Annotated in this window: 36 protein-coding genes; 27 read left to right on the plus strand and 9 right to left on the minus strand. The window is 53.0% G+C overall.

Going from position 1 to position 40,514, the window contains the following annotated elements; translation table 11 throughout:
* The 3 genes from P1U47_RS09625 to P1U47_RS09635 all read left to right on the plus strand — a co-directional run.
* Positions 1-5,255 (plus strand): hypothetical protein (locus P1U47_RS09625; RefSeq protein ID WP_301028587.1); only part of this gene is annotated, 5,255 nt, incomplete at its 5' end.
* Between the two features lie 57 nt (positions 5,256-5,312).
* A complete protein-coding gene (locus P1U47_RS09630; RefSeq protein ID WP_301028588.1) occupies positions 5,313-5,519 on the plus strand; it encodes a hypothetical protein in 207 nt (68 codons plus the stop codon).
* Between the two features lie 234 nt (positions 5,520-5,753).
* A complete protein-coding gene (locus P1U47_RS09635) occupies positions 5,754-6,143 on the plus strand; it encodes an OmpA family protein (protein WP_301028589.1) in 390 nt (129 codons plus the stop codon).
* 159 nt (positions 6,144-6,302) lie between these two features.
* Here the strand turns inward: P1U47_RS09635 and P1U47_RS09640 are convergent, their stop codons facing one another.
* Positions 6,303-7,784, minus strand: a complete 1,482-nt coding sequence (locus tag P1U47_RS09640) for a YifB family Mg chelatase-like AAA ATPase (protein ID WP_301028590.1) — start codon at positions 7,782-7,784, stop codon at positions 6,303-6,305.
* A gap of 49 nt (positions 7,785-7,833) precedes the next feature.
* The gene (locus tag P1U47_RS09645) at positions 7,834-8,109 is read right to left on the minus strand and encodes an accessory factor UbiK family protein (protein WP_301028591.1); all 276 of its coding nucleotides are present in this window, start codon (positions 8,107-8,109) and stop codon (positions 7,834-7,836) included.
* A 283-nt stretch (positions 8,110-8,392) separates the two neighbouring features.
* Here P1U47_RS09645 and P1U47_RS09650 point away from each other — a divergent pair, with 283 nt between their 5' ends.
* From P1U47_RS09650 to P1U47_RS09740, 19 genes are all read left to right on the plus strand, one after another.
* The gene (locus P1U47_RS09650) at positions 8,393-9,295 is read left to right on the plus strand and encodes an urease accessory protein UreD (protein WP_301028592.1); all 903 of its coding nucleotides are present in this window, start codon (positions 8,393-8,395) and stop codon (positions 9,293-9,295) included.
* Positions 9,296-9,339: 44 nt separating this feature from the next.
* Positions 9,340-9,642 (plus strand): urease subunit gamma, encoded by a 303-nt coding sequence (ureA, locus tag P1U47_RS09655; RefSeq protein WP_008253381.1) that lies wholly within the window; start codon positions 9,340-9,342, stop codon positions 9,640-9,642.
* Positions 9,643-9,662: 20 nt separating this feature from the next.
* Positions 9,663-9,983: an urease subunit beta gene (locus P1U47_RS09660; protein WP_301028594.1), complete on the plus strand. Its 321-nt coding sequence runs from the start codon at positions 9,663-9,665 to the stop codon at positions 9,981-9,983.
* A gap of 3 nt (positions 9,984-9,986) precedes the next feature.
* Positions 9,987-11,690 (plus strand): urease subunit alpha, encoded by a 1,704-nt coding sequence (ureC, locus tag P1U47_RS09665; RefSeq protein ID WP_301028595.1) that lies wholly within the window; start codon positions 9,987-9,989, stop codon positions 11,688-11,690.
* Between the two features lie 52 nt (positions 11,691-11,742).
* A complete protein-coding gene (ureE, locus tag P1U47_RS09670; RefSeq protein WP_301028597.1) occupies positions 11,743-12,210 on the plus strand; it encodes an urease accessory protein UreE in 468 nt (155 codons plus the stop codon).
* Positions 12,203-12,871 carry an urease accessory protein UreF gene (locus P1U47_RS09675; protein ID WP_301028598.1) on the plus strand — a complete coding sequence of 223 codons (669 nt, stop codon included), beginning with the start codon at positions 12,203-12,205 and terminating at the stop codon, positions 12,869-12,871. The genes ureE and P1U47_RS09675 overlap by 8 nt, the downstream gene beginning before the upstream one ends.
* Positions 12,872-12,903: 32 nt before the next feature.
* Positions 12,904-13,515: an urease accessory protein UreG gene (gene ureG, locus P1U47_RS09680; protein ID WP_301028599.1), complete on the plus strand. Its 612-nt coding sequence runs from the start codon at positions 12,904-12,906 to the stop codon at positions 13,513-13,515.
* 17 nt (positions 13,516-13,532) lie between these two features.
* The gene (locus P1U47_RS09685) at positions 13,533-14,156 is read left to right on the plus strand and encodes an urease accessory protein UreH (RefSeq protein WP_301028600.1); all 624 of its coding nucleotides are present in this window, start codon (positions 13,533-13,535) and stop codon (positions 14,154-14,156) included.
* 252 nt (positions 14,157-14,408) lie between these two features.
* Positions 14,409-15,725 (plus strand): urea ABC transporter substrate-binding protein, encoded by a 1,317-nt coding sequence (urtA, locus tag P1U47_RS09690; RefSeq protein WP_301028601.1) that lies wholly within the window; start codon positions 14,409-14,411, stop codon positions 15,723-15,725.
* A 115-nt stretch (positions 15,726-15,840) separates the two neighbouring features.
* Positions 15,841-17,520: an urea ABC transporter permease subunit UrtB gene (gene urtB, locus P1U47_RS09695; protein WP_301028602.1), complete on the plus strand. Its 1,680-nt coding sequence runs from the start codon at positions 15,841-15,843 to the stop codon at positions 17,518-17,520.
* Positions 17,521-17,604: 84 nt separating this feature from the next.
* Positions 17,605-18,681 carry an urea ABC transporter permease subunit UrtC gene (gene urtC, locus P1U47_RS09700; RefSeq protein ID WP_366943149.1) on the plus strand — a complete coding sequence of 359 codons (1,077 nt, stop codon included), beginning with the start codon at positions 17,605-17,607 and terminating at the stop codon, positions 18,679-18,681.
* A complete protein-coding gene (urtD, locus tag P1U47_RS09705; protein WP_301028605.1) occupies positions 18,678-19,457 on the plus strand; it encodes an urea ABC transporter ATP-binding protein UrtD in 780 nt (259 codons plus the stop codon). Before urtC ends, urtD begins: the two co-directional genes overlap by 4 nt.
* Before the next feature lie 4 nt (positions 19,458-19,461).
* Positions 19,462-20,157 (plus strand): urea ABC transporter ATP-binding subunit UrtE, encoded by a 696-nt coding sequence (gene urtE, locus P1U47_RS09710; RefSeq protein ID WP_301028607.1) that lies wholly within the window; start codon positions 19,462-19,464, stop codon positions 20,155-20,157.
* 186 nt (positions 20,158-20,343) lie between these two features.
* Entirely contained in the window at positions 20,344-21,276 is a 933-nt protein-coding gene (locus P1U47_RS09715) for a hypothetical protein (RefSeq protein WP_301028608.1), read from the plus strand.
* A 469-nt stretch (positions 21,277-21,745) separates the two neighbouring features.
* Complete coding sequence (locus P1U47_RS09720) at positions 21,746-22,411, plus strand: TorF family putative porin (RefSeq protein ID WP_301028609.1); 666 nt, start codon at positions 21,746-21,748, stop codon at positions 22,409-22,411.
* An 85-nt stretch (positions 22,412-22,496) separates the two neighbouring features.
* Positions 22,497-22,835 (plus strand): P-II family nitrogen regulator, encoded by a 339-nt coding sequence (gene glnK / locus P1U47_RS09725; protein WP_301028610.1) that lies wholly within the window; start codon positions 22,497-22,499, stop codon positions 22,833-22,835.
* A 71-nt stretch (positions 22,836-22,906) separates the two neighbouring features.
* Complete coding sequence (locus P1U47_RS09730; protein ID WP_301028612.1) at positions 22,907-24,151, plus strand: ammonium transporter; 1,245 nt, start codon at positions 22,907-22,909, stop codon at positions 24,149-24,151.
* A 269-nt stretch (positions 24,152-24,420) separates the two neighbouring features.
* On the plus strand, positions 24,421-24,759 hold the full coding sequence (gene glnK, locus P1U47_RS09735; RefSeq protein ID WP_301028613.1) for a P-II family nitrogen regulator: 339 nt from the start codon (positions 24,421-24,423) through the stop codon (positions 24,757-24,759).
* A 199-nt stretch (positions 24,760-24,958) separates the two neighbouring features.
* Positions 24,959-25,159: a hypothetical protein gene (locus P1U47_RS09740; RefSeq protein ID WP_301028614.1), complete on the plus strand. Its 201-nt coding sequence runs from the start codon at positions 24,959-24,961 to the stop codon at positions 25,157-25,159.
* Positions 25,160-25,211: 52 nt separating this feature from the next.
* Here P1U47_RS09740 and P1U47_RS09745 read toward each other — a convergent pair whose 3' ends face one another.
* Entirely contained in the window at positions 25,212-25,919 is a 708-nt protein-coding gene (locus P1U47_RS09745; protein WP_301028615.1) for an HAD family hydrolase, read from the minus strand.
* A gap of 153 nt (positions 25,920-26,072) precedes the next feature.
* Here P1U47_RS09745 and P1U47_RS09750 point away from each other — a divergent pair, with 153 nt between their 5' ends.
* Complete coding sequence (locus P1U47_RS09750) at positions 26,073-27,266, plus strand: S9 family peptidase (protein ID WP_301028616.1); 1,194 nt, start codon at positions 26,073-26,075, stop codon at positions 27,264-27,266.
* A gap of 121 nt (positions 27,267-27,387) precedes the next feature.
* Here the strand turns inward: P1U47_RS09750 and P1U47_RS09755 are convergent, their stop codons facing one another.
* The 4 genes from P1U47_RS09755 to P1U47_RS09770 form a co-directional block, all read right to left on the minus strand.
* A complete protein-coding gene (locus tag P1U47_RS09755) occupies positions 27,388-28,092 on the minus strand; it encodes a DUF484 family protein (protein WP_301028618.1) in 705 nt (234 codons plus the stop codon).
* Positions 28,093-28,100: 8 nt separating this feature from the next.
* Positions 28,101-28,931, minus strand: a complete 831-nt coding sequence (gene dapF, locus P1U47_RS09760) for a diaminopimelate epimerase (protein ID WP_301028619.1) — start codon at positions 28,929-28,931, stop codon at positions 28,101-28,103.
* A gap of 112 nt (positions 28,932-29,043) precedes the next feature.
* Entirely contained in the window at positions 29,044-30,291 is a 1,248-nt protein-coding gene (gene lysA / locus P1U47_RS09765) for a diaminopimelate decarboxylase (RefSeq protein ID WP_301028620.1), read from the minus strand.
* Complete coding sequence (locus tag P1U47_RS09770; RefSeq protein WP_301028621.1) at positions 30,288-30,485, minus strand: lipoprotein; 198 nt, start codon at positions 30,483-30,485, stop codon at positions 30,288-30,290. The genes lysA and P1U47_RS09770 overlap by 4 nt, the downstream gene beginning before the upstream one ends.
* Positions 30,486-30,632: 147 nt before the next feature.
* Between P1U47_RS09770 and cyaY the strand changes: the two genes are divergently transcribed.
* On the plus strand, positions 30,633-30,944 hold the full coding sequence (gene cyaY / locus P1U47_RS09775) for an iron donor protein CyaY (RefSeq protein ID WP_301028622.1): 312 nt from the start codon (positions 30,633-30,635) through the stop codon (positions 30,942-30,944).
* Positions 30,945-31,783: 839 nt separating this feature from the next.
* On the opposite strand, the gene P1U47_RS09780 is transcribed toward cyaY, so the two are convergent.
* Both P1U47_RS09780 and P1U47_RS09785 read right to left on the minus strand, forming a co-directional pair.
* Entirely contained in the window at positions 31,784-34,558 is a 2,775-nt protein-coding gene (locus P1U47_RS09780; protein ID WP_301028623.1) for a class I adenylate cyclase, read from the minus strand.
* A gap of 33 nt (positions 34,559-34,591) precedes the next feature.
* On the minus strand, positions 34,592-36,661 hold the full coding sequence (locus P1U47_RS09785; protein WP_301028624.1) for a hydantoinase/oxoprolinase family protein: 2,070 nt from the start codon (positions 36,659-36,661) through the stop codon (positions 34,592-34,594).
* A 149-nt stretch (positions 36,662-36,810) separates the two neighbouring features.
* Here P1U47_RS09785 and mutM point away from each other — a divergent pair, with 149 nt between their 5' ends.
* From mutM to P1U47_RS09800, 3 genes are all read left to right on the plus strand, one after another.
* Entirely contained in the window at positions 36,811-37,629 is an 819-nt protein-coding gene (mutM, locus tag P1U47_RS09790) for a bifunctional DNA-formamidopyrimidine glycosylase/DNA-(apurinic or apyrimidinic site) lyase (RefSeq protein WP_301028625.1), read from the plus strand.
* Between the two features lie 636 nt (positions 37,630-38,265).
* Positions 38,266-38,958, plus strand: coding sequence for a helix-turn-helix domain-containing protein (locus tag P1U47_RS09795; RefSeq protein ID WP_301028626.1), 693 nt, complete (start codon positions 38,266-38,268; stop codon positions 38,956-38,958).
* A gap of 43 nt (positions 38,959-39,001) precedes the next feature.
* Entirely contained in the window at positions 39,002-39,973 is a 972-nt protein-coding gene (locus tag P1U47_RS09800) for a ribonuclease Z (RefSeq protein ID WP_301028628.1), read from the plus strand.
* Positions 39,974-40,514 lie beyond the last annotated feature (541 nt).

A 40,514-nucleotide genomic window follows, 5' to 3' on the forward strand; every position in this document is an offset into this window, starting at 1 on the left:
CTGATGTTACTCAGCATACCGCTGATATCGCCGGTCTCGACACCCGGGTAGTTACTGCTGAGGGCGGTATCACGACCCTCGATGGTCGCGTTACCGGCGTTGAAACTAATGTGGGAACCCTGCAGACAGATGTAGGTGGACTGCAGACCACGGTCGGCCAGAACACCGCCGACATCACTGGCTTGGATACTCGCGTTACCACCACAGAAACCGACATCAGCGGTTTGGATGGCCGTTTGCTTACGGCAGAATCCGATATCACTCAACACTCCACAGATATCTCTAGTCTCGACACACGGGTAGTCACGGCTGAGAGCAGTATTACGAACCTTGATAGCCGCGTCACTGGCACCGAAACCGACATCACAGGCTTGGATACTCGCGTTACCACCACAGAAACGGACATCAGCGGCTTGGACGGGCGTCTGCTCACTGCTGAATCTGATATCACTGGTCTCGATACTCGTGTAACGACAACCGAAGGCAGCGTAACAAGCCTCGATACGCGGGTGACCACGACTGAATCCGGTATCTCGCAGCACACAACGGATATTTCCGGCCTCGACACCCGTATAGGCACGGCAGAGGGCAGCATCACCACCCTTGATGGTCGTGTCACTGGCGTGGATAGCCGTGTTACCACGGTTGAAGGAAACCTCACTGGTCTTGGCGTTCGCGTCACAGCGGCAGAAGGTGGCATCGCCAATGTTGCAAGCGGCACCGCGACTGCCTTGGGCGGCGGCGCCGTTGCGAACGCAGATGGCAGCATTAGTGGGCCGAGTTACAGCATTGCCGGTGCCGACTACAGCGACGTTGGCGCGGCGCTTGGCGCGGTAGAAGCGCTGGCTGGCACCGGCAATGTGCTCGGCGTGGTTTACGACGATGCTGGTCGCAATAGTATTAGCCTGCAGGGCGCGAGTGGCGGCACTCGGATCACTAATCTTGCCGCTGGCTCAGTGGCAGTGAACAGCAGTGACGCCATCAACGGCGCGCAGTTGTTTGCCACCGATCAGAATGTGGCGCAAAACAGCAGTGATCTGTCAGTCTTGGGCAGCCGTGTGGTGTCGGCCGAAACGACTATTAGTCAGAACACCGCTGACATCTCTGGCTTAGATGGGAGGGTGGTTGCGGCTGAGTCGGGTATTGCACAGCACACCACCGACATTGCCGGAATCGACACCCGTGTCGTAACGGCTGAGGGAGGTATCACCTCGCTTGATGGCCGTGTCACTGGTACTGAAACCAACATCGGTACTTTGCAGACGGATGTAGGCGGGCTTCAGACCACCGTTGGCCAGCACACAAGCGACCTTTCTGGTTTGGATGGTCGCCTCGTCACTGCAGAATCCAATATTACTCAAAACATCACTGACATCTCGGGTCTAGACATTCGTGTAACGACTACTGAAGGCCGCGTTGTTACTCTCGATACGCGGGTCGCTACGGCCGAGTCTGGTATCAGTCAGCACACTACAGATATCGCAGGCTTAGATACTCGCGTAGTAACCGCCGAGGGGAACATCACGAGCCTTGATGGTCGTGTCACTGGCGTGGATAGCCGTGTTACCACGGTTGAAGGAAACCTCACTGGTCTTGGCGTTCGCGTCACAGCGGCAGAAGGTGGCATCGCCAATGTTGCAAGCGGCACCGCGACTGCCTTGGGCGGCGGCGCCGTTGCGAACGCAGATGGCAGCATTAGTGGGCCGAGTTACAGCATTGCCGGTGCCGACTACAGCGACGTTGGCGCGGCGCTTGGCGCGGTAGAAGCGCTGGCTGGCACCGGCAATGTGCTCGGCGTGGTTTACGACGATGCTGGTCGCAATAGTATTAGCCTGCAGGGCGCGAGTGGCGGCACTCGGATCACTAATCTTGCCGCTGGCTCAGTGGCAGTGAACAGCAGTGACGCGATCAACGGCGCGCAATTGTTTGCCACCGATCAGAATGTGGCGCAGAACAGCAGCGAGCTGTCGGTACTGGGTGGCCGTGTGGTGACGACAGAGGGAAGTATTGCCTCGCTTGATGGCCGCGTTATTGACGCCGAGACTAACATTGGTGATTTGCAGACGGACCTGGGTGGTTTGCAGGCCACGGTCGGCCAGCACACCACTGATATTTCTGGGATCGATACCCGTCTGGGATCAGCAGAAGGTGATATCAGCGGCCTAGATGGCCGTCTAATTACCGCCGAATCGGATATTACGGGTCTGGACACTCGTGTAACGACAACCGAAGGCAGCGTCACTGATCTTGATACGCGAATCACCACCGCTGAGTCCGGTATTACACAGCACACAACAGACATTGCTAACATTGACACCCGTGTCGGAACCGCCGAGGGAAGTATTAATTCGCTTGATAGCCGCCTGATTACTGCAGAATCTGAAATCACTCAGCACGGCACTGATATCACGGGCTTGGATAGCCGTGTGACAACGACGGAAGGCAGCGTTACGACCCTCGATACGCGGGTGACCACGGCGGAAGGAAGTCTCACTGGTCTCGGCGTTCGTGTCACTGCCGCAGAAGGTGGTATCGCCAATGTTGCAACAGGCACGGCGGCTGCGCTGGGCGGCGGTGCTATCGCGAACCCCGACGGCAGCATTAGTGCGCCGAGTTACAGCATTGCTGGTTCCAATTACTACAATGTTGGTGCCGCACTCAGTGCGGTAGAGGTGCTGGCTGGCACCGGCAATGTGCTCGGTGTGGTTTACGACGATGCGGGTCGAAATAGCATCAGCCTGCAGGGCGCGAGTGGCTTCACCCGAATCACTATGCTTGCCCCCGGCTCGGTAGCTGCCGGTAGCAGCGACGCAGTCAATGGTGCGCAGCTCTTCGCTACCGATCGGAATGTGGCGCAAAACATGAGCAACTTGGCGGCCTTGGACGACCGTGTCGTTTCGGCGGAAACCATGATTGGCCAGCACACGACCGATATCAGCGGCCTCAATACGCGAGTGAGCACGGCTGAGTCTGGTATTGCACAGCACGCAACAGACATTGCTGGGTTAGGCACTCGTGTCAGCGGCGCCGAGACGGATATTGGCGACTTGCAGAGCAGCGTTGGTCAGCACACTACGGCGATCGCCGGACTCGATACGCGCATAGGATCGGCTGAAGGTGATATCTCCGGCCTAGATAGTCGCGTTACCGCCACGGAAACCGATATCAGCGGGCTGGATGGCCGCATGGTCGCTGCAGAATCTGGTATCACTCAGAACACCACAGATATCAGTGGTCTTGATACTCGAGTTACGACAGCTGAGTCTGGTATTACGCAGCACACGGTTGATATCGCAGGTCTGGATACCCGCATTGGAACCGCCGAGGGAGACATTACTGTGCTTGATAGTCGTGTCACTGGCGCTGAAACCAATATCGGCACCCTGCAGACGGATGTGGGCGGGCTGCAGACAATGGTCGGCCAGCACACCAGCGATATCGCTGGCTTAGATACTCGCGTCGCGACGACGGAAACCAAGGTCAGCGGTCTGGATGGGCGTTTGACCACCGCAGAGTCTGATCTCACTCAGCACACCGCAGACATTGCTGGGCTGGATAACCGTGTAGGAACAGCGGAGGGCAGCATTACGGAGCTCGATAGCCGCGTTACTGGTACTGAAGCCAGCATTGGTACGCTACAGGCGGATTTGAGCGGACTGCAGACCACGGTCAGCCAGCACACCAGTGATATCGCCAGCCTAGATACGCGAGTTACCACTACTGAAACCAATATCAGTGGCCTAGATGGACGCTTAACTACTGCAGAGTCGGGCATTGGCGGCCTTGATGCTCGAGTGACGGTGACGGAGGGCAGCATCACTAGCCTCGACACCCGGCTTACTGGCACCGAGTCTTCTCTCGCACAGCACACTACCGACATTGCAGGCCTAGATACCCGCGTCGGGGTGGCCGAGGGAGGTATCTCCGCGCTTGATGGTCGTGTCGCTGGCACTGAAACCAGTATCGGCGAGTTGCAGACGGAGGTGGGTGGACTGCAGACCACCGTTGACCAGCACAGCAGCGATATTGCCGGTCTAGATACCCGTCTGGGATCGACAAAAGGTGACATCAGCGGTCTGGATACTCGTGTTACCACCACGGAAGCCAACATCAGTGGTCTGGATGATCGCGTTACCGACAATGAAGCGGATATTGCGACTAATACCAGTAAAATTGACGGACTCGACACGCGCGCCACTAAACAGGGTGCCGGTTTGGCCGCCGGTTTGGGCGGTGGCACTTCTGTTGCAGCCGATGGCAGTGTCTCCGCGCCCAACTACGCGGTGCAGAGCGACAATTTTGACAACGTCGGTGACGCCTTTGCCGCTCTAGATACCGGGGTCGATGCCAATAAAACCGAAATTGCGGTTAACAGCCAACGTATTGATCAGAACCTAACATCTATCCGTAATTTGGAAAGCCAGTTCACGACCGTTGAAGCCGAGGTCGTTGACCTCAGTGAGCGCGTCGATACCGCCCAGGGCACTGCTGACACTGCATTGAACGCCGCCCAAGCCAACTCGGCCTTTTGTGGCCGTGGCAGTGCCGACGGCGCGATTGAATGCGGCGATAACGCTCAAGCCGGTGATCAAGCTGTTAATAGCTTGGCTATTGGTAAAAATGCGAAAGCGCAGTCCGAAGGTGGTATTGCTGTCGGCTTCAACGCCACTGCCGTTGAGTCCAATTCAGTGGCCATTGGCTCAGGTGCTGTTGCGCAGTCTTCGGTGGCAGTGGGTACCGGAGCGCAGGCATTGGGCACTAACACCACTGCAGTGGGCGATAACGCCACTGCATCTGGGGAGCAGGCTGTTGCGTTAGGTAATAACGCAGTGGCCATGGCGGCTAATAGCATCGCCTTAGGCAATGGCTCGGTGGCAGACCAAGCCAATACGGTGTCGGTGGGCAGCGTTGGCAATCAACGGCGTATCACCAATGTGGCGCCAGGCATTTCAGCTACTGATGCGGTGAACATGAGTCAGCTGGAATCTATGGGGATTTATTTGGGCGGCGCCATCAACGAGGCGCGGCGTGAGGCCAATGCCGGTATCGCGGCGGCGGTGGCCATGGAAAACGCCCCGTATGTAGCCGGCAAGTTCACCTATGCCATGGGTGTGGGCTATCACGTTAATCAATCGGCGGTGGGGATGACCTTGCGGCGCACTGCCGACAATGGTCGCTGGAGTGTCACCACGGGTATTGCTGGCTCTGAAGTTGGCGCCACGGTGCGGGTGGGTGTTAGTGGCGTGCTCTGGTAAGCCGCAGCTGCGTTGTACCGATTCAGTATATCCGATGAATTATTTAGAGAGAGGCGAATGAAAGTTATTCAGTGGGCAGGGGTTGTTGTGCTGGTCTCATTGCTCGGTGCCTGCGCCGCGTCGCAGCCGGCTGATCTGCGAGGTATATTGTTTCCTGTGCTGGATGCGTCGTATCTAAACACTGAGGACTTCATCGATCTCGGTTCAGCAACTGGGCGAGTGGCGCTAGGTATCAACCGAGATCAAGCGCGCTTGCTATTGTGAAATCCGAATTTTGATGAAGGCCTCTTCAGCCCTGATACTTGGAACTACGTTTTTAATTTATATGCCGGCGCAGAAAATGAGTACCGGATCTGCCAGTATCAACTGCAATATGGTGATGACGATAAAGGTCGATAGAGTGTAAAAGCCATCTACTGGCAGACACCTGAATGTGAACAATTGTCCGCGCGCCACGTAATAGTGGCGGTAGCGTCTTCTGTGCCTACCGAGGAAACTGTGTCGCTCACTGATGAATTGCTATTCGTTTTTGGACGTTCTCGCGAAGCAGATCTAAACCCGAGCGGGCGTGTTGCACTGGTGCAGTTCGCGCAGTACTGGCAGCGTCGCCACGCGCAGATTAATAAAGTGCTTGTGGTTGGTCACAGCGATCCCATCGGCGTAGCCGAGAGTAACAATTCTTTGTCCCAAGCGCGGGCGGCAACGGTGGCTGAAATACTGGTACGTAACGGCATTGATCGCTCGGTGATTGTCACCATGGGCAAAGGTAGTAGCGACACTATTGCTAAGTGTAGCAACGGTAACGGTCAAGCTTCGACGCTAGAGCGAGTGAACTGTCTGCAGCCTGATCGTCGTGTGAGTGTGAGAGTGCTGGCGACGGCAAGCTAGCATGTCTTATAAGGGAACGTTCGCCATGTTTACCTTCGGTCTGATAATTGGCCTGCTGTTTGGCGCAACAATTGGCATGATGGCGCTGGCCATGGTCGCCGATTAGTTGGCGGCTAATGACGATGGCAAAGACCCGTATCTGCTAAGTCGCTAGATGCATCATATATCGCCGCGATAAATCATCGCTTCTTGCAAGTGAGCAAGGCGTATCGCCTCAGCATCCGCTAGATCGGCAATGCTGCGCGCAATTTTTTGCAGGCGGTGATGGGCACGAGCGCTCAGGCCTAATTTTTGCTCAGCTTTGAGCATGAATTGCTTGCTGGGGGTGTCTAGCGCGCAAAACTGCCGCACCTGCGCGGCGCTGAGTTGGGCGTTGATATTGCCGCTGCGCTGTAATTGACGGTCGCGGGCAGCGCAAACTCGCTCGCGCACGGTGGCGCTGCTTTCTGCTAGGCCATCTTCCTGTAAAACCCCTGGCGGTAGGCGGGGCACGGTAATGCGTAAATCGATGCGGTCGAGTAGCGGCCCAGATAGTTTGCCCCGATAGCGTTGGATTTGGTCGGGGGTGCAGCGGCAGTCCTTGCCGCTGTCGCCGTCAAAACCGCAGGGGCATGGATTCATCGCGGCAATTAACTGGAATCGAGCTGGGAAGGTTAATTGTTGGGTAGCGCGTGAAATGGTTACCTCACCAGACTCTATCGGTTCGCGCAGTACTTCGAGTACTTTGCGGGGGTATTCGGGCAGTTCATCTAAAAATAATACGCCATGATGGGCCAAGGAAATCTCACCGGGCCGTGGATAGCTGCCGCCACCCACCAATGCCACCCCAGAGGCGGTGTGGTGGGGGGCGCGGAAAGGCCGGTTCAGCCGCAGTGGTAGCCCAGCGACCGACTGCACGGTGGCAATTTCTAAACGCTCACTTTCGTTAAGGGGTGGCAAAATACCTGGTAAGCGATTGGCGAGTAGGGTTTTTCCGGTGCCGGGCGGGCCGCTGAGTAAGAGTGAATGACCGCCCGCCGCGGCGATTTCCAGTGCCCGTTTGGCGCCTGCTTGGCCGCGCACCTCGCTGAGGTCGGGATAGTGTTCGGCTAATTCTGCCGAATCGTCGGCGCTAGCATAGGGCAGCGCCTGCTGGCCGTGGAGGTGGGCAACTACCGCGAGTAAGGAGTGGGCTTCGCGAATATCGCTGGTGTCGAGAATACTGGCAAGGCCAGCGTTGGCGGCGGGCAGTATCAGACTGTGCCCCGCTTCGCCAGCTTGCACCGCTGCGGGCAGGGCAGCATCTACCGCGCGCAATTCACCGCTCAGCCCCAGTTCGCCAATTAGCTCACAGTTTGCCAGCGGCGCTGTGGGTAGTTGGCCTGAGGCGACCAAGATTCCGATGGCGATGGGCAAGTCGAAGCGGCCACCTTCTTTGGGCAAATCGGCGGGGGCAAGGTTGACGGTGATGCGGCTAACCGGAAATTCAAAGCGCGAATTTACGAGCGCAGAGCGTACTCGGTCGCGGCTCTCGCGCACGCTGGCCTCAGGCAAGCCAACAATATTAAAGGCCGGCAGGCCTCCAGATAAATGGACTTCTACGGTAACCAGTGGCGCGTGCACGCCAAGCTTGGCGCGGCTGTATACGGTGGCGAGGGGCATGGCTTCATCCTTGAAGGCGGCATCTCAAACTTCGCGAGCGGTCTAGAGCTTAAGGCTTGGCGCTACTGCTATCAGTGGTTTGATTCGCAAGCAGCTCGGTTAATTCGGCGAGCTGCTTCTCTAGCGCTTCGAGTTTACTGCGGGTGCGGTTTAATACCGCAACTTGGGCGTCGAACTCGGCGCGTGACACAACGTTCATGCGACTGAGGCCACCTTGCAGTAATACCTGCACTTTTTCTTCTATGTCGTGCTGAATTTCTGGGCCATTATTCATCAGCTTGCTGGCTTGTTGCGCCAACTGAGCAATAAAATCGGGTTTAGCCATGGATCGTTACCTCGTTGATTGGCTAAGTGTATCGTTTATTGGCGGCATGGGGCTAGTCAGGCGTCTGACGTCTGACGTCTGACGCGGGAAGCGTTTCCCACTAGCTCGCCTAATAATGGTGCGCATTTACCGATAATAAGATCCGATTTGGCGCAGTGCTAATAAAAACGCACAGTGATGGTACAGTTATTGCTCACGGATATTGTTTGCAACGCATTGAACGGCGTTAACTTAAAGGCGCTCCGCGATCTTATTAATTAGTTTTACAAACAAGGAATTGCCGTTGACGGCCCTAGCCCCCTTAATATCTGCACATACTGGCCACGGTGGTGATCTGGCTCCGCGTAAATCGTGGCCAGCGGCGATTGAGCTTGGTCTGCGTGCCAGTGAAAATCGCACAGATTTGGTGCGCGTTTCCCACAAAGGGCCATTGCGGGTGCAGCGGCCTTTTTATCCCGAGGGGGATTGCTGTCATGTTTATCTCCTGCACCCGCCTGGCGGCATAGTGGCTGGCGATACCTTGCGGGTGGCGGTGAGTTTGGATGCTGGGGCGCAAGCGCTGCTAACCACGCCCTCGGCGGGCAAGGTGTACCGCAGTGATTTGGCGAAAACGGCGCAGTCTCAAGGCGTGAGCGCTGATGTTGCCGATGGTGCCTGTTTGGAGTGGCTGCCCCAGGAAACCATTGTATTTGAAGGCGCTGAAGCCGAATTGAGTAATCACTTCGCTCTGCAGGGCAATGCCCGTTTATGTGCATGGGATATTGTGGTGCTGGGCCGCCGCGCCAGTGGCGAAGGGTTTGCCCAGGGTCGTTGCCTGCAAAAAATCGACATACGTCGCGACGGCAAACCACTATTAGTTGAACGCACCGAATGGCTGGGGGGTAGCACCATGCTGGATGCGCCTTGGGGAATGGCTGGCGCCTCGGTGAGCGGCAGCTTTTTCGCGACGATGAGTTGCGATCAGGCCATGATGGATAAATTGCGCGACGGCCTCATTGCGATTGCTGAGCAAAATACTTGGCTGGCGGCAGAGTGGGGCTTATCGCAAAAGCGGGATATTTTTTTAGCGCGCTATCTGGGTGATTCGCCGGAGCAGTGCCGCAAAGGTTTTGCGTGGCTGTGGGCGCAGCTTCGGCCGCAATTTAATGGCCGCGAGGCCTGCCCGCCGCGGATTTGGAACACCTAATTAGCATTGAAATGAGAATTAATTGAAAACAGGATGACACCGCCATGGAATTGAGTCCCAGAGATAAAGATAAATTATTGCTGTTTACCGCCGCGCTATTGGCCGAACGCCGCATGGCCAAGGGTCTTAAATTAAATTACCCCGAGTCTATCGCGCTGATTTCGGCGGCGGTAATGGAAGGCGCCCGAGAGGGCCGCACGGTGGCCGAGATGATGAGCGCGGGGCGTGAAGTGCTGACCAAAAATGACGTGATGGACGGCATTGCCGAAATGATTCACGAGGTACAGGTGGAGGCAACCTTCCCCGATGGTACCAAGTTGGTCACTGTCCATAATCCCATCGTTTAAATAGGCATAACGGAGCACTTATGATTCCCGGAGAATTAATCGCAGCCAAGGGCGATATTACCCTCAATGCCGACCGCGAAACCTGCGTGATTGATGTGGCCAATAGTGGTGATCGGCCAATACAGGTTGGTTCGCACTACCATTTTTTTGAGACCAATCCTGCGCTGATTTTTGATCGCGGGGCGAGTCGCGGTTTTCGTTTGAATATTGCGGCGGGCACGGCGGTGCGTTTTGAGCCTGGTCAGAGCCGTCAAGTTGAGTTGGTGGCGCTGGCGGGCAAACGCGAGGTGTATGGTTTTCGTGGCGATGTAATGGGCGCCCTCGACAAGCAAGGAGCATAAAACATGGCTACGATAGATCGCCGCGCCTACGCGGATATGTACGGGCCTACGGTAGGCGACCGCCTGCGCTTGGCAGACACCGAGTTGTGGATCTCGGTAGAGAAGGACTTCACTACCTACGGCGAAGAAGTGAAATTCGGTGGCGGCAAAGTCATTCGCGACGGCATGGGCCAGAGTCAGTTAGGCGGCGCCCATACCCCAGATACGGTGATTACCAATGCATTGATATTGGATCACTGGGGCGTGGTTAAAGCCGATGTGGCGATAAAGGCCGGTCGAATTTGCGCCATTGGTAAAGCCGGTAATCCTGATATTCAGCCCAATGTCGATATTATTGTTGGTCCCTGCACCGAGGTGATTGCCGGTGAAGGTCAGATCTTAACCGCCGGTGCCATTGATTCGCACATCCACTTTATTTGCCCTCAGCAAATTGAAGAGGCCTTGATGAGCGGTGTGACCACTATGATCGGTGGTGGCACCGGCCCCGCGACCGGCACCAATGCCACCACCTGTACGCCGGGTGCTTGGCATATGGGCAAAATGCTGCAGGCCGCCGAGAGCTTTCCCATGAATTTGGGCTTTCTCGGCAAGGGCAACGCCAGTTTGCCAGATTCGCTGGAAGAGCAAATTAAAGCCGGTGCCATGGGCTTAAAGCTGCACGAAGATTGGGGCACCACCCCAGCGTCTATCGATTGTTGTTTAAGTGTGGCGGACAAATACGATGTGCAGGTGGCAATCCACACCGACACCCTGAATGAGTCGGGTTTTGTCGAAGACACTCTCGCCGCCTTTAAGGGCCGCACCATTCATACCTATCACACCGAAGGTGCTGGTGGCGGTCATGCGCCGGATATTATCAAAGCCTGCGGCGCGGCCAATGTGCTGCCGTCATCGACTAATCCAACGCGGCCTTATACGGTGAACACCGTGGATGAGCATTTGGACATGCTCATGGTCTGTCACCATCTCGACCCGAATATTCCCGAAGACGTGGCCTTTGCCGATTCCCGCATTCGCAAGGAAACCATTGCCGCTGAAGATATTCTGCACGACCTTGGTGCCTTCTCGATGATTGCCTCCGACTCCCAAGCTATGGGCCGAGTCGGCGAAGTGGTGTGTCGCACTTGGCAGACTGCTCACAAAATGAAAGTGCAGCGCGGCCCGCTGGCAGAAGACAGCGCAGATAATGATAATTTCCGCGCCCGTCGTTATATCGCCAAATACACGATTAATCCGGCCATTGCCCACGGTATTAGCCATGAGGTGGGTTCTATTGAAGTAGGCAAGCTTGCCGATTTGGTGTTGTGGAAACCAGCGTTCTTCGGCATTAAACCCGCCATGATTATTAAAGGCGGCGCTATTGCCGCCGCGCCCATGGGCGATCCCAATGCCTCTATTCCCACGCCGCAGCCAGTGCATTACCGGATGATGTTCGGCGCCTATGGTAAAGCCTGTGTGCAGACCTCGGTGAGTTTTGTTAGCCAAGCCGCGATTGATGCTGATATTGGCAGCGCACTGGGTTTAGATCGCCCGCTAGTCGCAGTGAAAAACTGCCGCAATGTGACCAAGGCCGATATGGTCTTGAACAATTATCAGCCAGTGATGGAAGTAGACCCCGATACTTATGAGGTGCGCGCCGATGGTCAGCTACTCATTTGCGAACCGGCCACCGAACTGCCCTTGGCTCAGCGCTATTGTTTGTTTTGATTTGCTAGTTCTAATTAGTTGAGAAAAATTAATTTTAATTTGGAAGTAAGTGATGCTTGAGTGTTTTGAGGTAGCAAGTGAGGGCCAGGGTTTAGCGCCAGAAATGAGTATTGTGCTGAACTATCAAGATCGGCAGCGCAGTCGTTTCCGCGGTAAAACTCGCTGCGGCCAGGATTTGTCTTGGTATATTGAGCGGGGTCAGGTGCTTGCCGATGGCGATATTTTAATTGCTAAAAGCGGCGAGAAAATTTCTGTGGTGGCCGCTAAGGAAACGTTGTCGATTGTGCGCACCGATGATGCCTTATTGTTTGCGCGGGCCGCCTACCACCTAGGCAATCGTCATGTGCCCTTGCAGATTGATGCGGGGGAATTGCGCTATCAACACGACCATGTGCTGGACGATATGCTGCGCGGCTTAGGTTTAGACGTTCAAGTTGGCGAAAAGCCCTTCCACCCCGAGAACGGCGCCTATCACAATAGCGGCGCGGGCAGTATTCACAGCCACCATCATCATGACTAGTCCATTACTGCATTTAATGCATCTCGTTAGTCCTGCCTTGCCGGTGGGGGCTTATGCCTACTCTCAGGGTTTGGAGTATGCGGTTGAGCGAGGCTGGGTTAAGAGTTTGGCGGGCGCAGAAGATTGGATTGGCGAGGTGTTAAGCCACAGCTTGGGTGGTTTAGATTTACCTGTCTTACAGCGTTTGCATATGGCATGGCAGGCTGGCGCCCTGGAGGACGTCGCCTATTGGAATGACTATTTACAGGCGGCGCGTGAATCCAAGGAATTGTTATTAGAAGACGTGCAAATGGGCGAAGCTCTGCTGCGCTTATTAGTGTCTTTAGAAGTGCCAAATGCTTTGGCTTGGCCCAAAGGCGTGGCGGTAAGTTTTGCCACGGTATTCGCCTTGGCGGCTCAGCATTGGCACGTTGACAGTGACGACGCGCTCAGCGGTTTTGCCTGGAGCTGGTTAGAGAATCAGGTGGCGGCGGCCATTAAATTAGTGCCGCTGGGTCAGACCGACGGCCAGCGTTTGCTGCTGTCTTTAATGCCGGCACTGGAAGCCAGCGTAGCGGCGGCCAAATCTCGGCACGACGATGCTCTCGGTGTTGGTTTGCCAGGCTTGGCAATGGCCTCGGCTCAGCACGAAACCCAGTATTCACGTTTGTTTCGATCATAGAATTTGTTATTCATTATTTGTGGAGTGTTTATATGAAAAAGCCTGCATTGCGGCTTGGCATTGGTGGCCCAGTAGGTTCTGGTAAAACCGCGCTGGTGAAAACCCTGTGTGCGGAGTTGCGCGAGCGCTTCGACATCGCGGTCATCACCAACGATATCTACACCCGTGAAGACGCCGAGTTTTTGCTGCGCCACGAGGTGCTGGATCAAGAGCGGATTCTCGGCGTGGAAACTGGCGGCTGCCCCCACACCGCAATCCGCGAAGACGCCTCGATGAATTTGTCAGCAGTGGCTGAACTCAGTGGCCGCTTTCCCGATTTAGACTTAATCATGATCGAGAGCGGCGGCGACAATCTGGCGGCAACGTTTAGCCCAGAGTTGTCGGATTTAACCATCTATGTGATCGACGTTTCTGCTGGAGACAAAATCCCCCGCAAAGGCGGCCCGGGTATTACGCGCTCAGATTTATTGATTATTAATAAAACCGATTTGGCTCCCTTGGTGGGCGCCGATCTTGGCGTGATGGATCGCGATGCCAAGCGCATGCGTGGCGACAAGCCCTTTATTTTTAGCAATTTAAAAGATGGCAGCGGCGTTGCCGAGATTGTTAAATTTATTATTGAGCAGGGCATGCTCGGGGCGTGAGTTAAGGAGGCTCGGCTTTGATAACAACGGAATTGGCGCCACTATTAAGTATGTTATTACTCGGCTTTGCGGCGGGGGTGGCGCACGCCTTTGACGCCGACCACCTTGCTGCCGTGAGTGGTATGAGTAGCCGTGACAACGGCCGACACAGCCTGCGTTTTGCGGTGCACTGGGGCTTGGGTCACGGCTTGGCGGTCATCGTGGTGGCAAGCGTGGTGCTGTTGGCTGGCGCGGCGATTCCTGTGCAGTTTAGTGCGTTTGCCGAATCTTTGGTGGCGTGGATGTTAATTGTGATTGGCGGCCTGAGTTTTTATCACTTATGGCGACAACATCATCGCCATGATTCAAAACAGGGCGTTGGTCCCTCGGCAGTGTGGGTTGGCTTGGTCCATGGTAGTGCGGGTTCGGCGCCGCTATTAGCGGTGATTCCAGCTGCGGGCATGGCTAGTCCGGCATTGGGTATGCTGCATGTTTTAGTATTTAATTTTGGTTTGATCACAGCTATGGCTGGCGTTGGGATCGCCTTGCGTGGCGGGCTTTCTAGCTTGGGTCGCTACCATTACGGGGTGCAGCGTTCACTGCAATCCTTGTTTGCGGTGTCGGCCATGGGCTTTGGCGTTTTTTTACTTCTCAATAACTAAAATCCCTTCTTTGCCATTCTTTGGTGCTTGCGCACAGTAATTGTGCGTTGCTTTGCACGCGCAAAAGGCCGGCAGCATCGCTGTTGGCATCAAAACATAACACCGCTTCCCGCAAAGCCCTGCAAATGCCCGCTTTTAGCCGATTGGCACCATTTCTGCTAATACCCGTGGGTAGAATTGCCAGGGTCCGTTGAGCAATCGCAGTGAGATTGAATTAATTAGCGGTATAAAAATAGAGTTAGGGAGCACAACATGAAAACAAAATCATCCATCAAGGCCTTCGCTAAACACAGCAGTATTGTGTTGGCGGCAGCGACGTTGTCGCTAAGCGCCTCGATAGCCCAAGCCGCAGACACCATTAAAGTCGGTGTTTTGCATTCTTTATCAGGCACCATGGCGATCAGTGAAACCACACTGAAAGACACCGTACTGATGTTGATTGACGAGCAAAACAAAAAAGGCGGCCTGCTGGGCAAAAAATTAGAGGCGGTGGTAGTTGACCCCGCTTCTAACTGGCCACTGTTTGCCGAAAAAACCAAAGAGCTTTTAGAGAAAGATAAGGTTGATGTTATTTTTGGTTGCTGGACTTCGGTATCGCGTAAATCGGTACTGCCCGTCATTGAAGAATTAAACGGCTTGTTGTTTTACCCCGTTCAGTACGAAGGTGAAGAGTCGTCTAAAAACGTTTTCTATACCGGTGCAGCGCCCAATCAGCAAGCCATACCTGCCGTTGATTACTTGATGAGCGAAGGCGGCGGTTCGGTTAAACGCTGGGTATTGGCGGGAACCGACTACGTTTATCCGCGCACAACCAACAAAATTCTTGAAGCCTACCTGAAAAGCAAAGGTGTGGCTGAAAAAGACATCATGATCAATTACACACCTTTCGGTCACTCCGACTGGCAGACTATTGTTTCTGATATTAAGAAATTCGGTTCGCAAGGCAAAAAAACCGCGGTGGTTTCAACTATCAATGGTGATGCTAACGTGCCGTTCTACAAAGAGCTGGCTAACCAAGGCTTGTCTGCAGAAGACATTCCGGTGGTGGCGTTCTCGGTAGGTGAAGAGGAGTTGTCTGGCTTTGATACTGGCCCATTGGTTGGTCATCTCGCCGCATGGAATTACTTCATGAGCGCCGATGCTGAAGCCAACGATGCCTTCATTGATAAATGGCTGGCGTATATCGGCGATCCAAAACGCGTCACCAATGACCCAATGGAAGCCACTTATATTGGTTTTAATATGTGGGTGAAGGCGGTAGAAAAAGCCAAGACCACTAAAGTCGATAAAGTACACGATGCTCTGATCGGAATTAGTGTTCCGAATTTGACTGGCGGCGTGGCTACTATGCTACCCAACCACCACCTGACCAAGCCGGTGCTAATTGGTGAGATTCAAGAAAACGGCCAGTTCGATATCGTATGGCAAACCGAGGCCGCTGTGCCTGGTGATGCGTGGACTGACTTCCTGCCAGAGAGCGCTAAGCTTGAAGCAGATTGGCAGAATCCGAAAATCATGTGCGGTAACTACAATACCGAAACCAAGAAGTGCTCAGGTCAAAACTACTAGGTCTTCTTAGCGAGTTCGCTCGCTGAATAAAAGAAGTTCCCCCGGACTTCTTTTTCAAAAAGATGCCTCGTCATGCCATGGTGTGACGGGGCATTAATTGTAAATGGATGTTTCAATGAAACTGAATCACACCTATACGTATTCCGTATTCCGATTTTTATTACTTTGCCTAGTCATTTGTCTGCCTATGCAAAGCACTGCTGCGCCGATTGCGACAGCAAGCCAAAACGAATTAAGAGATAAAGATGCTTCGCTGCTGCTGAATGAACTCATTACTGTAAAAAGTACCAGTGACAAAGTGAACTTGATTAATTTAATCGCGAGCTCTGATTTGTCCCAGCGGGTTGCGGTACTCGAGGCTCTGCAGGCGGGTGATTTGTACTACACCAAAAAAGGGCGTCAGCTGGTGTACGCCCATAGTAACGCCGACGGCTACAGTGCGGTGGCGGTAATTAGTGGTGAAGACCTTGGCGTGGTAGGTAGCCGAGCGGTGCGCAAGATCAGTATTAATAATGAGCTGCGCACAGTGTTGCGCGGCGTGCTGGCTGAAATTGCACTGCGCAGTGACGATACTGCAGTGCGCTTACAGGCGGCTAAAAATTTGGTGCGCAGCCCGTCACCGGAATTTTTGCACGCTATTGAACGTGCACTCTTAATGGAAACTGATGCCAAGGTAATCGAATCTCTGAGACTTGCCGCGGCAATGGTGAATTTAAATTCGGATGAGCAGGTATTGCGTTTAGAGGCCATCGAATCTTTTCGCGGCACCCTCGACAGCGATGCCATGTCGATTCTTGCCGCCATGCAGCTAACCGATAGCGACGGAAACTACACCGAAAAAGACGACTTGGTAAGGGAGTCGGCTGCTGCCGTGTTAAAGGAAATGCGCAGCGAAGCAAAAATTTACAAATTAATTGAGAATACGTTTTTTGGCTTGAGCTTAGGGTCGGTGCTGTTACTTACCGCCGTGGGCTTGGCGATCACCTTTGGGGTTATGGGTGTTATTAATATGGCCCACGGCGAAATGATGATGCTGGGAGCGTACACCACCTACGTTATTCAATTACTGATGCCGAACTATATTGATTACTCGATTATTGTCGCCATTCCCGCTGCCTTTATAGTGTCGGGTTTAGTGGGGATTGTGATAGAGCGCGGCATTATTCGCCATTTGTACGGACGCCCCTTAGAAACCTTGTTGGCTACCTTCGGTGTGAGCTTGATTTTACAGCAGGCGGTGCGCAGTATTTTCTCGCCCCTAAATAAATCGGTTACCGCGCCAAGTTGGCTCAGTGGCTCCCTAGAAATTAATGGCGCCTTATCGCTGACCTATAACCGCCTTTATATCATCGCTTTCAGTTTAATCGTGCTATTGCTGCTGGTGTTTTTGTTAAAGAAAACCTTTGTGGGTTTGCAGATGCGCGCCGTTACGCAAAACCGCGCCATGGCGAACTCCATGGGCATACGCACGGGCTGGGTGGACGCCTTAACCTTTGGTTTAGGTTCAGGTATTGCAGGTATTGCCGGAGTGGCCTTGAGTCAGCTCACCAATGTCGGTCCCAACCTAGGTCAGTCATATATTATCGACTCCTTTATGGTGGTGGTGTTTGGCGGGGTGGGTAATTTATTTGGCACTTTCTTCGCGGCGATGAGCCTCGGGGTAGCCAATAAATTCTTGGAACCCTTTGCCGGTGCGGTACTGGCAAAGATCTTTGTGCTGGTGTTCATCATTATGTTTATTCAGTGGCGACCTCGCGGTTTGTTCGCTCTTAAAGGCCGCTCGGTAGAGGATTAATTGACCATGCTGAATACAAAAATATTTGAACGCAGTGCCATTGGCCGTTTATTGCTAGCAGATAAAGCGGGTAGCTATTTGTTAATGGTGTTGTTTGCCGCCATGGTGCTGGTGCCGCTGTGTAATTTGCTAATGCCCGAGGGCAGTTTTTTACATATACCCACCTATATTGTCGTGCTACTGGGCAAGTATCTCTGCTATGCCTTGCTTGCCTTGGCGCTGGATTTAATCTGGGGTTATTGCGGTATTTTAAGTCTCGGCCACGGTGCATTTTTTGCACTCGGTGGCTACGCCATGGGTATGCATTTAATGCGGCAGATCGGTGAGCGCGGCGTGTATGGCAATGCCGATTTGCCCGACTTTATGGTGTTTTTGAACTGGACGGAGCTGCCCTGGTATTGGTATGGCTTTGATAGCTTCTTCTTCTCTATGTTTATGGTAGCCATGGTGCCTGCGGCGCTGGCCTTTGTGTTTGGCTGGCTGGCGTTTCGTTCGCGAGTAACCGGCGTGTATTTGTCGATTATCACCCAAGCCATGACCTACGCTTTGCTGCTGGCTTTCTTCCGCAATGATATGGGCTTTGGCGGCAATAATGGCCTCACCGATTTTAAAGACATTCTCGGCTTTAATTTGCAGTCAGATATCACCCGCTGTGTATTGTTCGCCTTGTCGGCATTAAGCGTGATGCTCGCCTATATTTTGTGCCGCGCGATTGTGAGCAGTAAATACGGTCGGGTGTTGGTGGCAATACGCGATGCCGAAAGTCGCACACGCTTTATGGGTTATCGGGTTGAGCATTTTAAGCTCTTTGTGTTTGTGGTGTCGGCAATATTGGCTGGCATTGCGGGTGCTTTGTATGTACCTCAGGTCGGTATTATCAACCCCGGCGAGTTTGGGCCAATCAATTCTATTGAGATTGTTATTTGGGTCGCGATCGGTGGCCGCGGCACATTGTTTGGCGCGGTGATTGGTGCGGCGGCAGTGAACTATGCCAAAACCTATTTCACCGGTGCCTTCCCAGAAGTGTGGCTGTTTATGTTGGGCGCCCTGTTTGTTATTAGCACCCTGTATTTACCTAAAGGCATCGTGGGTGTGGTTAAACAATTACAAGATCGTCGCGCTGAGCGCAACGCGCCGACATCGCAAGGAGCAGAGTCATGAGTGCGGTGGTAAAAAGTCCGGGCTTTCACAGCTCAGAATTGCAGAGCATGTTGTATCTCAATGGTGTGACCAAAAGCTTTGATGGCTTTAAAGCGATTAATAATTTGTCTTTAGATATTGCGCCCGGCGAATTGCGCGCAATTATCGGCCCTAACGGCGCGGGCAAAAGCACGATGATGGATATTATTACCGGCAAAACGCGGCCCGATTCTGGACAGGTGCGTTTTAAGGACAGTATCGATCTTACTCAATATGACGAAGCCGACATTGCCAATTTGGGCATTGGTCGTAAATTCCAAAAGCCCACGGTCATTGAAACCCTCACCGTTTGGGAAAATGTAGAGCTGGCGCTGGCTGGCACTCGCAGTGTGATTCGCGCGCTCTGGCATAAGTTAAGTAGTGAGCAGGGTGACCGGATAAATGAAGTGATTAAACTGGTCGGCTTGAAAGCCAAAGCGGCGGAGCTGGCGGGCAGTCTTTCACACGGTCAAAAGCAGTGGTTGGAAATTGGTATGTTGATTGTGCAGGGGCCGGAACTCTTACTGGTCGACGAGCCAGCAGCGGGCATGACCGATCAAGAAACCATGGAAACCGCAGCGCTATTAAAAGAAATTAACCGCGAGCACACCATTGTGGTGGTCGAACATGACATGGACTTCATCAAAGCCTTAGACAGCAAGGTCACGGTGCTGCACGAAGGCAGTGTGTTGGCTGAAGGTCGTTTAGAGGTGGTGTCGGCCAATCCGCGGGTGATTGAAGTGTATTTAGGACGTTAAGACTATGTTGCTAGTGAATGATGTGGACCTCTACTACGGCGCGAGTCAGGCCCTGCGTAAAGTGAATTTAAGCGCCGAGACGGGCAAAGTTACCTGTATCTTAGGTCGCAATGGGGTGGGTAAGTCTAGCTTGGCAAGGGCGATTACTGGCCGCCACCCAGTGCGCGGCGGCAGTATTACGCTAAATGGTTTGGATATTAGTAGTATGGCGCCCGCAGACCGCGCCCGCGCCGGTATTGCGTATGTACCTCAGGGCCGAGAAATTTTTTCGCAGCTCACCGTGCAAGAAAATCTCTATACCGGCTATGCGCCACTTAAGCGCAGCCAGCGCCATATTAGCCCTGAAATTTTCGATTTATTTCCTGTGTTAAAAAGTATGCTCAAGCGTCGCGGTGGCGATTTGTCTGGCGGGCAGCAACAGCAGTTGGCCATTGCAAGGGCCTTGATTACCAAGCCGCGCCTACTGGTTTTGGATGAACCCACCGAGGGGATTCAGCCCTCTATTATTAAAGACATTCACAATGTTATTACTATTCTGCGTCAGCAGGGTGAAATGGCTATTGTTTTGGTAGAACAGTATTTTGATTTTGCCCGCGAGCTGGCCGATTACTACGCCGTAATGGACCGCGGCGAAGTCATCCTCGCAGGTCGCGGTGATGAAATGGTAGAAGAAGATGTGCGCAGGCATATGACGGTGTGAGGTGCGTCGGACGTCAGACGTCCGACGTCCGACTTGGTTCTAGCATCTCCCGTCAAGCATTCAGCAAGTCTGGCTTAGACTTCAGGCTTCAGACGTGTAAAATTTGATTACTATTCACACAAACTGCCGCATTTTTATTTTAGCCAAAGTCTATAATGGCGGCCTTTACCCCCTTAGGACAAGCTCATGAAATACCTTGCCACACTGGCGTTAGCGTTGGTTCCGCTGACGAGCATGGCAACCGATTTAACAATTCCGGCTGGCCAAGCTTATCTCGTAGGATTAGATCAGCAGGAGTTGATTCTCGATACCCTCCGTATTGGTGACGACGCTCATATCAGTTTTGCCCCTGGAGTGGGTGGCTGGCGGGTGCATGCGCGGCAGGCATATATTGGTAAGAATGTGGTGGTCGACGGCCGCGCGTCAGCGGGCGCGAGTGGTGCTTCTGGTATATCTGCACCAGCCTGTGATGAGTTTGTCGACGGTCAAGCGGGTGACAGCGGTGAGGCGGGGAGCGACGGTGTGGAAATTCGCTTTCAGCTGGGCTTGGAAAGCCTCGGCAGCCTACAACTTCTTAGTGCGGGTGGCGACGGTGGCCAAGGTGGCGCGGGCGGTGACGGCGCAGATATGAATAGTAAGTGCGGCGCAGATGTAGCCGGTGAGGGCGGTAATGGCGGCGACGGCGGTGAGGGCGGTCGCGGTGGTGACATCACCTTTTTGTACCAAAGCCTATCTAAAACCGAATCTGGCGATAGTATGGTGAGCCGCATTAGTATTAATGCCGACGGCGGCGCTGGTGGTGAGGGCGGTGATGCTGGCTCCGGTGGCGCCGGTGGCGGTGGTGCATACGTAAGCAAAAAGACCTTGGTGGGGAATCGTCAATGGGTGGCTGGAGCTCAGGGCGGTTTGGCAGGGAGTCCCGGTGTAGCGGCTTCTGCGGGTAAACCGGGCCGGATACTGGTAGATCAATTAATATTGGCTTCGCCAAAATCGGCGGTTAGCGCTAGCGGTGCCGATACCAAAATGAGCGATTTACAGCGGCAGATTGAGCGTCTGCGCAAACGCGTGGAATTGCTAGAAGCGCAGCAATCGGCTAACTCTGCGCAAGCGGTGAAATAGTCTAGTGCATTGTGTTCTGTAGGGGTGCATTTTGCTTAATTCGAGCGCCCCTTTTTACTTAGACGTTGATTTTTAGTGCGCAGGCACCGCAATGGTGCGCCAAATAAAGCGCAATGACCCCACCCATCTCCTAGCCGTTGTGTAATAAGCTTAACTAATTGTTTTTATTAAATTAAAAATGTATTTTTAGGTCATTTCTAACGATAAACGCCAGTTAATTTATAACTTAATGCATTTATATAAGGCATTTTTTTAACTGTGGGCGCAGGTATGCTCTATATTTGTGCGTAACTATTGGTTCAGATCGAAGTGGCGTATGCAGTCATATTCACCGACTTTTAGCTATCGCCTTAAACGTCTCCTAACGCATTGATTTTTAATAATAAAAAAGATGTTGGCACTGAAAGTGCTGTAGCTTAGACAGGATTGTGCTTGATCACTTTCTTATACCTTAGTGGAGACTAAAGACATGAAAAAAATGAAAACCCTTTTAGCTGCAAGTGTTGCAGCTGCTTCAATGACGATGGTTGCTGCTCCCGCTTCTGCAGAAGTTGCTGCTAGCGTTGGTGTCGCCAGTACGTATTTATGGCGTGGTTATGATCTGGGTTCAGGTACACCAGCAGTGTCTGGTGATTTGAGCTATAGCACTAGCGGTGCCTATGTTGGTGCTTGGGCGTCTTCTGGCGACACTGGCGCCGGAACTGAGTACGACCTGTACGCTGGTTACGGTATGGAAATCGGCGGTGGTGTAAGTTTCGACATCAGCGTTTGGAACTACAACTACCCAACAGGTGCTGGTTACCTTGGCACTGAAACAACTGACCTGTTTGAACACTCTGATCTGGTTCTTACCGTTGGTTTCGGCCCAATTAGCGTTTCTTACTACGATCCGATTGCTGGCCCCTCTGGTTATACCAATTACAACTACTACACTATTGGTGGCGACCTTGGCGCCTTCAATTTGACGATCGGTTCTGAAGATATTGATGGTGTGCAAACGATGCATGCGAATCTGTCTTACGCCTACAACGATAATCTGTCTTTCATCGTGAGCCAGCAAGATGGTGACGATGAAGCGGGCGTAGATAAAGATCCGAAATTCATCGTTTCGTACAGCTTGCCTATTTCCATGTAATACCCCGACCGGCGGCATTAGTCGCCGGTCATTTTTTTAACTTAGTCCTAGTGTGTGATCAACGCACATTAAGAGGAGATTTCCGATGAAATTGATTACGGCTGTTATTAAGCCATTCAAACTTGATGATGTGCGTGAGGCGCTCTCTGACATCGGCGTACAGGGCATAACTGTTACCGAGGTGAAGGGTTTTGGTCGCCAAAAAGGTCACACCGAGTTATATCGTGGCGCTGAATATGTTGTTGATTTTCTGCCCAAGGTAAAGATTGAAGTTGCTGTTGCTGACGGGTCAGTAGAGCCGACAATTGAAGCTATTACTAAATCAGCGAATACCGGCAAAATTGGCGATGGCAAAATCTTTGTCACAGCACTTGAGCAGGTTGTTCGTATCCGCACCGGTGAAACTGGCGAAGAAGCCATTTAATTTTTCGGTTGCAGTTGTTAGTTAAACAAATTTAATTAAAAGATTATCTCTTTCCCTTTGGAGGGCATGTGATGGAAGACATCATACAGGTCAAGTACGCCCTGGACACGTTCTACTTTCTCGTTATGGGCGCGTTCGTAATGTGGATGGCCGCTGGTTTTGCTATGCTCGAAGCCGGTTTGGTTCGTTCAAAAAATACAACAGAAATTCTTACTAAGAACATCGCTTTGTACGCAGTGGCTTGTACTATGTATTTGCTGTGCGGCTACACTATTATGTACGGCGGCTCAGAAGGTGGATTCCTGCCTGACGCATGGTTTGGCAATAGCATTGCCGACGCCAGCGTTGAAGAAGTACTGGCCTCAAATGGCGATACTTACTACTCAGGCTCGTCTGACTTCTTCTTTCAAGTGGTGTTTGTAGCCACGGCAATGTCGATTGTTTCTGGCGCGGTTGCTGAGCGTATGAAACTGTGGGCCTTCCTTGCTTTTGCAATCGTGATGACAGGTGTTATCTATCCTTTGCAGGGTATGTGGAAATGGGGCGGCGGTTTCTTAGACGCAGCTGGCTTCTCTGACTTCGCGGGTTCTGGTGTAGTGCATTTGTGTGGTGCTTCAGCGGCGCTAGCAGGTGTGTTGCTACTTGGCGCACGTAAAGGTAAGTACGGCGCAGGTGGTCAGGTTAACGCTATTCCTGGCGCCAACCTGCCGATGGCTACCCTTGGTACCTTCATTCTGTGGATGGGCTGGTTCGGTTTCAACGGCGGCTCAGAACTGATGGTGTCGAATATCGAAGAAGCAAACGCAACTGCCCAGGTATTTGTAAATACCAATGCGGCGGCCTGTGGTGGTTTGATTGCGGCGCTGCTGGTTGCTCGCATCCTGTTTGGTAAAGCGGATTTGACCATGGCGTTGAACGGCGCGCTGGCGGGTCTGGTTGCTATTACGGCAGAACCTCTAACACCCGGCCCAATGGCTGCGACTTTGATCGGTGCGGTTGGTGGTGTGATCGTGGTGTTTGCGATTCTTTCCTTGGACAAAGTAAAAATTGACGATCCAGTCGGCGCTATCTCGGTTCACGGTGTAGTTGGTTTCTGGGGAATCATGGCAGTGCCATTGACCAATGCTGATACCAGCTTTGGTACCCAGCTTTACGGCGCGGCGATTATCTTTGCTTGGGTATTTGGTGCAAGCCTAGTGGTCTGGGGCATACTCAAAGTGGTTATGGGTATACGTGTTACGGAAGAGGAAGAGTACGAAGGTGTCGACCTCTCTGAATGCGGTATGGAAGCCTATCCAGAATTCACCAACAAGTAAGACTCTCCCCGTTTGGTGATTTTCAGGGCGCTCATTGAGCGCCCTTTTTTTTGCGTCGGCATCGAGCTGCTGAATGCTTGATGGGAGACCATCCTATCGCCTCCCTTCAAACGTAGCGCTATGGGCGCGCCCGCCACGTTTAGCTAGGTTATCTAGGTTATTTCTAAGGTTTTTTACGGCAAAAGCTGGGATCACCTTGCCAAACCCCTTAGGTCTAGGCTAAATAGGCTATATATTGCAGTAATCATAATGAAGGGGAATTTGCGGCGATGAAATTAGTCAGTGCGGTAATTAAGCCGTTTAAGTTGGATGACGTCCGTGCCGCCTTGTCGGAAATTGGCGTACAAGGTGTAACGGTAACAGAGGTGAAGGGATTTGGTCGCCAGAAAGGCCATACCGAGCTATATCGTGGTGCTGAGTATGTGGTTGATTTCCTGCCCAAGGTAAAACTTGAAATTGCAGTAACCGATGGCCAATTAGAAAAAGTCATAGATACAGTCACTAAAGCAGCGTGTACTGGAAAAATCGGTGACGGTAAAATTTTTGTAACCAGCCTAGAGCAGGTCATTCGTATCCGTACCGGCGAAACGGGCGAAGAAGCTATTTAAGCTTGGTTGGAGTTGTAAAAAGGGCGGCCATTGGTCGCCCTTTTTTGTGGCCGTGTGTTTAAGTTGTATAGCGCTAAATATGCTTATATATAAGATTGTTAAGAACAAAAAAGCCTAAGCGGCAGCTTGTCAGCGAGCATGAGAAAGCAGTATAAATCGCCTTGTAAACGCGGGTTTCTTGTTTCCGGGAGGAGGTCGTATGGGGTCGCGCATTCGTAGTAGTGATAATCAAATACCAAGTCTAGATTTTGTGCCTAGTCAGACAGTGCATGATCGCATGCGCGATCAACTGTCTAAAGACGTTGAAGCATTTCTGGCGCGGGGCGGCGAGATAAAACATCTCGAACCCCATATGCGCAGTAATCTTGGCGACAACGATACTGATGTAGATACATACTAAGTTGGATCAGGCTAAGGCTTGGTAGCCGCTTAGCTTGATTCCATAAGTAGCTTTATAATTTAGCCTGCAGCTGCCGTATTAACGCCGGCAGCTCACGCCAGTCATTGAAATGTTGATCTGCCAAGGGGTGTGGCGGGGGTGCATCTGCCGTGAAGCGTGCTTGAATAGCATGCATTCCAACGTCTTTAGCTCCGCAAATATCGTCAGTTATATTGTCACCAATGTGAATTCCTTCGTTTGGGCTGCATCCTGCGTGTTTTAAGGCCTGTAAAAAGAGCGGTGCAGCCGGCTTGGCAGCGCCAAGTTCCTCTGCTCGGTAACTGGCGCTAAAGTGGCTTGAAATAGCCAAGCGGTTCAAATCCGCATTGCCGTTGGTGAGGCTAATAAGCACATAATTCTTGCTCAACTCCTCTAGCACCGCAGCGCAGTGTTCAAGTAGCAGAACGTGCTGACGAGCAGTGATAAACACCTCAAAAGCCGCAGTGGCCATCACCGCGCTTTGCTCGCCGTAACCGGATTCTATTAAGGCTTGGCGCAAGCTGTCGATCCGCCACTGGGAAATGTGGTGGCGCAAGTTTGGCTGGGCGCTCAAATAGCGTAGGCGGTGCTCGCGCAGCGCCTCAGGGCTGAATTTGGCGACCAGCGCTGGTGCGCTCTGCTGCAAGTGTTGATAAAAGGCCTGCTCCGCTTTGTGGATGGTTGGCGCGCTTAACCACAAGGTGTCGTCTAGGTCGAAACTCAGTAATTTAATTTTACTCATCACTTACCTTTGGCAGCAAAAATTGGCGCTTGGCGCACGCGTTGTTTGGCAGTCGTATATTGATTGAAAAGTATATTAGGTGGTCGCTACTGATAATTCAGTCGGATATAGTACAACTAAGTCCCACCGAATTGTGCCACGAGACAATGATTTATGACGCAAACAGCCCTCCCCCCTGTAAAGAAATCACCGCCGTGGTGGGTTAGTCTGCCCGACGATTTTTATAGTCAATCTGATGGCACTGAGCTAGACAGTGAGTACCCGCTAAAGGTTTACGGCACCGCGATCATGGATCGCATGATGCGCACCGGCTTGTCCTTAATGATCTCTGGCACCCTAGTACCGCAGTTGTTTAAAGGGCAGGAGATGGTTAAAGAGCGGGCGCGCATGGATTTTTACGCCAATCTTGCCGCGTCGCGAGATGTAGACCGCGTGTTTATTCCGCCACCTAAAGTGGGTGTTAGCGTTAATAAAATATCGCGGTTTAGTTATAAGCCCAAGGGTATACCGGCGGTGGAACTGCGATTTAGCAGTCCGTTTGAGCCAGTTAATCCTGACGTGCGAGATCGCTACCTTAGTTACAAGCGCAACCGCACCGCCAGCGCTCAGTATTGGAGGCATCCCGACGGTCCTCGGCCCACGTTGATCTTTGTGCACGGTGTGGTTGAAAGTTGGTATGGTTTTAACAGTTTGTTTTTCTCACTGCGCTGGTTTTATAACAACGGCTACGACATTGTTTTAATGACTCAGCCTTTCCATGGCGATCGCGCCGAGCGCTGTCACCCGTTTAGCGGCTACGGGCTGTTTGCTGGCGGGTTCTCGCAGCTTAATGAGGGCATGCTGCAAGCTATTTGCGATATGCGGGTGCTGGTAGATTATCTTATAGAGCAAGGTGTGCCCCATGTGGGGATTAGCGGTCTTAGTTTGGGTGGCTACCTCAGCTCGCTCATGGCCGTTGTGGAGCCGCGTTTGGCATTTTGTATACCCAATTCGCCCTTGGTTGCGCCAGTAGACACCATGCGCAGTTGGCAGCCCTCAGGCAGTTTGATGGATTTGATTGGTAGGCGTACCGGTCTTACCCCGCTGGATCTACGCCGTGGTATGGCTATTCACAGCCCGCTCAGCTATCAACCCAAACTCGACCCAGAAAAGGTGATGATCATTGGCGGCGCGGGCGACCGGTTTACCCCGCCGCGCTTTGTACGCTTACTCCACGCCCACTGGCCAGAGTCGCACCTGCACTGGTTTCCGGGCAATCATATTGTGCATCTCGGTCAGCGGGAGTATTTGAAATTAATGCGGCGGTTTATGGATCGACATTGTCAGTCAGTTGGGGCTGACGTCTGAGGTCGGACGTCAGACGTCAGATGAGGCGAGCTTGCTGCAAGGAGGTGGTTGGGAGCGCGTACAAACTTTATACGGGCTGGTATTTCGTCAGACACCCGACGCCAGACGTCTGACCATCCCCCTAAAGAAACGGCCCTTTCATCAACTTCGGCAGGCAGCGATTAACCACATCGGCGATGTATTCCAAAAACAGGGTGCCCATGCTGGATTTAAAGTGCTGAGGATTCTTGCTGGCAATGGCAATAACGCCGTCGATGTTGCCAGCTTGAATTGGCATCAGCGCTGCCGAGCCGATATGGTCGGCGTGCTTGCCAAACAAAAAGCTTAGCTCTTCGCCGCGCAATACCCCACAAATAGCTTTTTTACTGTGCAGTAGGCTGCCGATTTGCTGCTGGGCTTGTTCGGGGCTCACCACGCGGAGCACGCTGCTGCCGATCCGGCTGGGGTCGGCAAAGAGAATTAGACTGGCGTAGTCGATATCGTCAAAGTCATTAACGAGGTGGCGGCAAAGAATATTGCTTAGCTCCTCGGCGCGTTTGGCGTCGATCAGATTGAGAATGAGTTTTTTGCTGCGCTCAAATAGCTGGTCATTGCGGTTGGCATTGTCCAACATATTGCTAATTCTGCCGCGCATATCCATATTGCGCTCGCGCAGAATCTCTACCTGACGCTCCAAGAGGCTTACGACTTTACCGCTTTGGTGGGTGAGTTTAAGCTCGGCCAAGATATCTTCATTATTTAGGAAGAAGCCTGGGTGGTTGCGCAAATAACGCGCAACTTCACTCTCGCTGGGTAGTCCGTCTTTTTTTGGTGTTGCACTGTCCACAAGCGATCCTATATTTGTATCTGACCTTCGAAAACCGTCGTCGCGGGGCCTGTCATAATAACGGGCTGACCCACGCCCTGCCAGTCAATACTCAGGTTGCCGCCGGGTAAGTGTACGGTAACGCTATTATTGAGTTTGCCCTGCACAATCCCGCTTACCACAGCCGCGCAAGCGCCAGTGCCGCAGGCTAGCGTTTCACCTACGCCGCGCTCAAAAACCCGCAGTTTAATGGTGTCGCGATCGATAACTTGCATAAAGCCCACGTTAACCCGCTGCGGAAAGCGCGGGTGCTGCTCGGCGGTGGGGCCAATCTCGGCAACGGGAGCGGTATCGACGTCGGCAACCGGCAAAATAACATGGGGGTTGCCCATCGACACCGCGCCAACCCGCCATTCAACGCCATTAATATCTAATGCGTAATCGTTGGCCTGCTGCTCAGCGGTAAAAGGAATGCGCAGCGGGTCGAGTATCGGCGCGCCCATGTCGACGCGAACGTGGCGATTCTCGGTTACTTCTAACTCGATTATTCCGGCCAGCGTTTCAACTTTAATCCGTTCTTTGCCAGTGAGGCGTTTGTCGCGAATATAGCGGGCAAAGCAGCGCGCGCCGTTGCCACACTGCTCTACTTCACTGCCTTCGGCATTGTAAATTCGGTAGCGAAAATCGACATCGGGCTGGGTGGGAATTTCCACCGCCAGCACTTGGTCACAGCCAATCCCAAAATGCCGGTCGGCAATTTTGCGGATATGGTGTGGCTTGAGCTTAAAGCGCTGGGTAATGAGGTCGATAACGACAAAATCATTGCCCAGGCCATGCATTTTGGTAAAACGTAACTGCATCGTAAAACCCTGTGGTGCGCCCCACCGATGGCGCTAGTTAACGATGCGGGCGGGTTGCTATAGGTTAGAGATGCAGATCAGGGCTTGTTGATTACAACAAAAGATCTTGCTCTCAGGGCAACACGGTTTCGCCACGCATCAGGTCGGTGACAGTTTCGCGGGCGCGAATCAGGTGGCATTGATCGCCGTCTACCATGACTTCCGCCGCACGTCCTCGGCTATTGTAATTGGAACTCATGGTAAATCCATAGGCACCGCTAGATGCCAATGCCAGTAAGTCGCCTTCGGCGATGCGCAACTCGCGATCTTTCGCTAAAAAGTCGCCGGTTTCACATACGGGCCCAACAAAGTCATAAGTGCGTAATACGCCGTCTTCGCGGGGTTTTACCGCTAATAAATCCATCCACGCCGAGTATAAAGAGGGCCGGATCATATCGTTCATCGCGGCGTCGATAATCGCGAAATTTTTGTGCTCATTCAGCTTTAAATATTCCACGGTGGTCAGCAGCACACCGGCATTGGCGCTAATAGAGCGGCCTGGTTCAAACATCAGGGTCACTTTACGCTCGCCCAGACGCGCGCGAATTGCCGCAATATAGTCGCTGGTCGCAGGCGCTACCTCATCGCGGTAGCGCACACCGAGGCCGCCACCCAAATCCAAATGTGAGATCGCAATACCCATGCTTGCCAAGGTGTCGACTAAGCTTAATACGCGGTCGAGGGCGTCGAGAAAGGGGCTGGTATCAATAAGTTGTGACCCAATATGGCAGTCCACACCTTTTATGGTGATATTGGCAAGGCTGGCGGCGCGGCGATAAACCTCAGGCGCGCGGGCAATGTCGATACCAAATTTATTGTCTTTCAAGCCGGTAGAAATATAGGGGTGGGTTTTGGCGTCTACATCGGGGTTGACTCGAATCGAAATCGCGGCCTTAACATCCAGGTCGCTGGCAACGCTATTTAAACGCTCCAGTTCCGCCTCAGACTCCACATTAAAACAGTGGATGCCCACTTCCAGCGCGCGGCGCATCTCAGCAGCGGTTTTACCCACCCCAGAAAACACAATGCGTTCGGCCTTGCCACCGGCTGCCAATACCCGCTCGAGCTCGCCAACAGAAACAATGTCAAAGCCCGCGCCAAGCCGAGCCAGCACATTGAGCACGGCAATATTGGAGTTGGCCTTTACCGCGTAGCACACCAAATGATCCTGACCAGCCAAGGCCTCGGTGTATTCCGTAAAACGCTGTTCTAAATAGGCGCGGGAATACACATAGCAGGGGCTGCCGTACTGCTTGACAATAGCGCTTAGGGCAACGGATTCGGCGTGTAATTCGCCGTTAAGGTAGTGAAAAGGCGTCATAAAGGCTTACTCGGGCTTGGCTCGGTAGTTGGGGTACTTGCTGTGCTGTTTACTGAATTATTGCCAGTTGCACTGGCCGCGGCGTCATTGTTTTCAGGATACACCAGCGGCCCAGTTTGACCGCAGCCAGTGAGCAGCACGGCAAGGCAAAGTGCAGCGGGCCGCGCAAACGCGACTATAGGAAAAGCGGCCATGATGGTATCCCTAAAATTGACTGAGTCGCGCATTATACCTAGGGCGCAAATGAATAACACATACCCTAGGCGCTGCGGGCATGGCCAGTGGCGGCAGGGCCTTAGTATACTCACGGCATTGAACTGCGATCTGGAAGTCACCGTAAAATGAATGAAGTAATGTTTAACGACAATATCGACGAACTGTTTGTCACCATCGAAGACGCCGTAGACGAACTCGATACCGATGTTGATTGCGAAATAAGCGGCGGCGTTTTAACGCTTAAAGCGCCGGATGGCAGCGCCATGATCTTTAGCCGCCAAAGCGCCAGTTGCGAACTGTGGCTGGCCGCCCGCTCCGGTGGCTTCCACTTTAACTGGGTTGACGAGCAGTGGTACTGCGCCCGCACCGAAAAAAGTCTAGCGCAAATGTTGAAAGAAATAAGCCTTGAACAAATAGGCGAAGCACTGGTGCTGTAATGAGTTGCGGGGCCGTACAGGACTTGCTCCGGTACCTGTTGGCGTGGCAGAACAGTAAAGCAAACGTCATGCTGGACTTGATCCAGCATCTGGCGGGCGCGTTAGAGACTCAAAACTGCAGTCATGCTGGACTTGATCCAGCATCTGGTGGGGTAGCCGTGAAGGGGTTCGGTGGTACCGGATTCTGAATCAAGTTCAGAATGACTACGTAGAGGATGAGGCGGCACCGGCCGTAACAGTGTTGTCAAACCGGACTTGCTCCGATATCTGGCGGGCGTGGTAGAGACTGCAAAAATGCAGTCATGCTGGACTTGATCCAGCATCTGGTGGGGTAGCCGTGAACGGGTTCGGTGGTACCGGATTCTGAATCAAGTTCAGAATGACTACGTAGAGGATGAGGCGGCACCGGCCGTAACAGTGTTGTCAAACCGGACTTGCTCCGATATCTGGCGGGCGTGGTAGAGACTGCAAAAATGCAGTCATGCTGGACTTGATCCAGCATCTGGTGGGGTAGCCGTGAACGGGTTCGGTGCTACTGGATTCTGAATCAAGTTCAGAATGACTGCGTAGAGGATGAGGCGGCACCGGTCGTAACAATGTTGTCATACCCGACTTGATTTGGTATCTGGCGGGCGCGGTAGAGACTCAAAAATGCAGTCATGCTGGACTTGATCCAGCATCTGGTGGGGTAGCCGTGAACCGGTTCAGTGGTACCGGATTCTGAATCAAGTTCAGAATGCCTACGTAGGGGGCGGCTGTAAGCCGGCCTGCTCGGTGTTTACCCTCGCCCGTCAAGCGTCTCCCCACTGTCTCTCCCAAAACCCTACTGCGACAACACTCTACTGCGACAACACCGAGGTATTCAGCATTTCTTCAATATGCTGTTTATAGCGCAGGTAAACACTAGTCTGCTGCGGGGGTAGGGCGCTTAGGTCCATCGCGTCTAATTGGTAGTGAGTGGGCTGAGTTTCTTGCAGTAGCAATTGGCTGGCGACTTCGTCAAACAGCGCGGGGCCGGTTTTTGCGTATAGGAATACTTGGTCTTGGTAGCGCATATCAAACACTAGGCGGCCCTGCTCGTCGGGATGGCCGATGGCTTCTAGGTCTGTGTCGTGGATGGTGTTCATGTCGGCGCTGTCGCTGAGTGTGTTGGCGTCGAGGGCTTGGCTGCGCCATTTATTGTCTTGTTGGTGTAATTCAAACAAGCGAAATTGATGACTGCTTTGCTGCTCTTGTCGGCAGCGCTGCAAAAAAGTCAGCAACGGCAGCAGTAGTTGAGCCACATTCGCAAACGCGGCGGTGCTGTAGTGCAGTGAGCCGCGCTCGTCGCGCACGAAGAGGTCGGCGAAATCATCGCGGCGGTGAAAGAATATATAGCAGTCTGGGCTATTAGCGGTGGCCACTATACTGGCGAGTGCGGAGTTTGGCGCGCAGTAGCGGTCGATCAGCAGGGGGCTGTAACTGCTTTGGCCTCGGCCGAGGCATTGAATTAAGGTGGAGTAGCCGTGAGCGTGAATGCTGCGCAGCTCGTCATTTTCGGTTTGCAGAATATGAAAGCCGTTGCCGAGCTTGATAATAAGGCGTTTATTTTTGGGTTTGGCGTAAAACGCGCGGTGCAATAATCTTGGCAAATGGCGTATGCGTTTACGCAGCTTTTGCTCTGGATCATTAAAACAAATTGCGTCGATCAGCGGTTGTTGGCTTCCTCGAGCGGCGAGCAGCATGAGTTGTTGGTAGGCGCGAAAGGCATCGAGTATGGCCTCTGCGCCACTAAATGCGTGTGAGGAAACCTCGCCCCAGCTATTAATAAATACAATTTCAATGTGGCTGATGGAGTAGCTGCTATTGTGCCGCGCCAAGCCCGCGGCACCTAAGGCGCTGAGCGCGCCTTGCCCTAGATTGATATAGAGCAGCATCGCTTCGGGTACTTTCGGCCGGTTAAAGGCTTCGTGTTTTTGTGGGTCGGCAGCAAAGGCTTTGCGGGGCAAGTGGCTGCTCAAGTGTGTTGCCATTTTACGTAGATCATTTTCAGAGACGCCGTCTTGGCGACCGTTTATGCGCAGGCGAGTGTAGTCGTTAATAAGGCCATTGCAAAAGCACCAACACAGCAAGCCGCTAAGATGGTCGTTCTCTTGCAAAATGGCGTCGGCCTCAAAGTCGTGGCGGGCGCTGGTGCTAACAGCCCAGCGCCGCTGTTCACCAAAACCTTGGGTGTGAAAAAACAATTGCTCCTCAGACACGTCTGGGGCTATGCCGGGATTTAGCCATTCCACTTTGTTGCGCTTGCGCTCAAAGGCGGCAAAAAGTTTGCGACCGAGCAGGGTCATTTCTTGGGATTTAATTAGTGCTGGGCTATTACTTTGGTGGGCAAAGTCCTGCAAAAACCGGTAGCTATTGGTAAGTTCTGCTACCAAAAAGCGATGTTCTTCCCTTACGCGGCGAATTTTCCAGCGGCTGCGGGTATCTAAATTTAAGAGCTGCTCTGTAGGCCACTGCCACTCGGCAATAAGGCTTTCTAAAAGCGTTCGTCGCCACGGCGCAACACTGCTGGCAGTCTGTGATAGGCGTATACCCACCTTGAAATAGAATGCGCGGCGAATCAGCTCAAGGCGGTCAAATTCGTTGCGGGCATTTAAATAATTGGCTAAGCGGCGGTAGACCATAATATAGGGGTCAACGTCGTCGGCGCTGACCTCGCCGTTGTAAATCGCCTGCTTAAGATCAATGCACAGCGGTATTACATTGGGGTAATCACGCGCATAGGCTTCGGTTAACAAAAGTTTTAGCGCGGATTTATAGGGTGAACTAATTGCTTTGTATAACTGCCAAACGCCGGCGCCAATAAATTCGCCTGCGGGAATGTCTGATACCCCACCAAAGTCGATGGATTCGCTGGGACCCACAAAGCCCCTTGCGTGCAGCAGCGAGGTGTACTCGCGATAATTTACTTCTTCACTGGGCGGCACCAACCACCACAGCGGATAGCGACCAGCAACGAGCAGGGCGCTGCGGTAGAATTCGTCGAGCAATAAATAATGCTGGCTGGTGCCCGCCGATTCCGCACTGAGTCGGTCGCGCTGGCCGCGCCGGAATTGCTCGCTGTCCATTAAGAAAAAGTGAATATCCAAGCCGAGGCTGCGCGCCCAGTCAGAAATGGCGCCGGCTTTATTGTATAAACGCTGCAAACCTAAATCGTCGATGTCGCTGCGGTGGCAGAGCCAAACATCAAGGTCAGAGTCTTCGGCTTGGGCAACGGTGCCGCAGGAGCCCATTAAAAAAATGCTGTGGATCTGCGGCGGACCCTGCTCGTCTTGCCGGTATTGCACACTGCGCGCAATATTGGTGCGCATTCGCCCTAGGGTAAGCTCGTCGGGGGTGTAACTGTCTATGCCGCAAGGGGTGTGGGCACTCTTATAACCTGGCAAAATGGGGTGGTTGATGTGGATTAATAGGGGCAGTAAATCCAGAAAAATTTGCTGGCGCGGCAGTAGCGCGGTGCGGGTGCGCATTAGACGCTCGCGATTAAGATTGTGAAAACGATCGCGCACCTGTTTGAGTCCAGCATGGCTAATGCCGCGGTCAAACAGCGGATGGTTGGTCGAATTCTCCGTCATATAAAACCTGTTATTAATTAGCCGCTAAGGTTCTCACTGTAGCGGTATTGGCGTTGTGCTGTCATGGGTATCACTACGCATAATGCGACGTATTAATAAGTGCCCCTGTGGGTCTACCTCTCCTTGCCAGTGCTCGGCTAGCCACGTGGTGGCCACGGTTTCGCTAATGAGCGCTGGGCCGATTATGCGCTGCCCGCTAGCCAATTGCTCGCGCTCATAGCGGGGTACTGCGCGGCCAGCGCCGCTATCACTCACAACTAGTGGCATATCGATGGCTGCGGCGGGAGCGCGGGGCACTATGGTTGGTAGTGCGGGTACGCTGCTTGGTGCGCGCAGGGCTTGGCGAATATTAATGAGCTGCACGGGCAGCTCAAGGCGATGGCCGTAGCGGCGGGCGTGGGCTTGGTGGAATGCTTCGCCAAGTGCGGGTAGCGAGGCCTGCCAGGGCAGATTCAAGGTATACGATTGGCCGGCATAGCACAGATCAACGCTGGGGCTGGCGCTAATCTGGGCGGCATGAACCCCCTCCTTAAGTAATTGCTCGCGGCCGTTTGTCGCTAAACCGTTCAATGCTGTTTCTATTTCTTCGTTGCTTATTTCCGTGAGCGGGGTATTGAGGGTGCGCGATAATTGCCTTTCACGCGGCGCCAATAACATGCCAAGGGCCGAAAATACGCCGCCGTAATTGGGCACAATAATCTCGGTGCAGCCCAATGCTTCGGCAAGGGCGCATACGTGCAGGCCACCTGCGCCGCCAAAACAGCACAGGCTAAAATCGGCGGGGTCGTGGCCGCGCTGCACCGAAATCACTCGTAGCGCGCGCACCATATGTTCATTGGCAATGTCGATAATGCCCGCTGCGGTTTCTTCAATACTTAGCTGCAATTGTGTGGCAAGCATGCCCACGGCGTTGCGGGCGGCGTCAAGACTCAAGGGCATACTGCCACCGAGTTTGGCGCTGGCGGGCAAACGGCCCAGCACCATATTGGCGTCGGTTACGGTGGCGGCAAGCCCGCCTTTGTTGTAGCAGGCGGGACCGGGGTCGGCGCCGGCCGATTGTGGCCCCACCCGCAAGATGCCGCCTTCGTCCAGATAAGCGAGTGACCCGCCGCCAGCGCCAATGGTGTGCATATCCACCATTGGTACCGCTACCGGATAAGGGCCAATTTTGCCCTCGTTGGTGAGTTTAATGTCGCCGTTAATCAGCGCAACATCGCTGGAAGTGCCGCCCATATCAAAGCTCAGCAAGCGCGGCTGGCCAATACTGTCGCCAAGTTGTTTTGCTGCGGCCAATCCACCAGCAGGGCCGGATAATAGTAAATTAACCGCTCGCAGGCCCGCGTTGGCGGCGTCGGTGGTGCCGCCAGACGATTGCATTACCGATAACGGGGTGGTCTTCAGTGCTGCCTGTAATTGTCCTAAATACGCGGCGACTTTTGGCCCCAACCAAGCATTAAGCCAAGTGGCCATGCCGCGCTCGTACTCTTTGTACTCGGGTAAAATTTCTGAGGAGCGCGACACAAACACGCCGTCTGGCATGGCCTCTACAAGGGCTTTTTCAAAGCTGTCATCGATAAACGAGAATAATAAATTTATTGCAACTGCCTCGGGCTTTAACTGCTGCAGCTGGGCTTGAAGCGCGGCGATATCGTCTGGGGTCAGGGGCTCGATAAGGCTGCCATCGGCGCCGATACGGCCGCCGGTTTCTAAACATAGCTCACGAGGTACCGGCACCACCTTGGCGGCGGGCCGCAAATCGTAGAGGGCCGCTCGGGTTTGCCGACCAATGGTGAGCATATCGCCAAAGCCCCGATTGCTGATAAACACGGTGCGCACGCCTTTGCCCTCAAGCGCGGCATTGGTCGCCACAGTTGAGCCGTGTACCACAAGCAATCGGCCAGCGGCTATTAACGCATTTAAGCCCAAGGCTTGAATGCCGCTGAGAATCGCCTGCTCGGGCTGGGCGGGGGTGGACGGGCATTTGTAGCTGCGCACCTGCTGACCCTGAAAAAGTACAAAGTCGGTAAAGGTGCCGCCAGTGTCTACACCAAGGTAGGCGACGTTAACAGGCGTTTGGCTTGGGGGGTGAGAGTGTGGAGGCATAAGCCCTCGCGGCAAAATTTTGCTTATTGTCGCCAGTTAATTGGATGATGTCATGTTTTTACGGCCTAGAGGCTGCGCTGGGTTTGTAGCTTGCCCTTAGGCTACAATCCTCGCTTTAGTTTTGTCGTTAATATTAGGATTGAATCCCCGTGCCCGAGCTGCCCGAAGTTGAAACCGTCAAGCGCGGTATTTCTCCGCATTTAATTGGCCGCGTGTTCAGTGATGTCATCATTCGTGATCCTCGCCTGCGCTGGCCGGTCGACTCGGAATTGGCGAACCACCTCTGCGGCCAAGAAGTACTCTCGGTAGAGCGGCGCGCCAAGTATTTATTGATTCGCCTTGCCACCGGCCACCTGCTTATTCACCTAGGCATGTCGGGGCGGCTTTATTTTACTAGCGCCGACACGCCAATAGGCAAACACGATCATTTGGACTGGCGCCTAGACGACGGGCAAATCCTGCGTTATACCGATCCACGCCGCTTTGGCGCGGTTGTTTGGGTGGAAGGCGACGATGTCGCCAGTCATAAACTCCTCGCCAAGCTTGGGCCAGAGCCCTTGCTTGAAGAATTTAATGCAGCTTATCTGTTTAAACGCGCCGGCAAGCGTACCGTGCCGGTTAAAAGCTTTTTAATGGATGCCCATGTGGTGGTTGGGGTGGGAAACATCTACGCCAACGAAGCGCTGTATATGGCCGGCATTAGCCCAACTCGCGAGGCGGGCAGCATCAGCTTGGCGCGTTACTCCCGTTTAGTTGAGGCGGTAAAAGACGTCCTAGCCAAGGCCATTACCCAAGGCGGCACCACCCTTAAAGACTTTGTTGGCGGCGATGGTAAGCCCGGCTATTTTAAACAAGAACTGCAAGTTTACGGCCGCGGCGGTCAACCCTGCTGGACCTGCATGAAAGAATTAAGCGAAATTCGCATCGCGCAACGGACGACCGTATTTTGTCGACGCTGCCAACGTTGAGTACGACAGCCATTCTAAAGGTGATTCAGGCACCAGTGGCACCGAGCCAGCACCACTGACCTAGCCCGCTGCCGCGCCACGAGATACCGGATCAAGTCCGGTATGACGAATAAGGCAGTCATCCTGCGCTCCCTACGCCGTCATTCTGAACGCCCTACATCGTCATCCTGAACTCCCTACACCGTCATTCTGAACTTGATTCAGAATCCAATGCCACCGAACTAGCCCGCTGCCGCCCCACGAGATACCGGATCAAGTCCGGTATGACGACATAAGGCAGTCATCCTGCGCTCCCTGCGCCGTCATTCTGAACGCCCTACATCGTCATCCTGAACTCCCTACACCGTCATTCTGAACTTGATTCAGAATCCAATACCACCGAACCAGCTCACTGCCGCCCAATGAGATACCGGATCAAGTCCGGTATGACGGTTGTTTCTGCTTTGGTGCCAACCCCGCTGGATGCCGGATCAGGTCTAGCGGCAATTTTGGCAATTGGCAGCTATGCTCAAGAGAGCTTTCTACGCTTTATGAGTTTGGGTAGAGGGTTAATTAGTTTATTGCTTTGGATTCTTTGCTAATATTGTCAATCACTTAGCGTAAGATTAATTGAAAATATTAAGATGTACTTACCCAATGACCGTGACTGATGTAAAAGATAGCCGCAGCCTACGCACCCGCGAAGTGTTGATTTCTACGGCCGAGCAACTATTTGCCCAACAGGGCATCGAGGCTGTTTCGGTTAATACCATTACGCGCGAAGCCAAACAAAGCAATCGCAATGCGGTGCAGTATCACTTCGGCAGCAAAACTGGCTTATTGCAGGCCATTTTCGACAAGCATAGCCCCAGTGTGGCTGCCAGCAGGGCAGCCTTAATCGATACTTTGCTGAGCACTACGTTACCGGTAGCGCGGCTGCTGGCCACTGCGCTTGTTCAGCCCTTGCTTGAAAAATTGCAAGACCCCAACGGCGGTGAGGCCTATTTGCATATTAGCGCCGAACTAATTGCCTGCAACACCTTTGGTTACACTCTGCCAGATAAGCATCCGTTAGATTTACCGAGGGAAAATAAACTCGTGAAGTTAGCTCTCACACAGCTCACACATCTGCCGGCCGAGGTTGCGCAGCAGCGGGTACTGCTCATGAATGTACTCGCATTTCACGGTATTTCAGATCATGCACGAATGCGCACCAACGGGCATTACGCCACCATGATTGGCGCCACCGACTTTATGGCCAGCAACCTTATTGACAGTATTACCGCGATGCTCGAAGCCAAGCCGTCGGCAAATACCCTAGAAATACTCAAGCAACACCGGCCTACTTAATTCACAATGTATGGCATAAACACGGAGTTTTAACTCATATCCTATGCGTTTTACATTTTTAGGCACTAGTGCCGGCACGCCAACGGCGCAGCGTAACGTTACCGCACTCGCCTTAAATGCAGGCGATAGCCGAGACTGGTATTTAGTAGACTGCGGTGAAGGTACCCAACATCGCCTGCTGCGTAGCCACCATTCTAGTGCCAAGCTGAAAGCCATATTTGTAACCCATGTTCACGGCGATCACTGCTACGGCCTACCGGGTTTAATTGCCAGTGCCAATATGAGTGGTCGCACTGCCGCATTAACTATTTGTGCACCCGATGGTATCGAACAATATGTGCTTGCCACCTTTGCGCATACCGACGTACATAATCTACGTTTCCCCCTCAATTTTGTACGCAGCGATGCGCCTAACTTTTATTATAACGACGGCCATGTTGAGGTTAGCGCCATCGCCATGTCGCACCGTGTGCCCTGCTTTGCCTACCACATCAAAGAAATTCCGCCGAATCACATCGACGAAGCCGCCCTCGACGCCTTAGGTGTTCCCCGCGGGCCTTTATGGCATCAACTGCAATTAGGTGATGATATATACCTTGAGAGCGGCGAACGTGTTGCCGCGGCCGCGGTTTGTTGCCCAGCATGGCCGGCTCGCAAAATTGTGGTGGGTGGCGATAACGACCAGCCCGATCTTCTAAGTGAAGCCCTGCAAGACAGTGATTTACTAATACACGAAGCCACCTTCACCGAAGACATTCTTGCCAAGGTCGGCCCGCAATACATGCACAGCACGGCGGCGATGGTAGCAAAAGCCGCGGCAGCCGCAGCTTTGCCCCATCTTATCTTGACTCACTTCAGCCAACGCTACCGCAAAGACCCTTCAAAGAAAGCCAAAACCCACAGCGTGGCAGAGTTATTTAGCGAAGCGCGAGAGCACTACCAAGGTAATTTACTCCTAGCCGAAGACCTTAAAAGTTATCAGCTCGAAAAAGATAAAAGCTTGAACGAGCTGTAGGGCGTCCAGAATGACGGTGTAGGGCGTCCAGAATGACGGTGTAGGGCGTTCAGAATGCCTATGTAGAGAGCCCTGAACGTGTCGTCATACCGGACTTGATCCGGTATCTCATCGGGCGGCACGCAAGCAGCTTCGTAGCACCAGATTCTGAATCAAGTTCAGAATGACAGGGAGTTCAGGATAGTTGCCTAAATATCGTCATACCGGACTTGATCCGGTATCTCGTCGGGCACCACCCAAGGAGCTTCGTAGCACCAGATTCTGAATCAAGTTCAGAATGACAGGGAGTTCAGGATAGTTGCCTAAAAACCGTCATACCGGACTTGATCCGGTATCTCATCGGGCACCACCCAAGGAGCTTCGTAGCGCCAGATTCTGAATCAAGTTCAGAATGACGATGTAGGGCGTTCAGGTGACTGTCTGAATGTCGTCATACCGGACTTGATCCGGTATCTCATCGGGCGGCACGCAAGCAGCTTCGTAGCACCAGATTCTGAATCAAGTTCAGAATGACGATGTAGGGCGTTCAGGTGACTGTCTG

It is taken from the genome of Zhongshania sp., from assembly GCF_029212375.1.
Lineage (GTDB): Bacteria > Pseudomonadota > Gammaproteobacteria > Pseudomonadales > Spongiibacteraceae > Spongiibacter.

Excerpts from the sequence above, each read along its gene's own strand:
- dapF (WP_301028619.1), bottom strand. The coding sequence starts at position 28,931 with ATGCAGTTACGTTTTACCAAAATGCATGGCCTGGGCAATGATTTTGTC.
- P1U47_RS09645 (WP_301028591.1), bottom strand. The coding sequence starts at position 8,109 with ATGGCTAAACCCGATTTTATTGCTCAGTTGGCGCAACAAGCCAGCAAG.
- P1U47_RS09730 (WP_301028612.1), top strand. The coding sequence starts at position 22,907 with ATGGAAGACATCATACAGGTCAAGTACGCCCTGGACACGTTCTACTTT.
- P1U47_RS09750 (WP_301028616.1), top strand. The coding sequence starts at position 26,073 with ATGACGCAAACAGCCCTCCCCCCTGTAAAGAAATCACCGCCGTGGTGG.
- P1U47_RS09675 (WP_301028598.1), top strand. The coding sequence starts at position 12,203 with ATGACTAGTCCATTACTGCATTTAATGCATCTCGTTAGTCCTGCCTTG.
- ureG (WP_301028599.1), top strand. The coding sequence starts at position 12,904 with ATGAAAAAGCCTGCATTGCGGCTTGGCATTGGTGGCCCAGTAGGTTCT.
- P1U47_RS09745 (WP_301028615.1), bottom strand. The coding sequence starts at position 25,919 with ATGAGTAAAATTAAATTACTGAGTTTCGACCTAGACGACACCTTGTGG.
- P1U47_RS09640 (WP_301028590.1), bottom strand. The coding sequence starts at position 7,784 with ATGCCCCTCGCCACCGTATACAGCCGCGCCAAGCTTGGCGTGCACGCG.
- P1U47_RS09785 (WP_301028624.1), bottom strand. The coding sequence starts at position 36,661 with ATGCCTCCACACTCTCACCCCCCAAGCCAAACGCCTGTTAACGTCGCC.
- urtB (WP_301028602.1), top strand. The coding sequence starts at position 15,841 with ATGAAACTGAATCACACCTATACGTATTCCGTATTCCGATTTTTATTA.
- urtA (WP_301028601.1), top strand. The coding sequence starts at position 14,409 with ATGAAAACAAAATCATCCATCAAGGCCTTCGCTAAACACAGCAGTATT.
- P1U47_RS09780 (WP_301028623.1), bottom strand. The coding sequence starts at position 34,558 with ATGACGGAGAATTCGACCAACCATCCGCTGTTTGACCGCGGCATTAGC.
- P1U47_RS09800 (WP_301028628.1), top strand. The coding sequence starts at position 39,002 with ATGCGTTTTACATTTTTAGGCACTAGTGCCGGCACGCCAACGGCGCAG.
- glnK (WP_301028610.1), top strand. The coding sequence starts at position 22,497 with ATGAAATTGATTACGGCTGTTATTAAGCCATTCAAACTTGATGATGTG.
- urtC (WP_366943149.1), top strand. The coding sequence starts at position 17,605 with ATGGTGTTGTTTGCCGCCATGGTGCTGGTGCCGCTGTGTAATTTGCTA.
- P1U47_RS09630 (WP_301028588.1), top strand. The coding sequence starts at position 5,313 with ATGAAAGTTATTCAGTGGGCAGGGGTTGTTGTGCTGGTCTCATTGCTC.
- ureA (WP_008253381.1), top strand. The coding sequence starts at position 9,340 with ATGGAATTGAGTCCCAGAGATAAAGATAAATTATTGCTGTTTACCGCC.
- P1U47_RS09740 (WP_301028614.1), top strand. The coding sequence starts at position 24,959 with ATGGGGTCGCGCATTCGTAGTAGTGATAATCAAATACCAAGTCTAGAT.
- lysA (WP_301028620.1), bottom strand. The coding sequence starts at position 30,291 with ATGACGCCTTTTCACTACCTTAACGGCGAATTACACGCCGAATCCGTT.
- ureC (WP_301028595.1), top strand. The coding sequence starts at position 9,987 with ATGGCTACGATAGATCGCCGCGCCTACGCGGATATGTACGGGCCTACG.
- ureE (WP_301028597.1), top strand. The coding sequence starts at position 11,743 with ATGCTTGAGTGTTTTGAGGTAGCAAGTGAGGGCCAGGGTTTAGCGCCA.
- glnK (WP_301028613.1), top strand. The coding sequence starts at position 24,421 with ATGAAATTAGTCAGTGCGGTAATTAAGCCGTTTAAGTTGGATGACGTC.
- P1U47_RS09660 (WP_301028594.1), top strand. The coding sequence starts at position 9,663 with ATGATTCCCGGAGAATTAATCGCAGCCAAGGGCGATATTACCCTCAAT.
- P1U47_RS09720 (WP_301028609.1), top strand. The coding sequence starts at position 21,746 with ATGAAAAAAATGAAAACCCTTTTAGCTGCAAGTGTTGCAGCTGCTTCA.
- urtE (WP_301028607.1), top strand. The coding sequence starts at position 19,462 with ATGTTGCTAGTGAATGATGTGGACCTCTACTACGGCGCGAGTCAGGCC.
- cyaY (WP_301028622.1), top strand. The coding sequence starts at position 30,633 with ATGAATGAAGTAATGTTTAACGACAATATCGACGAACTGTTTGTCACC.
- P1U47_RS09715 (WP_301028608.1), top strand. The coding sequence starts at position 20,344 with ATGAAATACCTTGCCACACTGGCGTTAGCGTTGGTTCCGCTGACGAGC.
- urtD (WP_301028605.1), top strand. The coding sequence starts at position 18,678 with ATGAGTGCGGTGGTAAAAAGTCCGGGCTTTCACAGCTCAGAATTGCAG.
- P1U47_RS09770 (WP_301028621.1), bottom strand. The coding sequence starts at position 30,485 with ATGGCCGCTTTTCCTATAGTCGCGTTTGCGCGGCCCGCTGCACTTTGC.
- P1U47_RS09795 (WP_301028626.1), top strand. The coding sequence starts at position 38,266 with ATGACCGTGACTGATGTAAAAGATAGCCGCAGCCTACGCACCCGCGAA.